The organism is Flavobacterium soyae (assembly GCF_045348165.1).
GTDB lineage: Bacteria > Bacteroidota > Bacteroidia > Flavobacteriales > Flavobacteriaceae > Flavobacterium > Flavobacterium soyae.
On the sequence record NZ_CP150845.1, the window covers coordinates 1038086 to 1095756 of the forward strand.

Sequence of the window (57671 nt, forward strand, 5' to 3'; positions counted from 1 at the left end):
TCGAATATTGGAAAGTAGTATTCTGATAAAGCCATTAATCGAGAAAACGATTTTTTACGATTCTTAAGAAATGACTTTATTATGTTTTCTAATCCCTGATTGTATTCAATCTCAAATGGCGATTTCTCATTCATTACTGCCAAACGCTGCTTAAGCAGTTCTGTTGGCAGTTCCTCATCTACAGTAACGTCCTTGTTAATGGTTTGAATATCTTTTGTCAAATCATCATAGATATCTAAACTTACTAACTCATTCATCCAAAGACTGTCAACTTTTGCTGCCAGATCATCTTTTTTAAATGTGCTTTTAATCGAATCTAAATAGGACAACTTTACTTCCGACTTTATTTCTAATGAGGCAGTTGCAGATTCTTGTGCAAACATCGTCATCGAAAAAAGTGCCGTAACCGCTAAGGAGATTTTCTTTACAATCATATAACATTTATTTAAAATTCTATAAATCAACCAATTATAGAATTGTTATTTTTGCAAACTTATAAAGTTTAACGCTTAAAAATACGCAAAAAAATGTTAATTGTGATATTTTAGTCTAAAATTGCAGCAATTCCAGGTAAAATTCTTCCTTCCAGCATTTCAAGCATTGCTCCTCCGCCAGTAGAAACGTAGCTCATTTTGTCTTCAAAACCGAACTGTTTTACTGCAGCAACAGAATCACCGCCTCCAACTAGAGAAAATGCACCATTTTTAGTTGCTTCTGCAATAAAGTCTCCCAAAGCAATCGTTCCTTTAGAGAATGTTTCCATTTCAAAAACCCCTAATGGACCATTCCATAAAATAGTTTTTGAGTCTAAAATCACTTTTTTGAAGTTCTCTAATGATTTTGGCCCTGCATCAAGACCCTGCCATCCGTCAGGAATTGCATTTACATCTACAACTTGTGTTTTTGCCGAATTTGAGAAATCATCTGCGGCAATTACATCAACAGGAATATGAACCTGAACATTTTTTTCTTTTGCTAATCTTAGAATTTCAAGAGCTAAATCTAGTTTATCATCTTCACAGATTGATTCTCCAACTTTTCCGCCCTGAGCTTTAACAAATGTAAAAGTCATTCCGCCTCCAATAATCATGTGGTCAACTTTATCTAAAATATTTTCGATAACTGTAATTTTAGAAGAAACTTTAGACCCTCCTAAAACTGCTGTTACCGGCTTTTCGCTATTTTTAAGTACTTTGTTTAAGCTGTCAATTTCTTTAGCCAATAAAATTCCAAAAGTTTTATCGTTTGGAAAAAACTGTGCTATAATTGTTGTTGATGCGTGCGCTCTGTGTGCCGTTCCAAAAGCGTCATTTACATAAACATCTCCAAGTGAAGCTAATTCTTTTGCAAAAGCAACATCTCCGGCTTCTTCTTCTGCATGAAAACGTAAATTTTCAAGTAATAAAACTTCTCCGGGCTGTAAGTTTTTAGCAGCTGTCTGAGCTGGTTCTCCAACACAGTTTTCAGCAAACTTAACCTGTACTCCTAAAATTTCAGAAGCAGTTTTTAAGATATGTTTTAAAGAATATTTTTCTTCAGCGCCTTTTGGCCTTCCTAAATGTGACATTAAGATTACACTTCCGCCTTGTGCTAAAATTGTATCGATAGTAGGTTTTGCTGCTTCAATACGTGTTGTGTCTGTTACATTAAAATTCTCATCCAACGGCACATTAAAATCTACACGGATAATTGCTTTTTTATTTTTAAAGTCGAAATCGTTTAAAGTTTTCATTTGATATTTTTTTAGTTTTTTAGAAAGAAAAACAAATATAGGACTTTTAAAGTACTAATAAATTCGAATAAACTAAAAAAGAGACAACAAAAAGAACGAAAACGTTATAAATTCACAAATAAATTGGTTTATTAAATATTAAAAACAATTTTTAGATGCTAAATTAATATCGGCTTAAATGAAAGACATATTATTTGAGCTTGTTTTTTTAGAGAACTAACAAATTAATCTGTACTATTTCAAAAAATCGTAAACACTCAAAATCTAATAAGATATCTTAAATGTTGGACGGGATTAGATTTTTTCTTAAAAAGAAAGAAAAATCTTAAAAACATTGTTTATAAAAAAATTATGCTATATATTTACATCCTAGTTATAGTTCCTGAATAACCACATATTCAGAAAATTTCAATTTCCACCTTAGTACAAAAAACAAATCTTCCGGTTTTTTCTCTGATAACCTTTTTGAAAATGGTTTTGCCATCATTTTTACAGAATTATTAAATCCCTGAATAGTATCTTATTTAAGGTCTTTTTTAATGTGCCAGTAATTTTCTGACACTTACAGAAAATATGGTAAAAAATCATCAAAAGGGTATAAACCCTTAGAGATATACCATATCAACTGTTTAGATTTGCACACCAATTCATAATTAAATATTCTAATCAAAGCCAATGAAAAAATCCTTTCCGCTGTTTTTTTTAAGATTGTTTTTTATTCAAAAAAATAATCTTAAAAGCCCAGTTCCTGCATTATTGTGTCTTGTCGTGTTTTTCATGACAGTCTCTTTGAAAGCACAAATATCCGAAAACGATCCCAGCAAATATGTGCCAAATATCATACCGCCTTCTACTGCGGCTTATTCATTTAACACTTTTGGGAATACCTCAATTGATTATTATTATATTATCTCATAAATACTACAAAAAAATGCAAATTTAGAATACAACATTCTAAAAAACCAATTAATAAAAACAATCAAAATAGAAATAAGAATTATGAAAATACTTCGAAAAAAACGTCATATTCTGCTATCAATAATACTAGTATTAAACAATTATAGTGTTTCTTCACAAATTATAAACCCAATTCCAGAGAAAATTTTTAGTGCTTCTCCAGATGTAATGGCTTTTCAAAAATATAACATTACTGAAGTAAATTTATATACTGGTAAAACGGATGTTAAAATTCCAATTTTTGAAATAAAATCAGGAAACATAAATGTTCCAATAAGCTTAAATTATGATTCAGGAGGCATTAAAATTGATGATCGAGCAACTTCTATAGGTATGGGGTGGGTTTTAAATGCTGGAGGGAGCATTATTAGAATTGTTAACGACATTCCTGATAATGACGCTCAAATTGGAACGGACTATCAAGATGGCGGAGATACCGGTATACACATTTTTCCAATAGTTAACCGACAAGGAAATAATAGAAAAATAAATGCACGAATTCCTGTTTTTACAACTTATTATAGGTACTCAAATTTTCCAAATGATTCACCTTGCTTTAACTATAGAGAAGATATAGATGAAAATGAGATTGACGGTGTAAATGGCAAATATTGGGCTGATTCTGCAATACCATATCCAGGAGGGTACTTTCAACAAGATTTACCAGACACTTTTATTATAAATGCTCCTGGGTTGAGTTCTAAATTTATAACCACAAACAATACGCAAAAAGATATATATCCAAATAATAACACTGGTATCACTACTACTTTTTTAGACAACTCAGGCATTAAGATGACTTCTCTAATTATAGATAAAAGAGCTAATCCTGGTTATGGATTTTATAATTATGTAAATCTGGGTGAGAATAATTTAAGCCTTATAAATGCAAATCCTTATCATCAAATTGCTGCAGGAAAAAAAATAAAAGATTTCTATGAATTTAATATTGCTAATACTAATGGCGTTAAATATAAATTTAATGAAGAAGAAGTCAATGAAACTTTTTATCGTCCTTTTGGAATCATTCCTGTTCCAGGCGCAATTTGCAGTAGTAATGGTATGGATATTATAAATAGCTATCATGCCAATTATTATAATAAAAGAATACATACTTGGAATTTAAGTAAAATTGAAGATAGCCAAACTAACAAAACGGTAGATTTTTTCTATCAAACTTATGCAAACCCTAACATTGAAAATAATATTTTAGTTGATACTCCAGTAAATCTAACAATTAGTTCTCCTCAAAATGAAAATTCATTAAATAAATGTATGATAGCTATGTATGCCCCTAATGACCCTTACAATTATTTAAAGATGAATTCGATGACTAAAAATCCTAAAAGAAAAAGATTGACTACCATTTCATATGATGAAGGCACTGTTAATTTTCAATATGGATTAAGCAGACAAGATTATCTGGGGGAAAATGCCTTAACAGAAATAACTGTTAAAAATAGCAAGAATGTTATTATAAAACGATTTGTATTAAATTATTCTTATTTTGATTCTAAAGAAAACTGTGCTGATCCTGATTGTAAAAGGCTTAGGTTAGACAGTGTTCAGGTCTTTGACAATGACAATAAATCAAACTCATATACCTTTGAGTATGATTATACAAATAAATTACCAAAAAGAGGATCCTTAGAACATGATTTTTTAGGTTATTATAACAACAATGGTGTTGTAGACAATAATTCAAATGTGCTTTTAACACCTAAACTTTATTTCTATAAAAACAATTATACAAATTCTATATTACCATTTCAGCTGGTAAATAATAGTAATTTTCAAAATATTCCAGGAAATTACAGTCTAATTCCAAATACTTCCTCTTTGACTGGATTATTAAAAAAGATTACTTATCCTACTGGAGGAAGTTCTGAATTTGAATACGAAAATAACCAATTCCAGTATCAAGGAGAAACCTACTTATCAGGAGGTGCAAGAATAAAGTCTCAAAAATTGACAGATAATAACAATCAGGTCAAAAAAGTGAGTTATTCTTACCTAGATCAAAATGGTAAGTCTTCGGGGTATATTAATAACATTCCAAAATTTGCTAACATAAGCGACTTTTACGCTGATACAATGGTGGCAAAGTCATTTGCAGTGTACGATATGGCCAAAGGAGGTATTGAATTGACTTCCGGAAGTTTTGTTGGTTATTCAAAAATTACAGAAACAGAAATAAACAATGGTTATACAAAATATGAATTTTCTTCTCCTTTAGAGTTTCCAAATACCCCTGAAGTTAGAATTAGTAATCAGACAGACCCAAATTGTATAGCTTGTAATTGTCTTTTTATAAAAAACACTTCATATCCAATGATGACTTATGTAGATAACGAAAGCAGAAGAGGAAAGTTGCTTACTAAAACTATATACAATTCAGCAAGCCAAATTTTGGATCAAGAAAAAAACGACTATTCACATAGGGTACTTCAAACATTTCCTTTTGAAACCACAATTGGTTTTGGAGGTCAAGAAGAAACTTGTACTACAAGTTATCGTGAAGGAATAAGTCTTACCATAAAATCCAATTTGCCAGTTTCTCAAAATCTCTTAACCAAGAAAACAAATATTTCATACTTCAATACTAATACTGTAAGTACAATTGTAGATTATCAATACGATTCAACCTTGCCATTTGTAACAAATGAAGTATTCAATAGTGGATTATCAAATATCAAAAGAGAAAGACAATATCCCTATTTTTTAAATCAGTTAGCTTCACAACCTATCCTAAGTAACTTGATAACTCAAAATAGAATTAATGAAGTTGTCGTAGAAAAAGTTTACAGAGATAACATCTTATTGGATACAAAACAGATTAATTATAAAGATTTTGGCACTGGTCTTGTTCTGCCGAAAAGCATATCAACAGCGTCAGGCATTTTTCCAATAGAAGAACAAAGTATTATTGACAAGAGAGATAATAAAGGAAATATTCTCCAATACCATGATAAAATCGGTGTCAACAATTCTATCATTTGGGGCTATAATCAATCGCAGCCGATTGCTAAAATTGAAAATGAAACCTATGATAATATTTCATCCCATGTTTCAAACATTCAATCTATTTCAAATACAGGAACTGAAACCTCATTACTTAATGCTCTAAGTTCTCTTAGAAACTCTTTTCCGAATGCGATGATCACAACTTATACCTATCTGCCTCTCGTTGGAATTAGTACAATTACAGATCCAAAAGGTTACACAACAACTTATACCTACGACAGTTTCGGCAGACTAGAATTTGTAAAAGATAATGGAGGCAATATTCTTTCAGAGAACCAGTACAATTATAAGCCATAAATAAAACCAAAAGCATCATGAAAAATCTAATCCAATTCCTTTTGGTTTTGTTTCCTTTTATAGTAACAGGCCAGACCCAGACCGAGAATTACATCAAAACTGTAACCTATAAGAAACCTTCTCTTGTAAAGATACCAGCTCCTACCATTTCTGAGGCTTCCCAAAATGTAACCTATTTCGACGGATTGGGAAGACCTGTTCAGAAAATAGACTTTCAGCAGTCTAAATCAGGAAAAGACATCATCACCCATATAGAATATGATAGTTTTGGCAGACAGGTCGAAGAATACCTGCCCTTTAAAGCCGAAACCACAACGATGGCCTTTGATGCTGCTGCAAAAACAAAATTGATTTCCTATTACGGAACTCCTAATCCTGCAGTAAACGGCAATCCTGCACTAGAAGCTACAGCAAACCCTTTCAGCCGAAAAGAACTCGAATCTTCTCCCCTGAACCGTGTCCTTAAACAGGCTGCTGCAGGCAATGACTGGAAATCAGGTCTGGGACATGAAATAAAAATAGATTATCAGACCAATATCGCAAATGATGTAAAACTTCTTACAGCTGCTACTGCCTGGAATTCTACTTCAGGACTATATGATATTACCTTTGTAAACAGCGGGTTTTATGCCGCTACACAACTTTATAAAACCATCACCTATGATGAAAACACGGCTGCAAGCCCTGTAGAAACTGCGGGATCGACAATAGAATTTAAAAACAAAGAAGGACAGGTTGTCTTAAAGAGAACTTATGATGCCGGGGTTAAACATGATACTTATTATGTTTACGATATTTATGGAAACCTTACCTATGTAATTCCGCCAAAAGCAGACGGAACCATTACAGCTGCTGTATTAAACGATTTATGCTACCAGTACAAATACGATAAAAACAATCATCTGGCCGAGAAAAAACTGCCGGGAAAACAATGGGAGTTTATCGTTTATGATAAACTTGACAGGGTTGCTGCCACAGGTCCTGCCAATTCCCCTTTCTCGGATTTAAGTACTGTGGGATGGATCATAACCAAATATGATGCTTTTAACCGTCCGGTATATACCGGCTGGTCAACAGCTGCAGCAGCTACGCCAGCAGGAAGGATTACCCTGCAGACAGCGCAGAACAGCGCAGCGGTAATTAACGAAAGCAAACAGACCAGCGGAACTATAGACGGTATTGCGGCTTATTACAGCAATACCGTAGAGCCGAAAGTTTTTAAACTCCTTACGGTCAATTATTATGACAACTATACTTTTCCAAGCACACCTGCCATTACTGTCCCGACAGCTGTAGAAACACAGACAGTGCTGACAACAGCACAGATAAAAGGGCTCTCGGCTGCTTCTTGGACAAGGGTGCCTACGACCAGCACCGCCGTACTGGGTGAAACTTCTGCCACTTTTTATGATACAAAAGCAAGGACTGTCAGGGTTTATACCACAAACTATTTGGGTGGTTATACTTATACCGACAGTAAACTTGACTTTCTAGGCAAACCGCAGTACAGTATAACAAGGCATAAAAGGCTGAGTACAGATACCGAACTTATGACCAAAGATGCCTTTACCTACTCTGCACAGGACCGCCTGCTTACACAGACCCATCAGATAAACTCAGGCACCGTTGAGCTTATGGCCAGCAATACCTATGATGAACTGGGACAGTTAATTTCTAAAAAAGTTGGAAATACAGAAGCTGCGCCTGTACAAAATGTTAATTATACATACAACATTCGCGGATGGCTTACATCGATTAATGATATTACCGCCCTGACCAAAGCCGGAGACCCAAAGGATTTATTTGCTTTTAAGATAAATTATAACACCATTCCTTCTGCAATAAGCGGGGTACTGGCATTATATAACGGAAATATTGCAGAAACGCAGTGGACAAGCGCTTCAGAATCGACACCGGTAACTCGTACCTACGGTTATAAATACGACAATCTGAACCGATTGAAAGAGGGTGTTTTTAAAAGAGGAACGACAGCTGCCAATAATGCTTATAATGAAACCCTGACTTATGATAAAAATGGAAACATTATGACCCTGCTGCGCAACGGGAACAGTGATACGGCAGCAAACCAGATTGATAACCTGACTTATACCTACCTGAACACTTACAGCAACCAGCTGGCAAAAGTGGTTGACAATGCAACAACCTATAAAACCTATGGTTTTGTGGACAGTGCAGCCAACACCGTTGATGATTACAGCTATGATGCTAACGGCAACATGACCAAAGACAACAATAAAAACATAACAGCCATAACCTATAATCACTTAAATCTGCCGACAAAAATAACCTTTGCCGCAACAGGGAATATTGTTTATATTTACAATGCTGCAGGGCAGAAAGTACAGAAAATTGTAACCACTGTCTCACCGGCAGCTGTTACAACAACAGATTATCTGGGAGGTTATCAGTACGAAAATGGAGCGTTGAAATTTTTCCCAACAGCAGAGGGTTATGTTGAACCTTCTGGAAGTTCTTATAAATATGTATATCAGTACAAGGATCATCTTGGTAACATTCGTCTTAGTTATGATAAAACACTTGCCATACAGGAAGAAAACAACTACTACCCTTTTGGTTTAAAACATATTGGATATAACAATGTTAAAACAGGTGTAGAGAATAAGTTCAAGTATAATGCGAAAGAGCTTCAAGATGAGCTGGGGCTTAACTTCTATGACTATGGCGCACGTAATTACGACCCTGCACTTGGCAGGTGGATGAACATTGACCCATTGGCAGAGAAAGGTCGTAGATGGTCTCCATATAATTATGCAATGGATAATCCAGTTTATTTTGTTGATCCTGACGGGATGTGGCCAGATCCTCCAGGATGGTTAAAAAATTATGTTACTGGAGCTTGGAAAGCTACAGCTAATCTGGTTGATGGAGCCATCAATGGGAACGCCATTAGTATAACAAATGGTATAGTTGCTGCACAAAAAGTTGCATCAGCCTACAAAAAAGGTGGCTTATCAGCTGCAGCAGACCAATATAAAAAATCTGTTTACGAAACAAGTGGTGTTAAAAGTGCAGTAGAAACAGCTCAAAAAGCTTATAACGGAGATTCAGCTGCTATAGCAACAACTGTTGTAAATGTTGCAGCTGTAGTATTAACACATAAAGCCGCAAAAGGAAGTGTAGCAGAAGTTGGAGAAGCAAGTTCAGCTTCTTCAAAAGCAAACACTTTAAAAGCAAATAGAGCACAAGGGGCAAATTTTGAAAATCAAATTCAAACTCAATTAGAAGCAGGAGGAAATCAAGTTGCATCTCAAGTGACAATTGAAGCTGCAGATGGAACTCGGACACGTCCTGATTTTGTAACAGTCGATGCAGAAGGAACAATTGGAATTACAGAAGCAAAATCTTCTGCGACTGCGCCTCTTACAAAAAATCAAAAATCAGCATTCCCTCAAATTGAATTGGGAGGAGGAACAATAATTGGAAATAACGGGAACTCAATTGGCTTGCCAGCAGGAACTCAAATTCCTCCTACACAAGTTAATGTTGTTCGACCATAAATAATTTAAAATATGACATACGATAGAATAGATTGGCATTCAGGAAATAACTTCCCTAAAGAGCTGCCATTTGAAAATGGAGGCATCCATATTGGAATGTTTCTTACATGGATAATAGATAATGATTTAATAGGATTGCTGCATCTTGAAAACTCTAAAGAATCAATTAAGAAAGTAAAGAATAGAGAAATGACTGGCACAAAATTTTTGATAAAAGAATGTGATAGTAAATTCTGGTCAGAAGACCTAAATGAAGAAGGTAATAAGTTTACAAATTCCTATTATGCAAATGAAAATGATTATGGTCAATATATAGATGATTATTCAGAAGTTTTTAATCATTATAAAACTTTATACCATGTAGACGATAATTGGGAAAATTATAATAAAATTGAGCCAATAATTACAAAAAGATATTCGGCTTGGAAAAACAAATAGGATTTGAAAGTAAGTGCATTAGTGCCTGAAGGAACTACCCCCATGCTGGCGCGAGCATCTTGCTCGTGAACGTATAGACAATTGGGTAGTGTTTCAGATTAGGTGTTTTGATAATATGTCCATGTAACTAACTGAAAAAGAATATTAAAATTAAATTATTGAATAGAAAAGAGACGGCCAGCAGGTCGTCTCTTTCGTTTTTTGTCTTTTAATAAGCTTCAAAATGCTTTTGCCTTACCTTAGTGTTTCAAATTAGGTCATGAAAATAAAATGTAATTTTTGCAATGGTAAATGCATAAAGAATGGATTTCAATCTAACGGTAATCAGCGTTATAAATGTACTATTTGTCAAAAACGACAGCAGATTAACTATAGGTATAACGCTTACAAAGGAGATATCAATCAGGAAATAGTGTTGTTGACCAAAGAAGGTTTAGGAATAAGGAGCACGGCAAGAATACTGAAAATATCAACGACAACATTATTGAAAAGAATTGTCTGCATTGCGAGAAATATAACCAGACCAATTGTCAGCAGAGGCAAAACTTACGAAGTAGATGAACTGTGTACTTATATCAGACACAAGAAAAATTATATCTGGCTGGTTTATGCTTTGGAAAAGAATTCTAAAAATGTGGTTAGTTTTAATGTTGGCAAACGAACCAATAAAACTCTGAATCGTGTTTTGGAAACTCTGAAATTGGCAGAAGCAAAAAAGATATTTACGGACAGGCTTAAAAACTACAGGTATTTGATTGATGAGAAAATGCATTCAGTAAAACGTTTCGGAACAAATCATATTGAAAGAAAGAATTTGACACTGAGAACACATCTGAAAAGGCTCAACAGACGAACAATATGTTTCAGCAGAAGTTTAGCTGTTTTTACTGCTGTTTTGAAGATTTATTTTTGGATTTGAGCAATAAAACAGTAAGTTTATCCTTCAAAATCATGTTCTTAAAATTTTTGTATTTAACATGTAAAACCTTGCAAAAATAGTCATAAACCCTTATAAGTATAAGTACCAAGGTCAGGAGCGTCAAGATGAGCTATCACTGAACTGGGATAGCTTTAAATGGAGAAACTATGATTATGCTATCGGAAGATTTATGTGTATCGACCCATTAGCTGAAAAATATCCATATAACTCGACTTATGCTTTCCAAGAAAATAAAATGGGAATGGGTGTTGAATTAGAAGGATTGGAATTAGCATCGAGAAATCCTGTATCTGGTTTTGGTAATTATGTAAAAGGTAAATTTGATTCAGCAGTTAGCAGTATTCAAACAAATACAGAAAAAACTGCACAAGCTGTATCCAGTGCAATATCCAGTCTAGGAATAAATCAGGTGGATGGGTATACTCTGACAGGTAGTAAATCAGGTGTTACTAACTCTACTGGTTTTTTTCCTGAAGCAAAGGGAGCTAAATCAAGTGCTAACCTCGATGGTGATGTTATTCTAGGTCTTGCAGACGCTTATGCGCCAGACTTAGGAGCAAATAAAATTATGGATGGAGCAAATATATTTTCTAATTTAGCACAAGACCCATATGTAAATAAGGCAATTAGTGCAGTTTCGGATAAAATTTCATCAAGTAGTTCTAATAGTAATGGAACTACAGTTACTGTACAAAAAGGAAAATACACTGCAACAGGAACGGTGGGTAATACTGCTTCAACAGTAAATCGTAAAGTTCAAGATACAGTTGTAAAATCTTCTGATGCAGCAAAAGTTAAAGCACAAAACACAAAAGATTCGATAAAAGCTGTAAATCAGAATAATAAGATAAATGCAAATACTAATTTTACCGACTAGATATGACAAACAAAAAAATAACTAAAATACTTTTCCTAATAACGTTACAGTTTATATTCGTTTCATGTAAAAAAGATAATACCACAATCAAAACTTTACCACAGACGAAAAAAGTTGAAAAAAAGCAAATAGATTTTAGTGTTAAATTTCCTGATACCGTTTATGTTGGAGAAAAGAAAAATGGTATTATTCAATTCAAAAGTCCCCTAGATACAATTATCGCAACTTTTGGAGATAAAACTAAAAATCGATATGCGAGATTCATTTTAACTACAACGAAGAATATAGATTATGATTTTGAGCATTTAAAGCAAACTGTTAAAGATACATTTGGAGCTTTAAACAATAGAGAAATTCCATTTTACGAAATTAATTTTAAAGAATCGGGAACTTATTATATAGACGGTATAATAAATGATATAGTTCTCATTAGCCTAAATAAAAAAGACAATGAAGGAAATGATTTGTCAAGATTAATAGTAAACGAAGAAAGAGTTACTTATAAAGTTATTGTAATAAATAGACCTGCGCCTAAATCTACTCTATAGATTTATGATAATGTATTAGTTGGGTAATGTATCAGATGTGTTGGTGGTTAATAATTCCATTAAACATTTACACATAATCAGAGATTTATAGTAATATCGTAAGTAAAATTAAAACAACCTTCGGGTTGTTTTTTTATTTAATAATGTTTTAAATCGAATAAAATGGCTTTAAATAGTACTTGGTGCTGCAGATGTGTTGGTGAAATTAAATACATGATAAAATACAGCAAAACAAAATCAGGTAATCAACGATATATTTGTAAACTATGCAAGAAAACGAGAGTTGAAAATTATAATTATCAGGCATATAGACCAGATACAAACAAAAATATTGTTCAGTTGACCAAAGAAGGCTTAGGAATAAGAAGTACGGCAAGAGTATTAAAAATTTCAACTACAACATTATTAAAAAGATTAGTTTCAATTGCCAGAAACATCAACCATCCAATTATCAGCAAAGGAAGAACTTATGAGGTTGATGAAATGTGTACTTATATCAGGAACAAACAGAAATTATATCTGGCTGGTTTATGCTCTGGAAAAGAGCTCTAAAAGTATTGTCGCCTTTAATGTTGGCAGACGAACTAATAAAACATTAAGCCGTGTGCTGGATACTTTAAAATTATCTGAAGCAAAAATGATATTTACCGACAAATTAAAAAACTACAGATATTTGATCGAGGAGAAATTACATTCTGTAAAACGCTTCGGTACAAATCATATTGAAAGGAAAAATTTGACGCTGAGAACTCATCTTAAAAGATTGAACCGAAGAACGATTTGCTTTAGTAAGAGTTTAATAGTTTTGATCTCAATTTTGAAAATTTACTTTTGGATTTGATTAATTATTGATTTTTCAAAAAATTATGCGGCATTCAATTTAGATGTCTTTTAAACAAAAACTTAATCCTTAAATAAAAAAAGCCTTTCCTGTCAACAGAAAAACAGAAAAGGCAAAAAATGAAATAAATAATTTTTTTGTTTTTGGACGTTGAATTAGTCTTCTGTCTGAATGTAACAAATAGACAAATTTTTCTGAACCGGAAACATTATAGTTTCATATTCATTTGTGATATCGGTGTTTTTTGAAACGAGATAATTCCCTTCAATAATTCCGAAGTAATTCAATAAAGGCGAATAAAAAGTGATTCCTATTCTATGTTTTGATGAATCTGTTATGTCTGTATTGATAATATCTAACTGATAATTGATAAAAGGAAAATAGTTGTTTCCTAAAACATCTGTTACACGATGGAAATTACCTTTTAACTGCTCGACATAACCGTTGGCAGCAATTCCGGTTAGAAAATGCAATTGGTTTGCTTTTTCGTTTTCGCTTATTAATTCTCTAAATGTGTTTTTGGGGTTCAATTCTGAATTAAACTGCTGGCACTGCATTTGGTATTCTTTGAAAGTATCTTCAAAAACATATTTATCCCAAAGTAAAACTGACGTGCTGTCAATCACTATACGATAGGCGAGTTTTATTTTCGTTATTTTCATTTAATTTGAATTTAGAGGAACTTCGATTACGAGCAGCATAGCATTTTGCGACAAAGACTCCCACTCTATCGTTTCGGTTTTTTGGACTGCCAAACCATCTTTTGCTTCTAAAAGCCGGTTTTCAATTTCAAAAGCTCCATTAATAACGAAAACAAAAACGCCGTTGTCAGTATTCTTTAAAGTAAAAGTTCCCTCTTTTCTTCCGTCATAAATACCAATAAATCCATGTGCTCTTTCGATTTCAAACAATGAATGCAGCTTGTTGTGTGAACTTAAATCGAATTTATACTGCTCAAAATAGTTTTTAAAATCCTGTTTTTCCATTTGAAATTCAAATTCTAAATAACTCACATTCTCCTTTTCGTATGGATTAAAAATTTCAAAGGTTAATTCCTCATCAGCTGCCAGAACCCTAATTTGCTCCACATGCAAAAATTCCACATTACCAATATTATCCTTATATTCTATTCCGCCAAATAAAGGCAGCAATATCACATTTGTTTTTGAATTTATAAATCGAGTAATACGCTGCTGGGGGGCCAGTATTACTTCATTTAAAACTTTTAAAGATCCAAATGCTTTACGGGATAATTCTTGGTAATGTTCAAAATTAAAAGTCGAAAAACGGTTGTATTTTTCTGAATTTAAAAATCCCCTGGAATCTGACTTGTAAATTTGTGCAGGAATTTGAGCTATCATAATAAATTATTATTTAAAATTAACCGGCAACGTTTATGGTATGCGTTAAAACAAAACCTTCGCTAACGCTTCCTGTTATTGTCGATAATTCATTTGCCACAGAATCTGAAAAGACATTATCTGAAGCATTATACGTGTAACCGGACATTCCTTTTGTATAACCGTTAGCAGTTGAAGCGTTTACTAAAACAACTGCACTGTTTGTTCCTTCCGGAAAAGCAATTTGTGTTACAAGCAGTGAAGTTCCGCTGGCGTTATAAATATGAACGTGAATATGAGTTGCTCTTCCAGAATACCAGCCTGGGAAAATTGAGGTAAATGTAACCAAACCGTTTGAATCGGTAGTTTGCCTTCCTCTTAAAAAGTGAACTGTAGTATAATTTACAGACTGCATTGAAGTTCCTCCGTATTCTGAATAATAACCGTCTTTGTCGCAATGCCAAATATCTACAATTGCATCTTTTAATACGGCACAGCTTGCATTTGTGTTTTTTATTGTAATTTTTATTGTGAAAGCCACACCTGTTCTGTCCATTGTAATATCAGATTTTACTAATGAAGATGGTGAAATGGTTGGAAACGGCCCTGCAGTTTCTGATGATGTAACTGAACAATCGCCTGAAGATGAACCTGAACCAGAAGACGATCCTGAACCAGAAGATGAACCAGAAGATGAATCTGTATCGGTTGAAGAATCTGATGAATCGTCATCTGTACTACATGAGTTTATGATTGGAATTGCCAACGAGCCAATTCCCACTAAACCCAAACCTCTTAAAAACTCTTTTCTTTTCATTGCTTTTTTGTTTAAATGTTATTTTAATTGAATGATTAACAGTTGTTTTCAGGTAAAATTATTCGAAATTAAAGCATTGTAAAAAGTTTGAGGTAAAAGTTGTTATTTATGAGGTAAACTGATGAATATTTCTTTTTTGTAGTAAAAGTCTTCAAAAAACAAAAGATCTACTTTTGGTCAAAAAGTTTTAAAAAAGCTTCTTCGTAACTAACGCTGATTGGAATTTCGGCCTGACCTATAAAAATTATCTTATTTCTTATTTTAGAAATTTTAGAAATGGGAATAATAAAAGAACGATGGACTCTTATGAATTCTGTTTCGGGCAATTTTTGAAGAATCGTTTTTAAGGTCATTCTCGCCACAACTGTTTTTTGATTTAAGATGTGGATTTTTAAATAATCATCTAAACCTTCGATATATAAAATATCTGAAAACAAAATTTTAATCAAACTATAATCGGCACGAATAAAGAGATACTGCTGTTCAATGTTTTGATTTTGCAGTTTCCATTGTGAAAAAGCCTTTTCGACCGCCTGCTGAAATCGGGAAAGAGAAATTGGTTTTAGCAGATAATCGGTTGCGCTGAGCGTAAAACCTTCAACAGCAAATTCAGAATAAGCCGTTGTAAAAATTACCATTGTTTTATGTGGCAGCTTTTTGTAGAAATCCAATCCCGAAATGGAAGGCATATTGATATCGAGAAACAATAAATCGACGGGATATTTTTTTAAATATTTAAATGCTTCATCAGACTTCGTAAAGGTTTTCTTCAGTTCTATGTACTCAATAGTGTCACATAAACTCTGAAGAATTTCTAATGCCAATGGTTCGTCATCTAATGCTATTGCTTTTATCATCGTATTTTAACGCTCAGGTTTACAATATATTTTTCTAATGAATCTTCGATTTTTAAATGGTGCTTATTAGGATATACTAACTTCAATCTTTCGATTGTATTGTGAAGTCCAATTCCTGAATCTGATTGTACCGAAAATGTCTTTTTATTAGAGACATATAAATTCAGCATTTCATCGTCGATATCAATTTTGACACAAATTTCGGAAGTCTGATCTGGATTTACTCCATATTTGAATGCGTTTTCAATAAATGAAATCAAAATGAGCGGTGTAATTACTTTACCAAAAGTGTTTCCGGTTACATTATAATCTACGTTTACTGTGTTTCCTAAACGTGTTTTTTGAAGTGAAATGAAATTATTAATGTAATTGATTTCCTTGCTTAATTCAATAACCTCATCATTTGAATTGGTCATTATATATCGCATTAATTCAGACAGCTGAACTACAGCGTCTGCCGTTTTGTTGTCTTTTTTTAAGGCCAGTGCATAAATGCTGTTTAGGGTATTGAACAAGAAATGCGGGTTTATCTGTGCTTTTAAAAATGCCAGCTCCGATTTTACTTTTTCTTTTTCAACACTCTGCAATCTTCCGGAAATGGCAAAAAGCAGACTAGAGACTACACCTATTAAATAAACAAGGGTCGTGTGTCCATATTGTGTAGGCGGGCTTCCGATGAACCCAAAAGGCATTGGTTCGTTTCTATGTGGAGGCGGCGGAGGCGGAAATCTCCCATCAAAAGGTTTTGGATGATTTAATATTTTTCCGGGATAATCTCTAAAATCCAAAAAATTTCGGCTTGGGTGATCTAAAACAGTAGAAATCCAAAGAAAAAACAGAAGAAAAATTGTTATTATAAGATAGTACAAAAGCTTTTTTTCTGAAAAGTATAATCTTGGAATTAAATAATAATAGTTAAAGTAAAAGAAACAAAGGAGTGTAAAATAGATAAACAAATAAATACGATCATGTGCATTTGAGTACAAATGCGGCAGTGAAAAAACTGTATTTGTCGATGTGAATGCGTACGGTAAAAATAAAAAAGCGAGGCACAGAACTATATGTTTCGCATAAAGTGAAAATTTTGCTTTCATAAATCAAACTTGATTTATACCGTTTTGACAACCAAAATGATATGACTCAAATTTAATGCTATTGTATCTTTATTTCAAATTATTGCGGTAAAAACACATAATATTGCGACTCGCTTTATAATTTTGGGCTGTTCAGCCTATTTTAAAATAATCGTCTTTTGGCGATTAATCATGTACCGGACTCTGTGTACAAGGACAGTTACTGATGGCTTGCAAGAAATCGAAACCAATGGTTACCACGTGTGTTCCTGAATTGTAAGCCCCTAAATCGTTGAACATAATTTGATAAGAATATCCAAAGTAAAATTTAGATTTCATAAAACCTGCCATTGGCCCAATTGATAGCGGCTTTGGAAACTGGTCGTTTAAGAAACGGTATGAAACCCCTATCCAGTAATAGTCTTCGTAGCGATTGTATCTTCTGTATTTGAAGTTAAAATCGGTTGTTGAACGTTTATCACTTGCAAAATACTGGTAGAAAATTGATGGCTCATATTCTATACGGCTGTTTTCTGCATCATGGAAAACATAACCAGTATAAACCTGATAGTTTGAAAGCAGGTTTGGTTCTACTCCACGATACTTAGATGTATTTTTCTTTAATACGTTATTCGCATTAAAACTCAAATAAAAGTCTTTATTTCGGTACAAGGCACTAATGTCAAAGTTGTTGTTTGCATTGTAACGATTATCTGTAACAGTAGGATCAATTACAGGATGATTGATTGTGGTATTAAACTCATCAGTATCAATTCTAAACGTATTGAAATTGTATGAAATACCAAAAGACAAATACTGTTTAGAATAATAGTCTAAGATAAGGTGATGCGCAAAAGAAACTTTAGCTCCGGTTTGCCTGGTATATCCGTTTTTATCGTTATAAAGCGATATACCCACACCCGAACGATCTAAGATTCTGAAATCGGCATAAAGCGACTGGTTCTGCGGTGCATCTTTAATTCCAACCCATTGTGTTAAACCATTGGCTCTAATTCTAAGGTTGTCACCAATACCTGCATAAGCAGGAGAAAGCACAAAAGGGTTATCAGCCAGATACTGAGTAAAAACTGGTAGGTTTAACTCTTGGCTGTAACTTGTTGTTACAGCCATGAGTACTAAGGATAAAATAAACTTTTTCATTGTAATAATTTTTTTAGATAACATCATAAGGGGCTATATTTTGTTATCTGTATAAAGTGAAATGTCCAACAAACTCTCTTGCATCATTCACGTCATTAAGTTTAAGAACATACCAGTAATCACCTGTTGGTAATTCCTCGCCATTGTATCTACCATCCCATTTTTGACCATAATGATATTTAGCAATCTGACGTCCGTATCTATCAAAGATCGCAAACTCAAGATTAGTGTAAATATTTGTACAACCAGGTCCCCATCCATCGTGAGTACCGTTTGGTGTAAAGTAATTGTCAAGACAAACATCAATATATGTCATTGGAACCGTAATTGTATCTGTACATCCGTTTTGATCTCTTACAGTTATTACATAATCACCAGACTGGTAGATTTTGAATTTACTTTCAGATGTAAATGGACCACCGTTGATGCTGTATTCATAAGCCGGTCTTCCGCCTATACCAACAACTGAAATTACGTTCATTTCCGGTTGTCCGGCAGCTAATTGAATATCTAATTCGTCAAATGCCTCGATTGTGAAACTTGCTGTTGGCTGAATACATCCGTTAGTATGTCTGGCATAAATTACGTGTGTACCAGGAGCAACATCTTTAAACTCATTCTCTAATTGATATGGACCAGCCTGAACGTCCAGAGCATAATCAACTTCGTTAGAATCTACAGATGGATCTATAGTTACTGTAACAGTATTAGTTTCGCAACCATAAACAACATCTGCTTTAGGGTCGATATCAACTGGCAGCGGCACAAGAACCGTAACTTCATAGTTACAACCATTTGCATCTTTAACATAAGCGGTATGGTTCCCTCCTGCAAGGTTATCGAATGTATGCTGTGTTCCTGTTACCGGACTATAAGGACCTGCTAATACGTCAAGACTTACAGTATATGGAGCAGTTCCTCCTGTTATATCAATTGTAAACTCACCATTTAAATCTCCTTTACATTGTTCACCTAATATTGAACCTGGCGTAACTATAAGCGGCGCTGCAGGCTGCGTGATTATCACGTCTGTCATTACATAACATCCGTTTTCATCTTGTGCAATTACAGTGTATGTTCCTGGAGCAAGTTTTTCAAAAACACTGATTGTATCAAACTGATTCAAATCTGGTGAGATTGCATATTTAATAACTCCAGTTCCACCTGTTGCTGTTACTACAATTTTACCATTGTTTTCACCGAAACATGAAACATTAGTTGGTGTAAACTGAGCTTGTAAAGCAACCGGCGGTTCGTTGATTGTAATTGTAGCAGAAGTGTCATCACAATCTCCGCTTTCAACTTTAACAATGTAATCACCAATTACTAAATCTTCAAAAATACCGTTGTCTTTAGGACCTTGGATAATGTTTCCTGCAGTATCCTCTAGTCTATAGATATAGTTTCCTAAACCTCCTTTAGCCTCAGCTACGATAACTCCTGTAGCTTCGCCTGTACATTTTACAACTGCATTTGTAACATCAACATCAATATCAAGCGGTTCAAGAGGATCAATTACGATTTCATTAGAAACATACCCAACACATCCAACAGCATCTTTTACAAAGTAGCTGTATTTACCAACAGCAACCGGGAAGGTAACTGATGCATTGAATGTTCCAATAGTTGTTCCAAAATTAGCATCAGTACTATAAGTATAAGGAGCTGTTCCGCCCACCGCACTTAAAGTAAGTGTTGCCTGAGTTAAACATGTTTGTGAAGTAGCTTCTACTAAAGTTGGAATAACTTCAGTTGGTTCACTAATCACAATGTTTGTTGAAGTTGCAGAACAACTAAATCCGTCAGTAACAGTGATACTGTAAGTTCCAGCGCCTAATCCTGTGAAAACTGGACTAAGCTGTGGTCCAGATGTAATAACTGGATTTGCTGAAAGAATATTTAAAGTATACTGATAGTTACTTCCTTGGCCACCTGTTGGAGGATCAACTGTAATTACTGCAGTTTTATCACCAAAACAAGTTAGTGTTGTAGCACTTGCTGCTGCAGTAACCACGATTGGTGCTGGAACAACTAATACTTCTGTTGCTGTAGCGATACATCCAACATTATCTCTAACGTTAATTGTATAGTTACCTGCTGATAATCCTGACCATACAAATTGAGCTGAGTAATCAACTAATGTTGTACCGTTCAATACCAATTGGTATTCGTATTTATTATCCCATCCACCTGCTGCTGAAGCAGTGATTTCACCGTCGTTATTTCCTGTTACACAAGTAATATCAGATTTCGCTGTTGTTACTGTAAGAGCTGCTGTAGGCTGTTCTATTGTGAACAATGCAGAAACTGTACAGAATGGGTTATTTACTAGTGTTGCAACAACTGTGTATTGACCAGCAGTTAGGTTAGAAATTCTAACCGGGCCGGCATTTGCAGAAGTTCCATTGCTAGGAACTGGTCCTGTAATTACATAGTTGAATGCACCTGCATCATTTGTTGGGTTTAACTGATTGTCTACAAAAGTTAAATCAACGCTTCCGTTTGCAGTACCGTAACAGATTTGTCCGTTAACTGGCGTTACATTAATATCGAAAGTATTAGGATCATTAACATAATGTGCTTGTACAATTGAACATCCTGTTGCAGGGTTTGTAACGGTAATTAAATAATTTCCGATAGTTAGTCCTGTGAAAACTCCATTTGTATTTGACTGATTGTATGTGTTTCCATCCGTTCCGGCAACATTATAATTTAATAATGCTGGTGTTCCTCCTATTGAAGTTACAGTTACTGTAATATCTTCGTTAGAAATACAAGTTACTGCAGTATTTACAGCCACATTTATTTCATCTAAACGAATGAATGGATTAACAGTGATTGTTCCTGTACTTGATCCCATACATCCTTTATCATCGTAAACGTTTACAGTGTAATTTCCTCCAGTAAAGTCTGATTCTGTATAAGCATTGTCAGCACCTTTCTGAACCAGAATACCATTTTTAAAGAACTCATAAATTGTATAAGTTCCAGAACCACCGGTAACATTATTTACTGTAATAACTGCATAGTTAGAAGTATTTGTTCCTGTTGTACAATTGTATTGTGTGATAACTGGTGCGTTAACTGTAATTACATTTGGTTCTAGAATTCTAATATCCTCAGAATCAACACAGCCTCTTCCAGAAGTTACGGTTACAGTATAATCTCCAGCCTGAAGGTTATCAAAAATGTTTTGAGTTTGAGCTGGTATGTTAACCGCTGCTCCTAAAACTGTAGTTCCTGTTAATGTATACGTATAAACAGGGTTATCATTTACACCTGGTGCACTTGGAGCTATGTTAGCCGTGATTGAACCATCTGAATTACCTCTACATGAAACATTAGTTCCAACTAAGGCTAATCCTGTGATAACTGTTGCCGGAGCAATTTCAATCGTAACATCAAAAGTACATGTAGTTAATACGTCTCTTACTCTGATAACGTGTGTACCAGGAGCAACGTTATTAAATACTGCCGGTGTTGTGTTTACAATTACACCTCCGTCTAAAGTATATCTATAATTTGCTGGTGCAGAACCGCCTGTAGCAGTTGCAGTAATTACACCATTATTAAATGTACAACTTGGTAATGTTGTAACTGTAGTCTCTAACTGTAAAGCTGGAGAAATAGTTACTGCAGCTGCTGCTGTTGCTGTACATCCGTTTGCATCTCTTACTGTTATATCGTATGTTCCAGCAGCGTTTACAGTAAATGTTGGACTTGTTTGGAAACCAGCTCCAATACTGTATTCGTAAGGTGCAACACCAGAACCAACAGTAACTGTAAATGTATATTCACCTGCTGCCGTAGGACATTGGCTTGTAACATTAGCTGTTATTGCACTTGGTAATGGATCTACCGCAATTGTTATTGGGATAAATGTTTCACAACCTTTTAAATCTAAAACATATGCTCTCCAGTTTAAGTTAACAGCCGGATCTAAAACAGCGCTATTACTGTTTGTATAATCTGCTGCTGTTGGTGTTCCTGCGCCTGCAACGAAAGCATATTGATAATTTGGCGTTCCTCCTGCTGCTGTTACGCTAACCTGAGCACCTGAATTACAATTAGCATTTACATTTGAAGCCACAGTCAATGTTAATGCTGACGGCTCACCAACAATTACAGAAGCAGAAGCTGTACATCCTGATGTAGTGTCTGTAACTTCTACAGTATATGTGCCTACTGGTAAGTTTGTTAAAGTTACTACTTTTCCAACTTGTGTCAGAGTTCCTGTTGCCGGCCCTCCAATTAAAGCAGCTGTATAAGCACCGCTAAAGTTATCAACATCAAATTTCACTGATCCATTTGAACCGCCATTACAACTTACGTCATTAACTAACAGACCTGCAATTGTAATATTTTCTAACGGATCAACAGTGTAATACATCTCGTCTTTACATCCGTTTTCATCAGTTACCTGGAATAAATAAGTATCTGCTGTAAGACCAGTAAATATTCCGTTTGCTGCTCCAGAAACATTAGTAACTGCACTTGCCGGTAAAAGAATCTCGTAGTGTAAAGCACCAACACCATTTGAAACAGTTACAGTAACTGTACTTGTTGTGTTTGCGGCTGGTGTACACCAAATATCTGTTCCTGTTACAGAATCGATTGTTGGAGGATCTAGTGCCGGAATTGTAATACTTACCGGTACAGCAATTGTACAGTTATTAGCATCTTTTACATAAGCTGTAACTGTTCCTTCATTATACGTTGTAAATGTATTTGCTGCACTATAATTTGTTCCTCCGTTGAAACTGTATTGGTAAGGTGCTGTTCCTGTTCCTGCGGTTACATTGATTGTAACCACTGCCGGCTGAGCAGCATTTCCTGCACCACAAGTTAATCCTTGTGTCAGCACAGCTGTTGCAGCAAGAGCGGCAGGCTCAGTTATAGTGACTGGTATGCTTACTGAACTACATTGTTTAGCATCACGCACAACAATGTTGTATGTTCCTGCAGTTAATCCTGTGAATATATTTGAAGCCTGGAAAGCTCCTCCATTGATATTGTACTCATATGGAATAACTCCATTAGCAGCAGTAATAATGATACTTCCGTCATTATCTCCTACACAGCTTACGTTTGTTTGTGTAAATGTTGCTGTTGGAGTTGTTGTTGGCGTAACTAATACCGGAATAGAAACTGCCTGACATCCCTGACTGTCTGTTACTCTGAAAGTATAAGTTCCATCAGCTGCTGCAGTATAAGGTGATGTTGCTGCAACATATCCGCCTCCGTTAAAGTCAACCTCAAATCCTGCATAAGTATGAGTACCCTGAGTTGCCAATAATGTGATAACAGCAGATCCTGCACAAGTTAAATCTTGTGTTAAAGCAGCTTGTAATAATAATTCCTGATTTAATGTATAAGGACTTGAAATGATACAGCCATTACCATCTTTAATATAGAATGTATAGTTTCCTGGCGCATTCAATACAAAATTAGGGCTTGACTGGTATCCGTTACCAATGCTGTATGTTGGAGTTCCAACATAAGTTCCTGTAATTGTAATTGGCACTGGTCCACCTGTATAACAATACAATCCAGCTGATGAATTAATTGTTGGCAATGCATCTGTAGCAATTGTTACATCAAGTTTAGTTGTACATCCGTTTGCATCCATTGCATAAACATCCCATTGAGTATTTACAGTTGGGTCTAATACAGCGTTTGCAACAGTATCGTAATCTAAAACATTTGGAGTAACTCCATCCTGAACGAACACATATTTATAAACTGGAGTACCGCCTGAAGCAATAACTTCAATTTTAGCACCGAAATTACAATTTGCATTTACATTGCTCACCAAGTTAAGGTTTAGAACTGCTGGCTGAGCCACAACTACTGAAGCAGTTGCTGTACATTGTGTAACATCATCTGTAACTTCAAGAGTATATGTTCCAGGAACTAATCCTGTAACATTTACAGTATTTCCTGTTTGAGCTACTGTACCTGTTCCCGCTGTTAATACTGCTGTATAAGTACCTGTGTAATTTGCAACAGTAAATTTAACTGCTCCATTTGCATTTCCGTTACAAGTAACGTCACTTACTAACTGACCCGCAACCGTAATGTTAGTTACCGGATTAATAGTATATGATTCCTGATAAGTACAACCGTTAGCGTCAGTCACCTGGAATAAGTAAGTGTCTGCAGTTAATCCTGCAAATACCGCTGAAGTTTGTTTCGCCACAACAATTGGAGAAAGAATCTCATATTGAAGTGGTGCTACACCGTTGATTACGTTACTAATTGTAACTGTACTTGTTGTACTAGCCGCTGGAGCACAATAAATAGGTGTTCCTGTGATATCCATATTTGTCGGCGCATTTAACGCTGGGATAGTGATAGTAACCGGCACAGCAATGATACAGTTGTTAGCATCTTTTACATAAGCTGTAACTGTTCCTGAATTATAAGTAGTCAACGTATTTGTTGTACTGTAATTTGTTCCGCCATTGAAACTGTATTGGTAAGGCGCTGTTCCAGTACCTGCAGTTACATTGATTGTAACAACTGCCGGCTGAGTCGCATTTCCTGTACCACAAGTTAAGCCTTGTGTCAACACAGCTGTTGCAGCAAGAGCTGTAGGCTCAGTAATTGTAGCTTGTACGCTTACTGAAGAACATTGTTTAGCATCACGCACAACAATGTTGTATGTTCCTGCAGTTAATCCTGTGAATATATTTGAAGCCTGGAAAGCTCCTCCATTGATACTATACTGATATGGAGTAATACCATTTGCAGCAGTAACAATGATACTTCCGTCATTTCCTCCTATACAGCTTACGTTAGTTTGCGCTAATGTTGCTGTTGGAGTTGTTGTTGGCGTAACTACTACCGGAATAGAAACTGCCTGACATCCCTGACTGTCTGTTACTCTGAAAGTATAAGTTCCATCAGCTGCTGCAGTATAAGGTGATGTTGCAGCAACATATCCGCCTCCGTTAAAGTCAACTTCAAATCCTGTATAAGTAGTTGTTCCCTGAGTTGCCAATAATGTAATACTAGCTGATCCTGCACAAGTTAAATCTTGTGTTAAAGCAGCTTGTAATAATAATTCCTGATTTAATGTATAAGGGCTTGAAACGATACAGCCATTACCATCTTTAATATAGAATGTGTAGTTTCCTGGTGCATTCAATACAAAATTAGGACTAGCTTGGTATCCGTTACCAATGCTGTATGTTGGAGTTCCAACATAAGTTCCTGTAATTGTAATTGGCACCGGACCTCCTGTGTAACAATACAATCCAGCTGATGAATTAATTGTTGGCAATGCATCTGTAGCAATTGTTACATCGCGTTTAACGATACATCCGTTTGCATCTTTTGCGTAAACATCCCATTGAGTGTTTGTTGCCGGAGCTAATACAGCGCTTACGCTATTTGTATAATCTGCAGCTACTGGAGCAACACCATCCTGAACGAATGCATAAGTATAGTTTGGTGTTCCACCTGAAGCAATAACTTCAACTTTTGCACCAAAATTACAATTTGCATTTACATTGCTCACCAAGTTAAGGTTTAGAACTGCTGGCTCAGTTACAATTACTGAAGCAGTTGCTGTACATTGTGTAACATCATCTGTAACTTCAAGAGTATATGTTCCAGGAACTAATCCTGTAACGTCAACTATATTACCTGTCTGAGCTACTGTACCTGTTCCTGCTGTTAATGCAGCAGTATAAGTACCTCCAAAGTTCGCAACTGTAAATTTAACTGCACCATTGCCGTCTCCGTTACAAACTACATTACTTACTAATTGACCTGCAACTGTAATATTAGTTACCGGATCAACAGTATATGATTTTTGATCTTTACATCCGTTAGCATCAGTTACTTCAAATAAGTAAGTATCCGGAGCTAATGAAGTGAATATTCCGCTGGCAGCACCTGAAACGTTTGAAGTTGCACTAGCAGGAGATAAAATTGCGTAAGCTAAAGTACCAACACCATTTGTAGTGGTGATTGTAACTGTACTTGTAGTACTTGCCGCTGGAGCACAATAAATTGGTGTTCCTGTAATATTTGTAATTGTTGGCGGATTTAACGCTGGAATATTAACACCATTTGTTAAAGTAAATATACATCCTTTAGCATCTTTAACTAAAACGTTGAATGTTGTTCCGGCAAAAGCTTCGTATGTATTTGTACTTGTATAAGTTGTTCCGCCATCAAAACTGTATAAATATGGAGCAGTACCATCTGCAGCTGTTACAGTAACTACTGCTTTTGTTGGTACATTTCCTGCAGCGCATGTTAGTCCTGTTGTTAAAACAGAAGTTGCTGTTAAAGCTGTTGGTTCTGTTATTGTAATTGGTGCGCTTGGATAATCACAAGATTTAGCATCTCTTACAGTGATAATATATGCAGTACCTGCTGTTAATCCTGTAAATACATTTGATGTTTGGAAAGTTCCACCATCTAATTGGTATTGGTAAGGACCAACACCTGAAGTAACATTTACAGTAATAGTTCCATCTGAACCTCCATTACAGCTAACATTTGTTTGAACTGTAGTAAATACAGTAGATTGGATAGGATCTAATGTTAAAGTAGTTGTCGCCTGACATGCTGTTGGCAATTTAGCATCACTAACTCTAAAAGTATAATTTGCTAAAACACTAGTTGATAGAACATTTGATGGCATTAATGTATATGTAAGACCACCATCTGTAGAATATTCATAAGTGTATGCTGTATTGTAACCTCCTGTTGCTGTTAATGTAATTTCAGCATTTGGAGTTACGGTACAATCTAACTCTTTAGTTAATGCAGCATTTAATTGTAATTGCGGTTTAACTTCATAAGTAGTTGTAGCGGTACAGCCATTACCGTCTTTAATTACTAAAGTATAAGTACCTGAAGCATTAAACGTAAAGTTTGGACTTGTTTGGAAAGTGCTTCCGTTTACGCTATAAGTAGCCCCGCCAACAATTGCAGGATCAACTGTTCCAGAAATTGCAATTGTGAATGGATTACCGTCATAACAAATTTCAGCAGGAGCTGTAATTGTAGGATCAGCATCTTTATTTAATGTAACAGCTGCGAATTTAATACAGCCATAAGCATCTTTTGCATAAGCAATATAATTTCCTGCATTTCTGTTAAATGTATTTGCAGAAGCCCAACCTGCAGAAGCTGCTGTTGGTGCAGGATCTGTAGACAATAATAATTGGTAAGTATATGGAGCTGTTCCGTCTTTTGCAACAGCTGTAATTATACCAGAGTTTGGATTACAATTTGCATTTTTAGTAACTGAAGCTGTAACTGATAAATCAATAGCAGATTCTGTAATGTTGAATGTATTTGTAGCAATACTACATCCTGCATTTGTACCACCTGCAGTTTCTCTAATTACAACAACATAATTTCCAAAGCCTAATGCACCTATGTTGCTAAGTGTAAGTGAACCATTAGCAGGAACCGTTCCTGTTCCAGTAACCCCTGTAGAAACCATAGTAAATGAGTTGAATATCTCATAACTAATTGGTGTTGCAATTGGGTATGTGCTATTTATTGTAAGTGAAACATTTCCGTTGTTGCTTCCTTTACAAGTAACATTATTAGCAGCTAATCCACTTACCGTTAAAGTAGAATTTGTAGGGATAGGCATTGTAGCTGTTTCATAATAGTAGCAGCCTGTTCCTGCATCATGTACAATAAAAGTATATTTAACTCCTGGCAATAAATTTGGTATCGTTGTTTTTTTACTTCCTGGATTTACTCCTGCCGGAACTCCCAAAACGTCTTCATCATACCATGGTAAAGTTGTTGGAGCAGTATAAGTCATTCCCGGACCTGTGTAAACAGCGAAGTGGAATGGACCGTTACCTGTAATATTAGTAGATGCAGCACCAATAGCTACTACTGCTGATCCTAATGAAGAACAGTCTGCTGGTGGAGCTGTTACCGTAATATCTAAATCATCTGGCGGTGACGCAACAAATACATTCTGTTCAATATTTGTACATCCATTCGCATCAGTAATAATAATTTGATATAAACCAAAGTCAACAACTTCAAATACAGCTGTAGCTCCTGTTTGACCTGTAATTTGTTTATTATAACCGTTTACACCTGTTACGTGATAAGTATAGTTTGGTGTACCTCCAGAAACTGAATTAATAGTAATAGATCCTAAAGAAACTCCTCCAGCTCCACAAGTAATCGGAGTGATCGTTCTACTTACAACAATTGGTGTAGGCTGTGCAATAAAAATATTATCTGTATCTGTACATCCTTTAGCGTCAGTAACCGTAATTAAATAATTACCTGAAGTTATACCAGATGTTTGCGTACCATAATTAACACCAGTAGTTGTGTTTAAAACAGTATATACAAATGGTGCCTGTCCTTTTGTATTATCAATTGTAATAGCAATTGCTGCAGTAGCATCTCCATTACAATTTATACTTTGTGTCTGTGTAACCCCTGTTATCTCTGGTAATACCGGAGTAGTAACGATAACTGCAGCAGATGTTGCTGTACATCCTCTAGAGTCAGTTACTGTGAAAGTATATGAACCTGCAGAGTTAGTAGTAAACACATTTCCTGCAAATGATCCTATGTTAGGAGAAGCTGTATAAGTAAATGGCCCGATTCCACCCGCTGGTGTCAAAGTAACCTGAGCATCTGTTGGTGCTGAACATGTAATATCTTTGTCTAATACAGCATTTAGTGTTAATGCGTTATTTACAATAACAACATTACTATCTGCAGTACATCCGTTACCATCCTTAATTCTAATCGTATAGCTTCCCGGAGTAGTAATAACAAAAGTATTTCCTGCCTGATATGAAGCCCCGCCGTTAATACTGTAGCTCAATGGTGCTACTAATCCAGCTCCCGGAGTCGCAGTAATAGTATAACTTCCTACACCAAAACATTGACCCGCAGCAGAAGCTGTAACAGTTGGAACAGCATCTTGAGAAATCGTAATATCTAATTTAAATGTACATCCGTTAGCATCAATTACATAAGCATCCCAGTTTAAGTTAACCGCTGGATCTAAGTTTGCATTATTGTTGTTAGAATAAGTTCCTGCCGGAGCGCCATCCTGAACAAATGAATATCTGTATATTGGTGTTCCTCCAGCTGCAGTAACTGTCACTGCAGAAGTACTCACAAAACAGTTTGCATTTACTGCTGTGTATGTAGCAGATAATGCAGCTGCCGGCTGATTAATTATTATTGAAGTGTTTGCAGTACAACCCGTCACTTCATCAGTAACAACAATTGCATAAGTATTAGCTGTTAAATTTGGTAGAGTCACAGTTCCTGTACTAACCCCCGTTACGGCTGTACCTCCATTAACTGTATAAGAATATGTAGAGCCGAAACCACCAACAGTTAATCTTATAGACCCTGTATTGCCTCCGTTACATAATACATCACTTAATTTACTCGCCAAAACAGTAATTGGAGTTACCGGATTAACTGTATATGATTCTGTATAATAACATCCGTTTGCATCAGTAACTTTAAACATGTAAGTACCTGGTGCAAGATTTGCAAAAGCATTAGATGTTTGTTTAGGAACGATTACCGGTGATGGAGCAATTGTTTCGTATTGTAAAGTTCCAACACCATTAGTCGCTGTTAAAGTAACAGTAGTTGTTGTAGCTGTACAAGTAACTGCCGGAGCAGCAAAAGTTAAGTCTGTAGGAGGGTTTAATCTCAATAAAGTTCCTGAACCTGTTACCGGACAGCCTTTTGCATCTCTAACTGAGTATGTATAAGGCTGGTTAGCTCCATTATCATTTAATGTTAATACATTATTTGAACTATATCCGCTTCCATTAAAACTGTATTCGTAAGGAGCAGTTCCAGTACCTGCAGTAACATTAATAGTAACTGTTCCTGCTACTTTAGCATTTGAAGCATTACAAGAGAATGGAACTTCAACTACTGTTGCGGCTAATGTTACAGGCTGCGTAATTGTAACCGCTGCTGATCCGGAACAGTTTTTACTGTCTTTTACGTAGAAAGTATAAGAACCTGCCACTAATCCTGTAAATACCGGATTAGAAGTAAATGGTCCAGCAACATTGTTGCTATATGTAAATCCGCCTGATCCTCCGGCCCCTGTTAAAGTAACTGAACCATCTGCAGCGCCATTACAGCTTGCATTTACCTGAACAGCCGTAACTGTTGGGTTTGTAATTGGAGAAACTGTAACAACTGCAGTTCTTGTACAGCTGTTAGAATCTGTAATTACAAATGTATAAGTATCTGCATTTGCAGGCGTTACTGTGTATGTAAATGTAGGCCCCGTAATAGGTGCACTTGCAGCACTTGGTGTACCAGCACCTTTTTGTACTGTGTAAGTATATGTAGATCTACCGCCGCCAATTGTAACTGTAATTGTTGCGTTTGGAGCAGCTGTACAATCTAGTTCTTTTGTAACTGTACCTGCTGCTGTTAATTGCGGGTAAACTACTGTTGCAGCCGGAGCCGAAGTAATACAACCGTTTTTATCTTTTACATAAACTGTATAAGTTCCTGCAGCTACGGTAAAAATATTACTTGTCTGGAATGCTCCTGTTGGACCGGCAATTCCATAAGTTAATGGTGCTAAACCTGTAGCCGTTGCAGTAATAGTGAATCCGCTTCCAGAAGCAGTACATTGATTATTAACCGTTACGTTAGTTATTGCCGGCATTGCATCCAAAATAACTGTAACTGTAGATTTAGCAATACAGCCATTTGCATCTTTCACGTAAACATCCCAAACTAAATCAGCTCCAGAATTAGTATCTACCGTTAAAACATTACTAGCGCCATAAGCCGATGACGGTACTGTTGACGGGCTTTTCGCGAAAGCGTATGTATAATTTGGTGTGCCGCCTGTTGCAGTAATTGTAATTTGTGAATTATCATTATTACAATTTACATTAGTTCCTACTGCTGTAGTAATTGCTAGAGCAGCCGCTGGCTGGCCAATAACAATACTTGCAGAATTAGTACATCCTGTTGCAGTATCTGTAACCTGAACAGTATAAGTTCCTGCAGCAACATTTGATAATGTTAATGTATTTCCTGATTGTGTTAATGTTCCTGAACCTAAAGTTCCTGCTGTTAAAGTAAATGTATAAGCACCAACTGTGGCATTACCAGAAACTGTATAAATTCCAGATCCTGTTGAACCTCCTCTACATAAAACATCACTTGTTTTATTTCCTGTAATTGCAATTGGAGTAACCGGATTTACAATGTAAGGTTCTGTATAATAACATCCGTTTGCATCTGTAACTCTGAAAGTATAAGATCCAGGTGCAAGGTTTGCAAATGAGTTTGATGTTTGTTTAGCAATGATTACTGTCGATGGAGCAATTGTCTCATATTGTAAAGCTCCAACTCCGTTTACAGCCGTTACTGTAACTGTAGTAGTTGTAGCTGTACAAGTAACCGCTGGCGAAGCAAAAGTTAAATCTGTTGGAGGGTTTAGTCTCAATAAAGTTCCTGAACCTGTTACCGGACAGCCTTTTGCATCTCTAACAGCGTATGTATATGGCTGATTAGCTCCGTTGTCATTTAATGTTAATACATTATTTGAGCTGTATCCGCTTCCGTTAAAACTATATTCATAAGGAGCGGTTCCTGTACCTGCAGTAACATTAATTGTAACTGTTCCTGCTACTTTAGCATTTGAAGCATTACATGTAAATGGAACTACAGCAACTGTTGCGGCCAAAGTACTTGGCTGAGTAATGGTAACCGCTGCTGATCCTGTACATCCTTTACTGTCTTTTACATAGAAAGTATATGAACCTGCTGCCAATCCGTTAAATACCGGATTAGTAGTAAATCCTGTCGTCGCATTGTTGCTGTATGTGAATCCGCCTGATCCTCCAGCACCTGTTAAAGTAACTGAACCATCTGCAGCACCATTACAGCTTGCATTGGTCTGAACAGCTGTAACTGTTGGACTTGTAATAGGGTCTACCTTAGTTACCGCTGTAGCCTGACATCCATTAGCATCTGTAATTACAAATGTATAAGTATCTGCATTTGCAGAAGTAACTGTATAAGTAAATGTTGGTCCGGTAATAGGTGTGCTTGCTGCACTTGGAGCTCCTGCTCCTTTTTGTACTGTGTAAGTATATGTAGATCTACCGCCGCCAATTGTAACTGTAATTGTTGCGTTTGGAGTAACTGTACAATCTAATTCTTTTGTAACAGAACCTACAGCCGTTAATTGCGGATAAATAACTAATGCCGCTGCTGTTGCTGCTGTACATCCATTTTTATCTTTTACAGTTACTGTATAAGTTCCTGCTGGTACTGTAAATGTATTTGATGTCTGGAAAGAAGTTCCATCAATGCTGTATGTCAACGGAGCCAATCCTGTTCCCGAAGCAGTAATCGTAAATGAATTTCCTGAACCTGTACATTGATTATTGTTTGTCGCAGTTACACTTGGTAAATTATCACTAACAATAGTAACAGTCTTTTTCGTTGTACAGCCATTTACGTCTTTTACATAAACGTCCCAAACTAAATCAGCTCCAGAATTAGTATCTACTGTTAAAACAGCACTATTTCCGTAAGTTGATGTTGGAACTGTTGATGGGTTTTTCGCAAAAGCGTAAGTATAATTTGGTGTACCGCCAGTTGCTGTAACCGTAATTTGTGAATTATCATTATTACAATTTACATTAGTTGAAACCGCAGTAAAATCTACAAGAGAACTTGGCTGAGTTATTGTAACTGAAAATGCTGACTGACATTTAGTTAATCTGTCTGTTGCAGTAATTGTATATGTACCTGCTGGCTGAGCAGCAGTAACATTTATTACTGTAGTTGTTTCAGAAACGTTATTTCCTGATTGAATAATAGTTCCTCCCGCATTTGTTATAGCGTAATCATAACCTCTGTTTTTAACACCGTTTACAGTAAACTGAAGTGTTCCTGTTCCTCCATTACATTGAATATTTGTTAACGCAGAACCACCAGTTATAATATCCGGAGTTCCATTTACTGTGTAAGGCAATGTGAAAGAACAGCCTGTTTTAATATCAGTTGCCTGAAAAACATAATTACCAGGTGTTAACGATTTAAATTCGCCATCTGAATTTATAGCAGAATCATATCCTGCAGGACCAGAAATTATCTGATAACGAATTGGTGCAGAAACATCTACTTTTACTGCAGCAATATTTACATGACCTCCAGGAGGATTTGTAGAACAATCGTACCCGCTATCTGTTATGTTAATTCCTGTAATTCTGTCTAAAGCATCAATAGTAACCGATAAAGGCCCTATCTGACAATTATTTGCATCTCTAATATAAGCAGTAACTACACCAGCCGTAGATGTAGAAAATGTATTTGTACTAGTAAAGTTTGCTGTTCCATTAAAGCTATAACTATAAGCACCTGTTCCCCCAGCGCCATTAACCGTAACTACTGCAGGTACTGTACCTGTACCGCTGCATTTAATAGTTGTAGCAGTTATTGTTCCTGATACAGCAGTTGGTTGAGTTAATCTTATAATAGCACTTGTAGAAGTACATCCTTTACTATCTCTAACCAAATAAGTATAATCAACATTTGGACTTAAATTAGAGTATAAAGAAGTTGATGACCAGCCTGCATTATTAAAATTATATTGATATCCTCCTGAACCACCAGCACCTATTAACTGTACACTTCCATTTGTTAAACCATTACAAGTAATTTGTGTTGGGTTGGCAGTAACGGTAGGATTTGTAATAGGGCTGACTATTGCATTAACAGTAGTAACACAACCTTTTGAGTCTGTAATTTCGAAAGTATAAGTATCTGCTGATGTAGCAGTATAAACAAATGAATTACCGGTTACAGGATTACTGGAGCCGTAAGCTGCAGAGCCTTTTTTAACTTTATAAGTAAAGGCACTTGTACCTCCAGTAATAGAAACTGTAATAGCAGCGTTTGGAGATGTAGTACAATCTAAAGTTTTAGATATTGTTGCACTTCCTTGTAATTCTGGGGCAATTATAATATTGCTAACTGCTACTGTACAATTATTACTGTCTGTTACAACAATGTTATGTGTACCAGGGCCTACATTCGTAAATGTATTTGATGTTTGTGCAGCCCCGCCGTCTAAACTATAAGTTAAAGTTCCTGTTCCTGTAGCTGTAACAACAAGTGTTGATTGATTAGTAGTATCATAACATAAATCTGAACTCGCTGCCAAAGAAGCTGTAGGCGCTATTGGAGAAGTAATATTTACAGTTGCAGAAGCTGGAGAAGTACAAGAGTTTGTATCTCTAACCACCACAGTATAAGTTCCTGAAGCAACATTTGTAAATACATTTGAAGTTTGAAATGGTACTACAACTGTAGTTCCGTTAGATTGTCTCAACTCATATTGATAACTTGGTGTTCCTCCAGTTACTGCAGCCGTAATCGAAGCACCGTTTGTACAAGTAGGCTGAGCCGTAACCTGTGCTGTAACCGCTAATGCTGCAGGCGCAGTAATAGGCTGCGAAAATGGGAAACTACAAGTCGATGCGCTATTGTTGAAACGTATCTGAATTGCGTATGTTTGACTTGTTAAACCTGTTACTGTTACAGGAGATACTTTAGAATTTACCCAAGTAGTTCCATTATTCATAGAATAATCGAATCCATAAGGAAGATTAAAGTTTTGTGCTGCCAATGTAATTTCTCCATTATTTCCTCCATTACAAGTAACATTTTTAACTCCTGTTATAGAAGCCGAAAATGCTTTATTACTGTCGATAACAATAGGGAAATCTTTTTGAGTAATACACGATTTTGGAATCTGACGTACCCAGATATCATCAATTACTAAGTCATTTCCACCATATTCAATACTTCCGGAACGAATTCTAAAAGTAAGGTTTGTGTTATTTCCAGGGTTTAGTGAAATGTTTATCGGAACCCATTTTGTTCTATTTGGGTCATTTGCTGCTTCGGCAATTTTACCCGTATCCTGAGTAGCTACAACATTACCAGAACCATCAACCAGCTCAAATCTTACAATTGGAGCTGCTCCACTAGCACCAGTATTTAATAAGTTACCCACATACAAAGAGACCATTACCGGCTGATTTGGGATAACATCAATAATTGGTTTGCTATATAAAACTCCGTAAGGTCCAGCTGCTCCTCCAATGTTTACTAATAAATATCTTCCGTTTGCATCTCCAACACCTGCTAAGTTATTAGGGTTTGTTGTATGATCTTTAAAGTGGTACCATGCTCCTGTGTTATTACTAGCAGGATCATCACTTCTCCAAAAGAAACTCGTAACTGAATATTGGTTATCTTCAACAGAACGAGTTGGAGTTCCATTTAAAGAACAAGTATATGGCGGGTTTACTCTTTGGTCGTTGAAACAGTAAGCCGCCGCAATACCCGGAGTTGTTGTAGTTCCTCCAGAACCAAAATCTTCTTGTAATAAATTACTATAAGTTGGTACTGAAATCAAATTATATTTTACGCTTACCGTATGTGATCCCGATGGAACATTTAAGAAAACATTCGGAGGAGTATTTGTATTTAAAACATTATCTAAATAATATTCATAACTATAATTTGCTCCGCTTCCATTTGTTACCGTTACTGTACTTGTTGCAGTTCCGTTACAATTAAATACCGGAGGGTCAACTGAAATTGTAGGGTCTGCCGGTTTTGGATCTAAAACAACACCCGGCATTGCGAATGTACAGCCTTTTGAATCTCTAACATAAAGTGTATAAGTTCCCGGTGCTACGTAAGCTTCATTCGAAGTTCCGTAAGTTGTACCTCCATCAAAACTATAAGTATAAGGTGGAGTTCCTCCTTGAGGGTTTGTAATACGTACTTTACCAAAACCATTACCAGAAGGATCACAACCTGCTAATTCAGAAACACCCGCAGAAGCACTTAATGCATTTGCAGGAGCTGTAATTGTTATATTCGTAGCAGGATCAGTACAAGTTGTTCCTGATAAAGTATATCTAACTACAACATTGTAAGTTCCGCCTGTTAGATTAGAGAAAACTGGAGTACTGCTAAATGTAGCCCCATTATCAATACTATATTGTAAAGTATATCCGTTTGCGTTTGTAACATTAATGTTTATTTGAGCTGTACCACCGTTACAATTAATTTCAGTATTTGTTACAGTGTAAACTGGTTTAGGATTTCCTGTAACTGTAATCGATGTTGTTGCCTCACAGTTATTAGAATCAACTAAACGAATATTGTATGTTCCTGCTGTTGTAAAAGTAATTTCATTTGAAGTAAGGAAAGTAGCAGATCCGTTTACAAAGAAGAAATATGGAGCTGTTCCTCCAGAACCTGATAAAGTAATTTTACCATCGCTGCATGCCGTAAGCGGAGTTGTTAAGGCAGCCGTTGCAACTAGAGGAGCGGCAATATTATTTATAGGAATAACACTTGACACATCACAAGTCGGGGCTGGTGTACCACCAACAGCAGCATTTGTAACTCTTACCCTATATGTAATTCCGGGATTTAAATTTGCAAAAGTATAATCTGAAGCCGCAATAGGACCAGCACTGTTAATAAGGACATTTGTCGCATTATTATATAAGTAATAATAATATTGCGGATCAATATTAAGAGCGCCAACTTTTATACTTCCTTTATCTCCATAACAAGTTGGCTGCGTAACAGCTGTGCTAATCTGTAAATCTACTTTTCTAATAAGAATATTTGGAACAGTAAAAATACATGGATTAGTAGTTACACCTACTTGTCTAATGTGAACAGTATATGAATTTGGGTTTGTAATATTAAAAGTATTACTTGCCTGATATGCTCCAATCGTTCCGTTAGGATCTGTACTGATAGCATATTCGTACCCTGCCGGCACTCCGCCAATCGTAATACTTCCGGAAACACCACAAATAATATCCTTATGCGTTTCTGTTGGAGTTAACAAATTCGTATAAACATTAAAATAAAAACGGTTGAAACATCCTCCCGCATAATTTAATGTTACTCGAAATTGTCCCGCCTGGTTTGCTGTATAATTTTGTCCGGTACCTACACTGGCCCACGTACAGGCTGTATTTTCGTTGGCACAATTCTGATTCGTTACAGCAGCACAGCTTCCTTCATCTAATTTTTCCCAAACAATACTTGTTGCATCAGAAATGCTTGTAGTAATTTGTCTGACTGCATTTGAACCGCACAAGAAAATATTTGGTAATTTTTTTCCATCATTAGAACAAGTTACTACCTGATCTGCAAATGGTATTACCGGATTCTCTACTGTGCTTCCAAATCTTGTTACAACAAATGATTGATAAATTGATCTACAAGGTGCAGCTGCAAGATTGTAAACATAATACGTTCCAGGATCTTTTACATTTAATGTTTGTCCTGTACCTATTTGATTTGTTCTTGCTTCATCACTATACCACGTATAAGATGTATAACCATTAGCAGCTGTTAAATTAATGTTCTCCCCACATAAAGTAACATTCGAAGTATATTTACAACCATCTACCCCAACTAAAAAGTTTGTAGCTTTTGGAACTAAAATACATCCTGTATTGGTATTAACACTCGGGTCATCAGAAATTATAAAACTAGTGTTTTGCTGCCCTTTGTATGTAGCATAAGCAGAGTTGTCAATACTGTTAGAACAAGCCTCGCTTAAACTTTGACAATCAGGAACAACCTGAACCTTGAAACTAATAATTTTTTCAGGATCACCAACTTTAACAACGTTGTTGTTTACTGCAAAAACAATATTTCTTGTTGCAGCATTATAACTTTGTACCGTTACCCCTGTAGGTAACGAAACAATATCTGCCGGATAATTAAAAATAATATTAATAGGCAGCTGGTCTCTAATCGTAAACTCGGTGGCATTATCATTACCTGTATTTTTAAAACCAATTTCATAATTTAACTGCTGGCCTAAAGTAACATTTTGGCCTCCAATATCTACCCCGGCATTATTTTTTACAATTTTAGTTAAAACAATTTTCGGTTCAATAATTTCAACGTTAAAAGCATTGAAGAAAAGTCCATAACCATCTCCTACAGTACTAAGCTTTAATTGTGCCGAAGTATCGTTGTTTTTAATAATTGAATTTGAAGCATTATTAAGGTTTATAATACCTGCTTCAAAACCAAGTGTATTACCGCTGTTTGGAGTTCTCGCTGTATAAGGCCCGTTAGTGTCATTAATTGTACTATTGAAGAAGTTATTAACTGGGCGCTCTGCAGTAAAAATATCTGTATTATTTATAGAATATTTATCTCCTGTAAGATTAACATCTCCCTCTAAAGCAGCAAAAGCTAATTTTGCTTTTACAACTCCTGTTGGAATAGTTTTGAATCCAGAAATATCATAAGTTACCGGTGCGCTGGATGCCTGGATCCAACTAAGACCGTCAAAAGATGTAATATATTTTGCAGATGATTTTGGATCCTCATATACTATAAATAAATTCCAGCCCGCTGCAAAACCACCATTTATACCACCTCTTCCTGAAATAATATTTGCTGCGGTGTAAACTCCTTCAGGATTTGCTAATGCCTGCACTAATGCTGTTGCATCATAGTAATATGCATACGGCATCTGACTACCGTTTGACGTTGTAGGATAGTAATCGTAAATTAACGACCCTGTAATATCATTATAAGTGGTCTGGCCAGGAAGCTTAAACTTAATCGAACCTAAATTGGCACGATTTACAGTCCCATTAGTTACAGAAGCTTGACTGTAAACACCAGCCCAATAAAGCCCCGCGTAAACAATCTTATAACATTCTCTACTTGTTTGTGGAATAGCTAAAGTAGCAGAACTTGAACTAAAAGTGGTATTATCACTATCGACATCAATATATTGCATATTAAGGTCGTTATTGTTCTGGTTCGTAGAATTAAAGGCATCGTTTGGTCGTTGGCCATTACTATTGTTATCTCTATTCAAAATATTATTACCTATCAAAAGCATGTCACCTTTTAAACTCGTGTCAAAACGAGGAGTGAAATTCTTTTGAGAGAACATAATAAAACTCTGTATAAAAAATAATACAGTTAAAACTAATTTTAAAGTAGTAGGTTTTTTCATATTACTATGGTTTCAGTTTAACTGTTGTTTTTTGAAGGGGCATTCAAAAAACAACATTCAATCTTAATTTAAATTTATGTTTTACTTTCCTTCTTCTTTTTTCAAAGAAGCTGCCGTCTAATATCTATTAATTCTCCACTTTTACGATTGCCATTTTTCCGTTGTATGGTGATTTTCCTTTAGCTTCTAATGCCTTAGTTGCTTCTTGCAGACCATCGAATTTCTCGTAATAGATATAATATTTACTTGTTGTTATATTGTAAAAGAAATTAATATTTGAAACTCCAGACGCAACAGCTTTCGTTAAGAACTCATCACGTTTTTCAACACTGCTGTGTACTGCAAGAATCATATAATAACCACTTTCAGAATTTTTAATATTCTTAATAATCTGCATGTTTGACTGGTCTTCACCAAAATCAAAATCTGCAGCTGTGAGCGGTGTACTGCTTACTTTCGTTGTTTCCTTAATACGTTTAAGGGCAGCTAAATCCTGAGCATATCTACCTTGATCATTTTCGTATGCCGCACGCTTAATTCTACGTTTTTTCTCAATTTCAGTTTCAGCTTTAATACGCTCTAAATCGGCAAGTAATGCTGCACCTTCCAGTTCCATTTTTAACTGCGCTGCTTTCAATTCGTTTATCTTCTCAAGATAAGCTTTGTTTAAAGCATCATTTTTGTTTGGAACTTTTTTAAGTCTTTCGTTATATAAATTCGTCAGCTTAGCAATCTCGTCTTTCTGTGCTTTACTAGCATCTGCCAGCTGTGATTTTAAAGCTTCTATCTGACTGTTTTCTGCAGCTACACTTTTGAAAGGTTTTGGTTCTTTATAAATACCTTTTTCACTTAAGTCGTTCTCTTCTTTTAAATCATTCAGGTCTTTTTGTTTATTAGCTATCGTCGATTTAAACTGATCTAATAAATCATTTTGTGTTTTACCTGAACTTTCAATTGACTGAGTTAAGCTTTCAATAGCTTTTGCTGTTTCATCTTTTGCCGCTGCTGCTTCTGCATCAGCTTTTGCTTTCTCTGCGGCTAATCTTGCCTGACGTTCTTCTTCTTCTTTTAATTTTCTTGCTTCTTCGTCAGCTTTTTGTTTTTCTGCCGCTTCTGCATCTGCCTTAGCTTTTGCATCTGCCGTTAACTTAGCTTGAAGTGCTTCAGCATCAGCTTTTGCTTTGGCATCAGCAGCTAGTTTTGCTTGAAGTGCTTCTGCGTCGGCTTTTGCTTTGGCATCAGCAGCTAACTTAGCTTGTAATGCTTCTGCATCAGCTTTTGCTTTGGCATCAGCAGCTAATTTTGCTTGAAGTGCTTCTGCATCGGCCTTAGCTTTTGCGTCCGCAGCTAACTTAGCCTGTAATGCTTCTGCATCAGCTTTTGCTTTGGCGTCCGCAGCTAACTTAGCTTGTAATGCTTCTGCGTCAGCTTTTGCTTTGGCATCAGCTGCTAACTTAGCTTGTAATGCTTCTGCGTCGGCTTTTGCTTTGGCATCAGCTGCTAACTTAGCTTGTAATGCTTCTGCGTCAGCTTTTGCCTTGGCGTCAGCTGCTAGTTTTGCTTGAAGTGCTTCTGCGTCGGCTTTTGCTTTGGCATCAGCTGCTAACTTAGCTTGTAATGCTTCTGCGTCAGCTTTAGCTTTGGCATCAGCAGCTAGTTTTGCTTGAAGTGCTTCTGCATCGGCCTTAGCTTTTGCGTCCGCAGCTAACTTAGCCTGTAATGCTTCTGCGTCAGCTTTTGCCTTGGCGTCAGCTGCTAGTTTTGCTTGAAGTGCTTCTGCGTCGGCTTTTGCTTTGGCATCAGCTGCTAACTTAGCTTGTAATGCTTCTGCGTCAGCTTTAGCTTTGGCATCAGCAGCTAGTTTTGCTTGAAGTGCTTCTGCATCGGCCTTAGCTTTTGCGTCCGCAGCTAACTTAGCTTGTAATGCTTCTGCATCGGCTTTTGCTTTTGCGTCTGCAGCAAGTTTAGCTTGTAATGCTTCTGCATCTGCCTTAGCTTTTGCGTCGGCTGCTAATTTCGCTTGAAGTGCTTCTGCATCGGCCTTAGCTTTTGCATCAGCCGCTAATTTAGCCTGACGTGCTTCTTCAGCTTCTCTTAATTGTTTTTCTTCGGCTTCTGCTTTTGCTTTTGCAGTTGCTTCTGCATCGGCTTTAACTCTTGCGTCAGCAATTAATTTCGCTTGTAAAGCTTCCATATCTGCTTTTGCTTTTGCTTTCGCTTCTGCAGCTAATCTCGTTTTTTCTGCTTCAGCATCAGCTTTTGCTTTTGCATCAGCTGCTAATTTAGCCTGACGTGCCTCTTCGTCAGCTTTCACTTTTGCATCGGCAGCTTGTTTTGCTTGTAGAGCTTCTGCGTCAGCCTTAGCTTTTGCTTCTGCTGCAAGTTTTGCCTGTAATGCTTCAGCATCGGCTTTTGCTTTGGCGTCGGCTGCTAGTTTAGCCTGAAGTGCTTCTGCATCTGCTTTTGCTTTTGCTTCTGCATCATGTTTTGCCTGAGCCTCTGCATCTGCTTTCGCTTTTGCATCAGCAACTAATTTAGCTTGAAGTGCTTCTGCATCGGCTTTTGCTTTTGCTTCTGCAGCTAACTTAGCCTGGGCTTCTGCGTCGGCTTTCGCTTTTGCATCGGCAGCTAATTTTATTTTTAATGCTTCAGCATCGGCTTTTGCTTTAGCTTCTGCAGCTATTATTGCTTGTCTAGCTTCTGCATCTGCTTTCGCTTTTGCATCAGCTGCTAATTTTTCTTTTAGGGCTGCTTCTTCTGCAGCTTTTGCTTTAGCAGCAGCTGCGGCTTTAGCTCTATTTGCAGCATCAATCGAAGCTTTTGTTTTTGCTTCAGAAGCGGCTTTTGCTTTAGCTTCTGCAGCTAATCTAGCCTGAAGCGCATCAGAATCTGCTTTTGCTTTAGCATCTGCAGCCAGGATTGATTGTAAGTCTGCCTCTTCAGCTTTTGCTTTAGCATCTGCTTTACGTTTTGCCTCTGCAGCATCAGCTTTAGCTTTTGCATCTGCAGCTAGTTTTATTTTAAGAGCCTCTGCATCTGCCTTAGCTTTTTCAGCATTTAATTGTGCTTGTGTTTTTTGCGGAGCCGGCGGCGTTGCCGCAGTTGTTTGTTTCGCTTTAGCTTCTGCATCTGCCTTAGCTTTCGCATCGGCCGCAAGTTTTATTTTTAATGCTTCAGCATCAGCTCTGGATTTATCTGCAGCTAATTGTGCTTGTGTTTTTTGTGCAGCTGTTGCTGATGGTTTGTTTGCTTGAGCTTGTACTCTCGCAGCGGCAGCAGCGTCCACTCTGGCTTTATTATCTGCAGCTAATTTTATTCTTCTTGCCTCAGCATCAGCTCTTGCTTTATCTGCAGCTAATTGTGCTTGTGTTTTTTGTTGTGCAGCAACGGCTCTGTTTGTTGTTGCTGTCTGCGCTCTTGCTGCTGCTGCTGCATCAGCTTTAGCTTTAGCATCGGCGGCTAATTTTATCTTAAGAGCTTCGGCATCAGCTTTAGCTTTGTTATCTGCTTCTAATTTTGCTTTTGCAGCAGCATCGGCATCAGCCTTCACTTTTTCTGCAGCGGCAAGTCTGGCTTGTTTTGCTTCGGCATCGGCTTTTGCTTTTGCTTCTGCTGCTAGTCTCGTTTTCTCAGCTCCATCTACTCTTGTTACCGGAGCCGCATTTGTTTTTGGTTTGGCAATTACTGGTTTAGATGTCGTTCTCGAAGGATCTATTAATGCTCCCTCTTCATCATCACCATAATAGTAATTTCTATTTTTAAATTTATAAGCAATTGCAAATTCATGAGAACCTCCCATATTTGTAAAATTGCCCATTCCTCTTTCATAGTTATATTCGATTGCAATACTAGGTGAAATATTAACCCCTAAACCTGCAGAAACTCCATATAGAGTATTGTAACCTGCCTGCGCCCAAACTCCTTGTTTCAGCGAAAGCATTGCAAGCCCTGAAAGAACCGTTTTATCTTTTTTAATTTCTGTTTTTACAATTCCTGAAAATTTACTTTGTTCAAAAAAACCATAACTGTCAATGTAGCCGGTGTACATGGCATGTAATTCGATTGCTCTTTCCGGATCTTCTTTTACAACACCTGAACCAAAATTGTAAAGAATTAAATTGTTTACCGATAATCCGAAATCCAGAAAAGCAGTTCCGTAATTAATCCCCGGATTTACGGTAAGCATTGTATTGGATGGATAATTTCCATCAAGAATACTTGTGTCGTCAGATATAATTTTTCCTTTGTCTAAACCGCTTTGGTATACCCCTACGTTTAAACCAAAAGTAAGGTTACTGTCTTCCTGCAAAACGATATTATGAGCAAAATTGACAACTCCGCCAAAAACGGTCATTAAACCATAATTTTGCTGGAATAAACCAATTGCAAAAGCTTCATTTTCTCTGAATCGTCCAGAATAATTGGCTAAATAAGTCTGCGGTGCATTGTCAAACTGCACCCATTGTCTTTTATTATAGAAACTTGCATAAGCGTTTGTTTCGCGAACAAAACTAAATGCAGGGTTTATTAAATATCTATTAAACTTTAATGAATTTCTGATAGGTAATGAAAACGAAACAACTCCATTCTCATTTTGGTCCTGAGAATAGAGTACATTAGAAAAACCGTAAAATAAAGTTATGAATAGTAAAATTTTCTTCATTATTTAATCACAGTTATTGATCCTTTTTTTTCACCTGTGTCTGATTGAATGACATAGTAATAAACTGGATTTACATTTTTAAAATCTTTTATTAAAAAGCTGCTTTCCGGATCGTAATTGCTGCCAACATCATCATACATCACCTCTCCATTCGAACTTAAAATTATTAGTTTGGTCGACGCCGTTTTATAAACATCTGGGATATTCCAGTAAGGATAAGTGCCGCCCAGCTTAACAATATTTGGAATAACTGAGGTTTTTGCATCATTTTCTGAAGTAACTCTAAATGTAAATTCTTTTGAAGCTATACATCCTGATTCCTGTGAAATTTTAACTTTATAAAGACCTCTTACGGCTACCAGATAACTTGCGCTGCTGGCTCCGCTTATTGCATTATTATTTAAAAACCATTCGAATTTTGGAGTCACTGCATCAGTAGTTACAGATACATTTAATGTTTCTCCTTCTTTAAGCTCATAAGTATCCGGAACATCTATACTGGCCGTGAAACTATTGCTTTTTAAATCAATACTTCCTGTTGCTTTACAACCGCCAAAATCAACCTCAACTGAATAAATACCGGATTCATTTGTAGTAATACTGCGAGATGTTTGTGCGATTACAACACCATCTTTTTTCCAAACGTAACTGTTACCCGATGTTGCCGTTAAAACAGTCCCTGATCCGTTTGAACAAAAAGGATTTCCTAAGCTGGAATCTACCGTTACTGCAGATCCTCCGCTTGAAGATACTACTGTAACACGATTAGAACTAAAGTTATCATCATCACAGCCTCCATAATTTATCTGGGCATAATAAACCCCCGGGGCATTTGCCACTAACGTTGTACCACTTTGTCCAGCAATTAATACATCATCTTTATACCATTTATACGTTAAATTTGGATAATTGGCAGGAGATGAAGGTACATCTGCAGGTGTTGGGTTGTAAACTGAAAGACTTAAATTTCCGCCTGAACAAATAGTTGCATTGGCTTCTTTATTATTAATAAAAAATTTATCTGTATAAATTCTGTAAAAAGCAGGAAACGATGTCTGATCCTGGAAATTCTTAAACCTCTGACTGTAAACAGGCGTTGCTGTATTACTTTTAACGCGAAGGCTGTATGTATTTGATCCTTTTAAATCTGTAGGAATAGCAAACTTTATGGTTTGCTGCTGCGCCGAAGGATCATCTACAAACGAAATTTTTGTTGTAGCAGTAGGGGTTGTAAAACTTCCCAAATCATCTGAAAGTTCTACTTCAAAAGTAGTACCTGCCGGAAAATTTAAGTAGCTGAATGTGGCGTAGTATTCATTAAAAGGTGTTCCGTTTACTATTAAACCAGCACAAATTCTATCGAAAGGAAGCTGCTGCCCAACTATTGCTGTTTGAGCATAGGTATGCGATTTAGTAAAGAGAATTATACTAAATAAAATGAAAACTTTAAAAAAAGATAAAGTAGTTTTTCGAATCATATAGTACGTGTTCTTGCTAAGTCTATACGCTCAAAAAACAAGATATCTATGAATGTTTCCGAAAAATCATATTTATAGTTCTCAATAATATCTTTTGCAAGAATTGAAGTAGAACCAATCAATGAATTTTCTTCACAATCCGAAGACTGATCTTTCACATCAGCTGCCATAGTAAGGCTGTCCTTGGGGGTGGACAGCCCTACTATTAACTGATTAGAATTATCTAATTTGCCGATACATTTATCCGCTGATTCGTTGTTTTGATTTATCTCAATTGTCGTTAATTTGCAGTCAGAAACGGCAGAAAACGCAGGTTTTTCAATTGCTGGACTTTGTGCATACAGACTTAACGAAATAGGAGAAACCAAAAAGAATATATATAAATATTTTTTTGTAGATAGAGCCATTATGTTTTGATCTTTATTTGGTCCTTTTAAGACGGATACATAAATTGTGTCTGGGGACTTTATTAATAAAATTTACGCTTTGAAATAAAAATCGAAATCTATTTATCTATTGCCGCTTGAAGCTGTAATTTTCCCTAATTGTAATCTAAAGTCTGGTTTCTTAGGATTAGAAATATCTATGAAAGTTTCTTTGTTATCACTTTGTGAATACACGTTAAAGAATACACTATTACCGTACCAGCTCTCTAAATCTTCATTGTTTGAATTGTATTCTGTAAAGATGTTTCCATTACAAAGATTGAAATACATTTCTTCAAACTTGATCTTTTTAAGATTGGCATCGTTGATCTCAGTTTTACTGTCTAATAATACTGCAGGATTAAATCCAGAGACTACACTACGTTTCAATTCAAGAGAAGCTGTTTCAGCAACATAAATTGCTTCTTTAACTAAACCAGCCTGAATATCCGCTTTAATGTTTTCACTATCGTTTAACATTGTAATGTTAGTCGCAACAACTAAAGTAGTTTTTTTAGTAAAATCTGTTTCGTTTTTCTTTTCAAACGATTTTACTTCCATACAGCGAGAACCGTCTTTGTTACTTGATAAGTAAGAAGATCTAACAGCTAATGAGTTGAATAAACGACATTGTACACCTTGAGTAAATTTGTAATCGTCGTTGATTGATTTATAAGAAACAAATTTTGTAACGTTTACGTCTCCACCGAAAAAAGCAAATGAATCTCCTCCAGAGTAGCTCACCATAACGTTTTCAAGAATTGTTTTGTTACCAACACCAGCGATCGTTAAACCGTTGAAAGTATCAACACCTTTTACTTTTTTACCAGCAAATTCGATTCTTACATATCTTAAAATACCAGAATTTGAAGCAACATTATCACCACCATAAGTTGTTAAAGTTGGATCAAGGTCCATATTGTAAGAACCTACGTTACCGAATTTATTGATTGGTGCATCTCCAAGAATTACAACGCCTCCCCAGTCTCCAGCTTTTTTCTGGCTGCGGTTAGATGTAAATACGATTGGGTCAGTTTCTAAACCATCTGCAACAAGTTGTGCACCTTTTGTAACTACTAATGTTCCTTTTGTTTCGAAATCACCAATAATTAACGTTCCAGGCTCAATTGTTAAAACTGCATTGTTAGTAACATAAACGTTGCCCTGCAAAACATAGATATTCCTTTTAAGCAATTTAGTATTAACAGAAATATTTCCTGCTAAAATTTGATTTGCTTCTCCATACTCTACTTTGTTAGGCTTAAATTCAGTCCAGTTATTTAACCAGTTAGTGTAGCCCATAATTCCTTTCTCTTGTTGAGCACTCATACTCGTAACTGTCAAAAGAACACAGATCATTTGAGTAATTTTTTTCATGATAAAGGTGTGTATTAGGTTAATAATAAATTTGGGTATGCTTTAAATAATTTGGGTATGCGTAAATGAAAAAAACTGTTCTCGGTTTTTCTAATATTATTCAGAATAAATCGAGAACGAGTTGTTTTGTTTTACTTTTTCAAAATGATGCAGAAATCTAAATCATCTGTATAACCACTTCAAAAAAGGCTTTAAAATATTTTTTTAAATCTTACATTTCGTTCAAGTCATTGAACTCGTGTAAAGATTTTAATGTGTTTTCGTAAAATAAGATTGCCGCGATAAGATTTCCTTTATCAGAGTATGGCATCATTTTTCTTTGAAACTCTACTGTAGTATCTAAGAAAGTTGTTGTACCAATCGCCTGATTATCTAATATTTTTTTGTGGTCACCATCGTCCGGAATACCTAAGTCTGCCATCGTAACACCAGGCTTTGTAACCAAAGCAATGTAAGGGAGAGTTTTTACTAATACTTTAATTCGCTCAATATACAATTCCAAAAGTTCTCCTTTTTGCATACCACTCAATTCTTTTTGATCATGGTATTTACGAATAAGAGCCGTTGTACTAATAATACTTCTTGGAGCGTTTTTTGCCTGCGCAGAAACAGCTGCAGTTGTCATGATAAAAAATGCACTAAATAAAATAATTTTCCCTTTCATAAATTCTTATTATATAATTGGTTGTTGATGAAAACAAAAATATAGAAATTAACTTAAACTGCAACTTTATTGAATTCTTTTTTCAAAAAAAAAGCTTAAAACAAGCTTAAAAACCTGCTTTATGTCGAGAAATTGTGCGTTTTAACGGGCTTTTTGTTAAAACCGTCAAAACAAAAAACGTAAGATATTATCTATAAAAACGTTTTTTGTTTTACTTTAAATAGCCAAAAAAACCATACGTTTATCGTTTTGAACAAAAAAATATTAACAAAAAAGTCTTGATATCTGCTCGCGTGAAGTAATTTATTAACAAAAGTTGGTTAAGATGGGGCAATTTTTTTTGCAAAAAACAGTCATATTCACATAAATGAAATACCGCTCAATAATCTTTAATCGAAAATTTTTGACTACATCATTTTCTTCTATCTTTGCTTCATGCAATTTTCTCAAATTTTAGGTCAGGATTACATCAAAAGTCACTTGATAAAAAGTGCATCTTCCGGGCGAATTCCTCATGCACAATTATTTATTGGGCCTGAAGGAAGCGGCACATTATCTACAGCAATTGCTTATGCTCAGTACATTTTGTGCAGTAATACGGGAAATGAAAACGAAAATGGAAATGATTCGTGTAATTTGAAATTTCAAAATATTTCGCATCCCGATCTGCATTTTATTTACCCAACCGTTACCACAGAAGATGTAAAAACCAAACCCAAAAGTTTAGACTTTATTCAGGACTGGCGAAACTTTATTCAGGAAATGCCTTACGGCGGATTATTTGACTGGTATAAAACTTTAGGCGTTCAAAACAAACAGGGCGAAATCAGGGTTGAAGATGCACAGGAAGTTTTAAAGTCGCTTGCGCTGAAATCATACGAAGGCGGTTATAAAATCATGATTATCTGGATGGCAGATAAGATGAATATTGCGGCTTCGAATAAACTTTTAAAACTGCTCGAAGAACCATCAGATAAAACAATTTTTATTCTGATTTCTGAAAATGAAGAAGATATTATTCAAACCATACGTTCTCGCTGTCAGGTAATTCATTTTAACGGACTTCCAGAAAAAGTAATTGCAGAAGCATTGGTTTCTAAAGAAAATATAGATTCGAATTTAGCCAAAAAAATTGCCCATCAGGCGCAGGGAAATTTTAATAAAGCATTGCATTTATTGAAAGAAGATGATGCTGAATATCCGTTTGAGCAATGGTTTGTAAATTGGGTTCGTGCTGCTTTTAGAGCAAAAGGGAATGCCGCAGCAATTCAGGATTTAATTTCCTGGAGTGAAGAAATCGCCGGACTTGGACGCGAAAGTCAGAAAAAGTTCATTCAGTTTTGTATCGAAATGTTCAGGCAGGCATTATTGCTTAATTATCAAACGCCAGCTTTAGTTTACATTGAGCCAAAAGTCGACAAATTTAAACTCGAAAATTTTGCCCCTTTTGTAAACGGAAATAATATTCACGAAATTTTCAAAGAGCTTTCAGATGCGATGTATCACATTGAAAGAAACGGAAATGCGAAAATAATCTTAACCGATTTATCTATAAAACTGACTCGTTTAATTCATAAAAAATAGTCCTCGAAATGAACAATGTTGCCTCTATTTTAATATTAGCATTTTTAGCCTTAACTTTTTTACAGTCAGGCTATGAAAAGATTTTTTACTGGAAAGATAATGTTGCCTGGCTTAAAGAACATTTTGCTAAAACGCCATTAAAAAACCAAGTGCCGCTTGCTCTTTTACACTTGTTGGTTTTAGAATTAATTTCTGGAATTTTAAGTGTTGTGGGTGCGATTCAATTACTAACAAACAGCGGTCGTGACTATGGTTTTTATGCCGGAATATTTTCATGTATCTGTTTGTTAATGATGCTTTTCGGGCAACGATTGGCCAAAGACTACGATGGTGCAAGAACCATTGTTATTTATTTAATTCCTGCCGTTATGTTAGTTAACTGGATGAATTAATTAACCGCAATTAATTTAAAAATCAGCCACAAATTTCACAGATTAAAATGATTAAAAAATCTGTGGCAAGAAACGTCCGCAAAACGGACATAAAAATAAAATTTATTATTAAAAAAATGAATCCAAAACACCCTTCAGAATCGCTGACAATATTAACTGATTTAGTTTTACCAAGTGAAACAAATCCTTTAAACAATCTTTTCGGCGGCGAATTATTAGCCCGAATGGATCGCGCAGCAAGTATTGCAGCACGCAGACATTCGCGTCGAATTGTAGTTACGGCATCTGTAAATCACGTTGCTTTTAACAGAGCAATTTCTCTTGGAAGTGTTGTTACCGTAGAAGCAAAAGTTTCAAGATCATTCAAAAGTTCTATGGAAGTTTTTATAGACGTTTGGGTAGAAGACCGCGAATCTGGAAACAGAACCAAGGCAAACGAAGCTATTTATACTTTTGTAGCTGTCGATGATACCGGAAGACCTGTTGAAGTACCGGCAATTGTTCCTGAAACGGAATTAGAAATACAACGTTTTGAAGCTGCTTTACGTCGTAAACAACTAAGTTTAGTATTGGCTGGAAAATTAAAACCTTCTGATGCTACCGAATTGAAGGCTTTATTTTTGTAATACAAATTGTTACAATTTGAAACAATTTGAAGCAATCAAACTTCAAAAAAAGAAGTATTTTTACACATTCTAATTCGCCAAATAAAAATTCAGGAAGTTATTCCACTATTTGGTTTTTGAAAGGCAGAAAATAACAATTTTTAGATATTTAAGAAAAGATGAGTTCAGACAAAGAAGCCAAATTAAAAGCGCTGCAGTTAACGCTTGATAAACTTGACAAAACCTACGGAAAAGGAACCGTAATGAAAATGGGCGACAGAGCCATTGTAGAGGTAGAAACGATTTCTTCGGGTTCTCTTGGCGTTGATTTAGCTCTTGGAGTAAATGGATATCCGAAAGGAAGAATTATAGAAATATACGGGCCGGAATCATCTGGTAAGACTACATTAACATTGCATGCAATTGCCGAAGCTCAAAAAGCTGGCGGTATTGCTGCTTTTATTGATGCGGAACACGCTTTTGATAGAAATTATGCTGAAAAATTAGGTGTTGATATCGAAAATTTAATTATCTCGCAGCCAGACAATGGTGAGCAGGCTTTAGAAATTGCCGAAAACTTAATTCGTTCAGGCGCTATCGACATTGTTGTAATTGACTCTGTTGCGGCTTTAACGCCAAAAAGTGAAATTGAGGGTGAAATGGGAGATTCAAAAATGGGTCTTCACGCACGTTTGATGTCTCAGGCACTAAGAAAATTAACCGGAACAATCAGCAAAACAAATTGTACTGTTTTCTTTATCAACCAGCTGCGTGAAAAAATTGGTGTTATGTTCGGAAATCCTGAAACAACAACCGGTGGTAACGCATTAAAATTCTACGCTTCTGTACGTTTAGATATTCGTCGTTCGTCTCAAATTAAAGATGGAGAAAACGTAATTGGTAACAGAACTAAAGTTAAAATCGTTAAAAACAAAGTTGCCCCACCGTTTAAAACTGCCGAATTTGACATTATGTACGGAGAAGGTGTTTCTAAAACAGGTGAAATTCTTGATTTAGCGGTTGAATTTGAAATCGTTAAAAAAGCAGGATCTTGGTTTAGCTACGGAGACACTAAATTAGGTCAGGGTCGTGATGCAGTAAAAGCTTTAATTAAAGATAACCCAGAATTGGCTGATGAATTAGAAGCTAAAATTAAAGCTCACATGAAAGAATTAGCTGATGCTTAAAATTTTAAAAGTATTTAAAAATCAATACTTTGCATTATAAACCCGGAAGTTTTTAAACCTTCCGGGTTTTTTATTTGAAAAAAAATAAAAAAAAGACGCAACCTTTTTAAAACTATCGCATCTATACAAATAGACATAATGTTTAATTGGTATTGGCCATAAATACTTAATTCAACATTTTTTTTATAATAAATTTGGTTGGTTGATTCATTAAAAGTCCGTTAGTTTCGCTCATGGTTCTAACGGGTTTTTACTGGTTTTTGAAAAAAAATTATCTATCGATACAACCTTTTTAGTTTTTTTCGATCTAATAATATTATGACACTAACCTGAGTTTTAACCAAACTCTTTATTATCAAGCCATAAATATTTAACCATGAAGGAAAAAAGAGAAATGCAGCGGGGTAAAAAACTAAAAAAAAACAAATTAAAAATTAGAAAAATATTGCGTTTTATCTCAGAGAAAATAATTCACCGATAAGCTTTTTGAATATAAACGGGGGTTTTTATTTCGAAAGAAAACCCGGCAAGTGTAAAATCCTGCCGGGTTTGTTATTTTAATTACTCTTTTAAATCTTTCCTTTTAAACTCGAGTAAACCTTTATAAATCAATTGTCTTACATTGTCTCTGAGCTCTTTTCTGTTATCCGGTTTTAAACCATTTGTTTCTACAAAAGGCAGGATTTTCCCCCGCATTTTTCCGGGACTTCCGCTTAAAAAAGTATAAGAGAAACGTTCTTTATTATCGGCAAAAACGATTGGCACAATAGGGATTTGATGCTCAATTGCCAGTCTAAAAGCACCATCTTTAAATTCGTCCAGTAAAATAGATTCGTCATCAGGAACTCCCCCTTCTGGGAAAATACAAATACTTAAACCCTGATTTAAACGATCTTGCGCACGTTTGAAAACTTCATTTTTGCTTTTTGAAGAATTTCTGTCAACCAAAATACAGGTTCTTTTATAGAAAAATCCAAATAGCGGAATCTTCACAAGCTCTTTCTTTCCAACAAAAACAAACGGATTTTTTATAATGGCAAGCATAAGCATAATATCTGTCATTGAAGTATGGTTTGCCACGATCATATAACTTGTATTTTTGATAAGCTTTTGTTCGCATTTTACTTTGTAATAAAAACCCATCCCGAAAAGGATAAATTTAGCCCAAATGCGGGCCATTTTAAAAAAATAAGGGTATCCTCTCTCCGAGATAATAGAAATCAGTAAAAATGGCAGCATAATCAATATTGGAACCGCCATTAAAACGTAAAACCAAATGCGCCAAATAATCCAAAAAACAATCTTTAATCCTTTCATGGTTTCAAATGTAAGAAAACCGAAATGAATTTTTATAAAGAATTTATTTTACCGCAAAGTCTTTAGGTTTTTAACCCAAAGTGCGCAAAGGATTTTCGCAAAGGAAAGAAGTTATTTTTTTTAAGATTTGCTTTGCAATAAGTTCACAAAGCTTTATCTATAAGTTGTTTATGACTCTTCTTATTCCGTTTTTCAAGAGGCTTTCATTGAAATTTACAAGTAAGCCTAGTTTATAATTTCCTAGTTTTAAATAGGTTAAAGTTTGTGCCAAATGGTTAACGGTGAGTGATTCAACAGTTTTTATTTCGATTAAAAACTTGTTCTCTACAAGCAAATCAATTCGGTATCCACAATCAAACTTCACTTCTTCAAAAACTAATGGTAAAGCTTTCTCTTTTTCAACTAGAAGTCCTCGCTGCGTAATTTTATAGAACAAGCATTCTTTGTAAACATTCTCTAATAAACCCGGACCAAGTTTTTTATGAATTTCAATAGCAATTCCAATTATAATATTTGATATTTCGTTTTCTGTCATATTAAAAAACATCAAATTTATAAATATATTCTTATAATTAACACAATAATCTTAACTCTAAAAGTTTTAAAAATATTAATCCTTCTAGACAAAGCTTTGCGAACTCATTGCAAAGCAAATCTCAAAAAAACAACTTCTTTCCTTTGCGAAAATCCTTCGCGCACTTTGCGTTAAAAGCGCCAAAGAACTTCCAAACTTTAAGCAAAATCATCGTGTGCTTTGCGGTTAAAAAAAACATCACGACCTTTGTGGTTAAGAATAAGAAAAAACGAGAATGGCAAAAATACTTACTGGTGTTCAGAGTACTGGAACGCCACACTTAGGCAATCTATTGGGAGCTATTATCCCTGCAATTGAATTATCGAATAATCCGGCAAATGAATCATTTTTGTTTATTGCTGATTTACATTCGATTACACAAATTAAAGATGGTAAAACATTGAGAGAAAACACATATAGCACTGCAGCGGCATGGCTTGCCTGCGGTTTGAATCCTGATAAAGTTACTTTCTACAGACAATCTGATGTGGTTCAAACTGCTGAATTGACCTGGTATTTAAGCTGTTTTTTTCCGTTCCAGCGTCTGACTTTGGCACATTCTTTCAAAGACAAGGCCGATCGTTTAGACGATGTTAATGCCGGCCTTTTTACTTATCCGATGTTAATGGCTGCTGATATTTTACTTTATGATGCTGAGTTTGTACCGGTTGGAAAAGACCAATTGCAGCATTTAGAAATAACACGCGACGTAGCTTCAAGATTTAACCACCAAATGGGAGAAACCTTTGTAATTCCAGAAGCTAAAATTCAGGAAGACAGTATGTTAATTCCGGGAACGAATGGTGGAAAAATGAGTAAATCTGCCAACAATATCATCAATATTTTCCTTGATGATAAAGTGTTACGCAAGCAGGTTATGAGTATTGAAACAGATAGTACTCCTTTGGAAGATCCAAAAAATCCAGATACCTGCAACGCTTTCGCCATCTATTCTTTATTAGCAAATGAAACTCAGATTGCCGAAATGAGAGCAAATTATCTTGGCGGAAATTATGGTTATGGTCACGCAAAACAAGCTCTTTTTGAATTGATTACAGAAAAATTCAAAACCGAAAGAGAAAAATATAATTACTACATGAACAATCTTGACGAAGTAGATGCTCTCTTGAAAAAAGGAGCAGCAAAAGCTTCTGTTATTGCTGATGGAGTTTTAGCAAAAGTTCGAGAAGTTCTTGGATTTGGGAAATAAAACGAGAAATAAAAAAGCCTGCTAATTTTTTAGCAGGCTTTTTTATATAAAATTTCTTTAAGCTCTTCCTAATCTGGCCAATAATAAAATCAATCGTAATACAACGATGATAATAATAACTATAGACCAAGTAGACATTCCGCCAGAGGAACTGCTGCTGCTATACTCTCTTTCTTTTGCGGCATCAATTCGGTCTTTATGAGATCTTATTGTATTACTCAATTCGTAATCAATTGGTTTATAATTAACCATTGAAGATACCATTGGTTCCAAAAATTCATTTCGCACGCCTGCACTAACAATTGAACCTGACATTTTACTATAAATCGCTCTAATTTTCTTGTCGTTTTCAGTAGATCTAAAATGAGAAAGCAAGGTATAAAAACTTCTGTATTTTATAAATTCAATTGTTTCAGCACCAGAAGATAAAGATGGATTTTCATCAAATTTATTTCCAACAAAATCAAGTTTTGTACTCACCCTTTGACTCAAGCTGTCTAATGAATTTTGAGGCAGATATTCTTTAACATTCAGAAGATCATCAATAACATCAAACCTATTCTGCGTTATGTTTTGATCGAAAAAAGTATCTAAATCTTTAGATAAAAATCTATCTATAAATGATTTAATGTTTTCTTCATTAACAGAAACGGAGTAATCTGTAATAAATCTGTTTCGGGAGTAATTTTTTCTGGCAAAGAAGTTGTAAAGGATTCGATTATTTGAAATAAACAAAAGCTCTTTTGGAAATTCGTTAAATGCTGTAATCAAATTATCTGCAAGATTTGGGTTTAAATTTGGGCTTTGTGATCGCTCAATTTCAAATTGCTTCCTGACTTTTTCGGAGTCTTCAATGCTAAACGCACTTCGGTTTTCTTTATAAATCCCAGCGTTTTCTAATAGTTCTATTATATTCATTTTTAAGGTTTTGGTAGAGCAAAAATATACTTTTATTACACTTTGCCTAATTTATTTTAGCATAAATGTTAAATAACTGAATATAATTTACAATGAATTAATATTTAAATTATGTTAAATTTAAATATGAAATATCTTTATTCTTAATACATATTAAATCGCTTCAAATAATTTTCCCGGCAAAGGCCTGATAACTCCTTTAAGTTCCATGTTTAAAAGAATTCCTGAAATTTTAAAAACAGGAAAATCACATTCGAGTGCAATAATATCAAGCAGTTCTTTTCCGCTTTTTAAAAGAAAATCATAGATCTTTTGTTCATCAGGTTCAAGGTCAATAAACAACTGTTTTTGAATCGCTTTGGGTTTCTTCTCGATATCCCAATTGAGCACGTAAATCAAATCGGCGGCGCTGGTTAGCAAACTTGCTTTTTGGGTTTTAATTAAATCATTACAACCCTGACTGTATCTGTCTGTAACCCTGCCCGGAACGGCAAAAACATCCCTATTATAATCGTTGGCTAAATTGGCCGTAATAAGCGATCCGCCTTTATCTGCAGATTCTATTACTATTGTAGCTTCACTTATTCCGGCAACAATACGATTTCGACGAACAAAATTCTCTTTATCCGGATTAGAAGTACTCCAAAACTCAGTAATAAAACCTCCGTTTTCTTCCATTTTTGCCATGTACTTTTTGTGCGTTCGGGGATAAACCTGATTTAATCCATGAGCTAAAACGCCAATAGTCTGCAATTTGCAATCTATTGCAAATTGATGTGCGGCTATATCAACTCCATACGCAAAACCGCTTACAATTACAGGATCAAGCGGTGCCAGATCTTCGATAAGTTTTCGACAAAATTCAGTTCCATGCGATGTGATCTGACGTGTGCCGACAATACTAATAATCTTTTTGTTTTGTAAATTTATATTTCCCCCAGTAAAAATTAAAACCGGCGAATCTATACAATGTTTTAAACGATCCGGATAAGTTTCATCCTGAAAAAAAGAAACATTGATATCATTTTTTCTAATAAATTCAAGTTCCTGATTGGCTTTTTCGAAAATGGTTTTATCCTTTATATTTTTCAGCAAAACTGTGCCAACTCCATCAATTGCAGCAATTTGATTTATTTTCGATTTAAAAATTGCTTCTGCATTTCCGCAATGGTTCAATAATTTTTTTGCCATAATATCTCCCACTCCGTCCACTTTCATTAAGGCCAATAAATAAAACAAATCCTGATCTGACATTGTGTTAAAATATTATGTAAAATAGAAATAAAAACTGTACTCAAATAATAGTGCAAATATGCTAAAAACAAAGTAATTTCTTAATAAAAATTAGAGTTTATGCAAAAACAAAATAAACAATGCTTATAAAGTCTCATTTAAAATACTGAAAATTAATTGTATATAAAAATCTTGCAATTGTTAATAAAAATTGTGAATAAAATTTTGATAACTATATTCATTACATAACTTTGTTGTTATGAAAATCGAAACTTATATCGCGCAATTATTATATCGTTATCAGTGTGTAACGGTTCCCGGATTTGGGGCATTTTTAACCGAAATTCAATCAGCACAGCTGAATGAAAGTACGAATTCGTTTTTTCCACCGAAGAAAACGGTTTTTTTCAACAGCCGCTTAAAAAACAATGACGGACTGCTGGCAAATCATGTTGCTCAGGCAGAAAACATATCTTACGGAACTGCTGTAAATGGTATCGCTTTTGAAGTACAAAACTGGAGACAGACACTTGAAGAAA

The 57671-nt window shown here is 35.5% G+C and carries 30 protein-coding genes and 1 pseudogene (2 of these 31 running past the window's edge); 13 read left to right on the forward strand and 18 right to left on the reverse strand.

What is annotated here, in order from left to right; genetic code table 11:
* Positions 1–434, reverse strand: partial view of a LysM peptidoglycan-binding domain-containing protein gene (locus AABD74_RS04670; RefSeq protein ID WP_232679830.1) — the start only. The gene continues 1405 nt to the left of window position 1, outside the view; only the first 434 of its 1839 coding nucleotides appear in the window; the start codon lies at positions 432–434; its stop codon lies off the left edge, out of view.
* 110 nt (positions 435–544) lie between these two features.
* Positions 545–1732 carry a phosphoglycerate kinase gene (locus tag AABD74_RS04675; protein ID WP_406844819.1) on the reverse strand — a complete coding sequence of 396 codons (1188 nt, stop codon included), beginning with the start codon at positions 1730–1732 and terminating at the stop codon, positions 545–547.
* A 999-nt stretch (positions 1733–2731) separates the two neighbouring features.
* Here AABD74_RS04675 and AABD74_RS04680 point away from each other — a divergent pair.
* From AABD74_RS04680 to AABD74_RS04710, 7 genes and pseudogenes are all read left to right on the forward strand, one after another.
* Complete coding sequence (locus AABD74_RS04680) at positions 2732–6010, forward strand: RHS repeat domain-containing protein (RefSeq protein ID WP_406844820.1); 3279 nt, start codon at positions 2732–2734, stop codon at positions 6008–6010.
* 17 nt (positions 6011–6027) lie between these two features.
* A complete protein-coding gene (locus tag AABD74_RS04685) occupies positions 6028–9549 on the forward strand; it encodes a DUF6443 domain-containing protein (RefSeq protein WP_406844821.1) in 3522 nt (1173 codons plus the stop codon).
* Positions 9550–9561: 12 nt separating this feature from the next.
* The gene (locus tag AABD74_RS04690; RefSeq protein ID WP_406844822.1) at positions 9562–9987 is read left to right on the forward strand and encodes a hypothetical protein; all 426 of its coding nucleotides are present in this window, start codon (positions 9562–9564) and stop codon (positions 9985–9987) included.
* Positions 9988–10246: 259 nt separating this feature from the next.
* The gene (locus AABD74_RS04695; protein WP_406844823.1) at positions 10247–10906 is read left to right on the forward strand and encodes an IS1 family transposase; all 660 of its coding nucleotides are present in this window, start codon (positions 10247–10249) and stop codon (positions 10904–10906) included.
* Positions 10907–11096: 190 nt separating this feature from the next.
* Positions 11097–11804, forward strand: a complete 708-nt coding sequence (locus tag AABD74_RS04700; protein WP_406844824.1) for a hypothetical protein — start codon at positions 11097–11099, stop codon at positions 11802–11804.
* 2 nt (positions 11805–11806) lie between these two features.
* Positions 11807–12352: a hypothetical protein gene (locus AABD74_RS04705; protein WP_406844825.1), complete on the forward strand. Its 546-nt coding sequence runs from the start codon at positions 11807–11809 to the stop codon at positions 12350–12352.
* A 162-nt stretch (positions 12353–12514) separates the two neighbouring features.
* Positions 12515–13193 (forward strand): annotated as a pseudogene (locus AABD74_RS04710) (IS1 family transposase).
* Positions 13194–13348: 155 nt separating this feature from the next.
* On the opposite strand, the gene AABD74_RS04715 reads toward AABD74_RS04710, so the two are convergent.
* From AABD74_RS04715 to AABD74_RS04770, 12 genes are all read right to left on the reverse strand, one after another.
* Positions 13349–13855: a hypothetical protein gene (locus tag AABD74_RS04715; RefSeq protein ID WP_232679826.1), complete on the reverse strand. Its 507-nt coding sequence runs from the start codon at positions 13853–13855 to the stop codon at positions 13349–13351.
* On the reverse strand, positions 13856–14554 hold the full coding sequence (locus AABD74_RS04720) for a hypothetical protein (RefSeq protein WP_406844826.1): 699 nt from the start codon (positions 14552–14554) through the stop codon (positions 13856–13858).
* A gap of 19 nt (positions 14555–14573) precedes the next feature.
* Positions 14574–15350 carry an intradiol ring-cleavage dioxygenase gene (locus AABD74_RS04725; RefSeq protein ID WP_232679822.1) on the reverse strand — a complete coding sequence of 259 codons (777 nt, stop codon included), beginning with the start codon at positions 15348–15350 and terminating at the stop codon, positions 14574–14576.
* Between the two features lie 167 nt (positions 15351–15517).
* Positions 15518–16207 carry a LytTR family DNA-binding domain-containing protein gene (locus AABD74_RS04730; RefSeq protein ID WP_232679820.1) on the reverse strand — a complete coding sequence of 230 codons (690 nt, stop codon included), beginning with the start codon at positions 16205–16207 and terminating at the stop codon, positions 15518–15520.
* Complete coding sequence (locus AABD74_RS04735; protein ID WP_406844827.1) at positions 16204–17076, reverse strand: sensor histidine kinase; 873 nt, start codon at positions 17074–17076, stop codon at positions 16204–16206. Before AABD74_RS04735 ends, AABD74_RS04730 begins: the two co-directional genes overlap by 4 nt.
* Before the next feature lie 390 nt (positions 17077–17466).
* Positions 17467–18441, reverse strand: a complete 975-nt coding sequence (locus tag AABD74_RS04740; protein ID WP_232679816.1) for a type IX secretion system membrane protein PorP/SprF — start codon at positions 18439–18441, stop codon at positions 17467–17469.
* A gap of 43 nt (positions 18442–18484) precedes the next feature.
* Positions 18485–39505: a T9SS type B sorting domain-containing protein gene (locus AABD74_RS04745; RefSeq protein ID WP_406844828.1), complete on the reverse strand. Its 21021-nt coding sequence runs from the start codon at positions 39503–39505 to the stop codon at positions 18485–18487.
* A gap of 127 nt (positions 39506–39632) precedes the next feature.
* Complete coding sequence (locus AABD74_RS04750) at positions 39633–44168, reverse strand: PorP/SprF family type IX secretion system membrane protein (RefSeq protein ID WP_406844829.1); 4536 nt, start codon at positions 44166–44168, stop codon at positions 39633–39635.
* Positions 44168–45646: a gliding motility protein SprC gene (sprC, locus tag AABD74_RS04755; RefSeq protein WP_406844830.1), complete on the reverse strand. Its 1479-nt coding sequence runs from the start codon at positions 45644–45646 to the stop codon at positions 44168–44170. The genes AABD74_RS04750 and sprC overlap by 1 nt, the downstream gene beginning before the upstream one ends.
* Positions 45643–46053 carry a hypothetical protein gene (locus AABD74_RS04760; RefSeq protein ID WP_232679807.1) on the reverse strand — a complete coding sequence of 137 codons (411 nt, stop codon included), beginning with the start codon at positions 46051–46053 and terminating at the stop codon, positions 45643–45645. Before AABD74_RS04760 ends, sprC begins: the two co-directional genes overlap by 4 nt.
* Positions 46054–46155: 102 nt before the next feature.
* Positions 46156–47448, reverse strand: a complete 1293-nt coding sequence (locus AABD74_RS04765) for a hypothetical protein (RefSeq protein ID WP_232679805.1) — start codon at positions 47446–47448, stop codon at positions 46156–46158.
* 211 nt (positions 47449–47659) lie between these two features.
* On the reverse strand, positions 47660–48112 hold the full coding sequence (locus tag AABD74_RS04770) for a hypothetical protein (protein WP_073486063.1): 453 nt from the start codon (positions 48110–48112) through the stop codon (positions 47660–47662).
* Positions 48113–48547: 435 nt separating this feature from the next.
* On the opposite strand from AABD74_RS04770, the gene AABD74_RS04775 reads away from it, so the two are divergent.
* The 4 genes from AABD74_RS04775 to recA all read left to right on the forward strand — a co-directional run bounded on the left by AABD74_RS04775 (position 48548) and on the right by recA (position 51880).
* Positions 48548–49696 carry an ATP-binding protein gene (locus AABD74_RS04775; protein ID WP_406844831.1) on the forward strand — a complete coding sequence of 383 codons (1149 nt, stop codon included), beginning with the start codon at positions 48548–48550 and terminating at the stop codon, positions 49694–49696.
* An 8-nt stretch (positions 49697–49704) separates the two neighbouring features.
* Positions 49705–50088: a DoxX family protein gene (locus AABD74_RS04780; RefSeq protein ID WP_232679800.1), complete on the forward strand. Its 384-nt coding sequence runs from the start codon at positions 49705–49707 to the stop codon at positions 50086–50088.
* 116 nt (positions 50089–50204) lie between these two features.
* Positions 50205–50714, forward strand: coding sequence for an acyl-CoA thioesterase (locus AABD74_RS04785; RefSeq protein ID WP_073486072.1), 510 nt, complete (start codon positions 50205–50207; stop codon positions 50712–50714).
* 158 nt (positions 50715–50872) lie between these two features.
* Positions 50873–51880 (forward strand): recombinase RecA, encoded by a 1008-nt coding sequence (recA, locus tag AABD74_RS04790; RefSeq protein WP_232679799.1) that lies wholly within the window; start codon positions 50873–50875, stop codon positions 51878–51880.
* 561 nt (positions 51881–52441) lie between these two features.
* Here recA and AABD74_RS04795 read toward each other — a convergent pair.
* Both AABD74_RS04795 and AABD74_RS04800 read right to left on the reverse strand, forming a co-directional pair.
* Positions 52442–53197: a lysophospholipid acyltransferase family protein gene (locus AABD74_RS04795; protein ID WP_406844832.1), complete on the reverse strand. Its 756-nt coding sequence runs from the start codon at positions 53195–53197 to the stop codon at positions 52442–52444.
* A 157-nt stretch (positions 53198–53354) separates the two neighbouring features.
* A complete protein-coding gene (locus tag AABD74_RS04800; protein WP_406844833.1) occupies positions 53355–53732 on the reverse strand; it encodes a GxxExxY protein in 378 nt (125 codons plus the stop codon).
* Positions 53733–54006: 274 nt separating this feature from the next.
* On the opposite strand from AABD74_RS04800, the gene trpS reads away from it, so the two are divergent.
* Entirely contained in the window at positions 54007–54981 is a 975-nt protein-coding gene (gene trpS, locus AABD74_RS04805) for a tryptophan--tRNA ligase (RefSeq protein WP_232679793.1), read from the forward strand.
* A 57-nt stretch (positions 54982–55038) separates the two neighbouring features.
* On the opposite strand, the gene AABD74_RS04810 is transcribed toward trpS, so the two are convergent.
* Together AABD74_RS04810 and dprA are read right to left on the reverse strand one after the other, a co-directional pair.
* Positions 55039–55899, reverse strand: coding sequence for a hypothetical protein (locus AABD74_RS04810; protein ID WP_406844834.1), 861 nt, complete (start codon positions 55897–55899; stop codon positions 55039–55041).
* 153 nt (positions 55900–56052) lie between these two features.
* A complete protein-coding gene (gene dprA / locus AABD74_RS04815) occupies positions 56053–57153 on the reverse strand; it encodes a DNA-processing protein DprA (RefSeq protein WP_232679789.1) in 1101 nt (366 codons plus the stop codon).
* Between the two features lie 238 nt (positions 57154–57391).
* Here dprA and AABD74_RS04820 point away from each other — a divergent pair, with 238 nt between their 5' ends.
* Positions 57392–57671 carry the 5' portion of an SPOR domain-containing protein gene (locus tag AABD74_RS04820; protein ID WP_232679787.1) on the forward strand. It continues 686 nt past the right edge of the window, so the window shows 280 of its 966 coding nt (coding positions 1–280); its start codon is at positions 57392–57394; its stop codon lies beyond the right edge, outside the window.

What these genes read in the sequence shown, in the direction of transcription:
- AABD74_RS04775 (WP_406844831.1), top strand. Translation starts at nt 48,548, where the DNA reads ATGCAATTTTCTCAAATTTTAGGTCAGGATTACATCAAAAGTCACTTG.
- AABD74_RS04680 (WP_406844820.1), top strand. Translation starts at nt 2,732, where the DNA reads ATGAAAATACTTCGAAAAAAACGTCATATTCTGCTATCAATAATACTA.
- recA (WP_232679799.1), top strand. Translation starts at nt 50,873, where the DNA reads ATGAGTTCAGACAAAGAAGCCAAATTAAAAGCGCTGCAGTTAACGCTT.
- AABD74_RS04730 (WP_232679820.1), bottom strand. Translation starts at nt 16,207, where the DNA reads ATGATAAAAGCAATAGCATTAGATGACGAACCATTGGCATTAGAAATT.
- AABD74_RS04780 (WP_232679800.1), top strand. Translation starts at nt 49,705, where the DNA reads ATGAACAATGTTGCCTCTATTTTAATATTAGCATTTTTAGCCTTAACT.
- AABD74_RS04685 (WP_406844821.1), top strand. Translation starts at nt 6,028, where the DNA reads ATGAAAAATCTAATCCAATTCCTTTTGGTTTTGTTTCCTTTTATAGTA.
- AABD74_RS04700 (WP_406844824.1), top strand. Translation starts at nt 11,097, where the DNA reads ATGTGTATCGACCCATTAGCTGAAAAATATCCATATAACTCGACTTAT.
- AABD74_RS04705 (WP_406844825.1), top strand. Translation starts at nt 11,807, where the DNA reads ATGACAAACAAAAAAATAACTAAAATACTTTTCCTAATAACGTTACAG.
- AABD74_RS04720 (WP_406844826.1), bottom strand. Translation starts at nt 14,554, where the DNA reads ATGATAGCTCAAATTCCTGCACAAATTTACAAGTCAGATTCCAGGGGA.
- AABD74_RS04765 (WP_232679805.1), bottom strand. Translation starts at nt 47,448, where the DNA reads ATGAAAAAAATTACTCAAATGATCTGTGTTCTTTTGACAGTTACGAGT.
- AABD74_RS04740 (WP_232679816.1), bottom strand. Translation starts at nt 18,441, where the DNA reads ATGAAAAAGTTTATTTTATCCTTAGTACTCATGGCTGTAACAACAAGT.
- AABD74_RS04760 (WP_232679807.1), bottom strand. Translation starts at nt 46,053, where the DNA reads ATGGCTCTATCTACAAAAAAATATTTATATATATTCTTTTTGGTTTCT.
- AABD74_RS04690 (WP_406844822.1), top strand. Translation starts at nt 9,562, where the DNA reads ATGACATACGATAGAATAGATTGGCATTCAGGAAATAACTTCCCTAAA.
- AABD74_RS04725 (WP_232679822.1), bottom strand. Translation starts at nt 15,350, where the DNA reads ATGAAAAGAAAAGAGTTTTTAAGAGGTTTGGGTTTAGTGGGAATTGGC.
- trpS (WP_232679793.1), top strand. Translation starts at nt 54,007, where the DNA reads ATGGCAAAAATACTTACTGGTGTTCAGAGTACTGGAACGCCACACTTA.
- AABD74_RS04770 (WP_073486063.1), bottom strand. Translation starts at nt 48,112, where the DNA reads ATGAAAGGGAAAATTATTTTATTTAGTGCATTTTTTATCATGACAACT.
- AABD74_RS04745 (WP_406844828.1), bottom strand. Translation starts at nt 39,505, where the DNA reads ATGAAAAAACCTACTACTTTAAAATTAGTTTTAACTGTATTATTTTTT.
- AABD74_RS04675 (WP_406844819.1), bottom strand. Translation starts at nt 1,732, where the DNA reads ATGAAAACTTTAAACGATTTCGACTTTAAAAATAAAAAAGCAATTATC.
- AABD74_RS04785 (WP_073486072.1), top strand. Translation starts at nt 50,205, where the DNA reads ATGAATCCAAAACACCCTTCAGAATCGCTGACAATATTAACTGATTTA.
- sprC (WP_406844830.1), bottom strand. Translation starts at nt 45,646, where the DNA reads ATGATTCGAAAAACTACTTTATCTTTTTTTAAAGTTTTCATTTTATTT.
- AABD74_RS04795 (WP_406844832.1), bottom strand. Translation starts at nt 53,197, where the DNA reads ATGAAAGGATTAAAGATTGTTTTTTGGATTATTTGGCGCATTTGGTTT.
- AABD74_RS04810 (WP_406844834.1), bottom strand. Translation starts at nt 55,899, where the DNA reads ATGAATATAATAGAACTATTAGAAAACGCTGGGATTTATAAAGAAAAC.
- AABD74_RS04800 (WP_406844833.1), bottom strand. Translation starts at nt 53,732, where the DNA reads ATGACAGAAAACGAAATATCAAATATTATAATTGGAATTGCTATTGAA.
- dprA (WP_232679789.1), bottom strand. Translation starts at nt 57,153, where the DNA reads ATGTCAGATCAGGATTTGTTTTATTTATTGGCCTTAATGAAAGTGGAC.
- AABD74_RS04695 (WP_406844823.1), top strand. Translation starts at nt 10,247, where the DNA reads ATGAAAATAAAATGTAATTTTTGCAATGGTAAATGCATAAAGAATGGA.
- AABD74_RS04715 (WP_232679826.1), bottom strand. Translation starts at nt 13,855, where the DNA reads ATGAAAATAACGAAAATAAAACTCGCCTATCGTATAGTGATTGACAGC.
- AABD74_RS04750 (WP_406844829.1), bottom strand. Translation starts at nt 44,168, where the DNA reads ATGAAGAAAATTTTACTATTCATAACTTTATTTTACGGTTTTTCTAAT.